Source organism: Embleya hyalina (assembly GCF_003967355.1).
In the GTDB taxonomy this organism is placed as follows: domain Bacteria; phylum Actinomycetota; class Actinomycetes; order Streptomycetales; family Streptomycetaceae; genus Embleya; species Embleya hyalina.
Genome location: NZ_BIFH01000025.1, coordinates 115,343 through 173,013 on the forward strand (window position 1 = coordinate 115,343; position 57,671 = coordinate 173,013).

The following is a 57,671-nucleotide window of genomic DNA, read 5'->3' on the forward strand; positions in this document are numbered from 1 at the left end:
CTCGCCGAAGGTCCGCCCCGCCAGGATGATCTGGTCCAGCCAGGCCTTCAGGGTCGAGGGGATCGTGAAGTTGTACATGGGAGCACCGATGAGGACGACATCGGCCTTCTCGAATTCGGCGATGAGTTCCTCACGCGGCGCGGGGACGGACTCGGCGGTGACGGTGGCGACGTCCAGGTGCGGCACGGGGTCGGCGGCCAGGTCGCGGTATATGACGCCGCCCTGCGGGTGTGCCTCCTCCCAAACCCTGCGGAAAGCGTCGGTGAGTTGGCGGGAGCCGGAGCCCTCCAGCGGAAACAGGGACGAGTCGATGTGCAGCAGAACTGCCATGGAAGGCACTCCTCGGGGCGGGTACGCGGATGCGGTGGAACCGGCACACCAAGGCGCCCGGAACCAGAATCATAAGCTGCTTATCTTTATACAGTAGCTTACTTTTCCGCAGCTATTGGATGGTGGGCGCTACCATGAGCGCATGACAAAGGGGCGGCACGGGGACGCGGGGCAGTGCGCAGCGGTGGGCGGCGCGGTGGAAGGCGTCTTCGCCCTTCTGGGCAAGCGCTGGAACGGCCTCATCCTTGCCAGCCTGATGAACGGCCCGGGCCGCTTCGCCGAACTGGGCCGCGCCGTCAGCGGGATCAGCGAGCGCATGCTCTCCGACCGCCTCGCCGAACTCGGCGACGCCGGCCTGGTGAGCCGCGAGGTGGACCCCGGCCCGCCACTGCGGGTCACCTACCGCCTCACCCCCGCGGGAGAGGCACTACGGCCGGCTCTGGAGGAGCTGGGCAGCTGGGCCGAGCAGTTCCTCGGAGGATCCGAGCATGGCAACTGCCCCACCATGCCGCAGTCGAAAGTGGTGAATCCGTAACCGCGCACGACGACGGCACGGCCCAGGACGGCCGGCTCACGGACATCAGGTTTGACCAGGCGTTTCAGCTTGACGCGGGAGCCCTCGATGTTCCCACTCAAGCCTCGTGAGGCACCGAGGTATGCGGGCGAGGTGGCTGCTCCGCCGAGATACATAGCATGTATGGATGTTCGACCTTCGCCAATTCCAGGTGCTCCGCGCCATTGCCTCGAGCGGTTCGTTGGCCGGGGCCGCCCGCGAGCTCCACTACGGACACCCGACCATCAGCTACCATCTCGGGGCGCTGGAGGCGCACTTGGGGGTCAAGCTGGTGGAGCGCGGTCCCACCGGGGCGGTCCTGACGGATGTCGGCACGATGGTCCTGGAGCATGCGTGCGCCGTGCTCGACCGGATCGACACGGTCGAGGCGGATGTCGAGGCCCGGGCGAAACACGGTGTGGCGACGCTGCGCATCGGTGCCTTCCACTCCGCGGCCTCGCGGTTGCTCCCCCGGGCCGTGCGGAATGCCGCGATCGGTTCGGACGTGCGGATCGAATTGATCGAGGCCGAACCACTCGATCTGGTCGCGCATGTACGAGCCGGGTCGCTGCACTGCGCCGTGATCTACGACGTCGGCGGAGCCGGGGCACGATACGGCGCGGACATGCGGGCCGAGACCTTGTTCGACGATCCGTACCGGGTCCTGCTCCCCGCATCGCACCCCCAGGCCCGGGCAGTGGGTCCGGTCGACATCGAACTGCTGGCCGACGACGGGTGGATCGTCTCTCGCGGCTCGTACGACCCCAGCGACCAGACTCTTTTCGCGACGTGCCAGTCCCTGGGATTCCGACCCCGGACCGTGCTCAGGACCGACGATTACGGTGTGGTCCACGGCTTCGTCGCCGCCGGCACCGCCGTCGCGCTGGTACCCGAACTCGCCTTGGAGGAGGGTTACGACGTCGTCGCCCGCCCCGCTGTGCAGGTCCTGGGCTGTCGCAGCATCCGGTTTCTCGCCCCTCAAGGCACACAGCCCGCACTGGTGGGGCGGTTGCGCGAGGAACTGCACCGCGCGGCGGCGATCCGGAAGACGCCCTGACGGAACCGCATCACCCGGGCAGGCGTCGCACGGTCTTCCATAGACCATATGGAGCGTCGTCGAAAGCTCGTCCATACCTGTACAGCCGCAAGGCTGTGAGGATTCGAGCCTGCGCGGTGGGCACGCGCGGCGGCCGGGCAGACCCGGCGAAACCTGCTGCGGGCGGGTCCGGCGGCCACGGCGGGCCCGTTCACCGGGCATCGGACCTGCTCGCCGAGCGCCCGCATCGCGCCACACCGCGACAAGTCGGCCCGGCGGCCCGTTCCGCACGACGCAAAGGACTTCCCCCTATGACCCGCTTCGGCGCAATGTACGGCCCCGACGTCACATTCCTGGGCGTCCCGCCGTGCGACCTGGACGAACACTCGACGTGGGATGACGCCCAGGTGGTCATCCTCGGCGCGCCCTACGACGGCGGCACCTCGTACCGCTCGGGCGCCCGGTTCGGGCCCAAGGCCATCCGGCAGGCCTGCTACCTCGAACACGAGGGCAGCCGACCCTCCCTCGCGCTGGGTGTGGACGGACTTCTCGACCTGCGCGTCAAGGACGCCGGCGACGTCATGATGTTCAGCGGTGACGCGCAAGAGGCACACGCCGCCTTGGAACAGGCGGTGAACACCGTCTCGGCCACCGGCAGGATTCCCCTCGTACTCGGCGGCGACCACTCGATCGCTCTCCCGAACGTCACCGGCGTCGCACGCGCGGTCGGATGGGGCCGGGTCTCGGTCGTCCACTTCGACGCCCACGCGGACACCGGCGACATCTGCCACGGTTCCCTCATCGCCCACGGCCAGCCGATGCGCCGCCTTCTCGAATCGGGCGCGGCTCGCGGCGACCGCTTCCTGCAGTTGGGCCTGCGCGGCTACTGGCCCGGCCCGGAGACCCTGGAATGGATGGCCGAACAGGGCATGCGCTCGTACGAGATGACCGAGATCGTGGAACGCGGCCTGGAAACCTGCCTGGCCGAGGCGTCACGCACGGCACTGGACGACTGCGACGGCGTCTACCTCTCGGTGGACGTCGACGTCGTCGACCCCGGCATGGCCCCTGGGACCGGGACGCCGGAGCCCGGTGGCCTGACCTCCCGCCAACTCCTGGACGCGGTACGCCGCTTGGCCTACGAACTGCCCATCGTCGGCGTCGAGGTCGTCGAGGTCGCCCCCGGCCACGACCACGCCGACATCACCGCGATGCTCGGCAGCCGCATCGTCCTCGAAGCGCTGTCCGGCATCGCCCGCCGACAGGCCGAGAAGAACGGCCACTTGGAGTCGTGGGACCGCGGTCGACCCCTCCTGGAGCCGTACGACACCATCCACCGCGACGCGAACCGTCGGCACCGCGGAGCGACGCGCGGGTGAACCGGTGTGCGAGCCCCCTGCGCGGCCGGTCCTCCCTCCAGACCCGGGCCGCCAACGCCGCACACCACGCGCCGCGTTGGGCCGGCGACGGCCGAGCCGCGTCCCGCCCCGACGCGAACGTGCCTTCGCCGTCCGGGACATCGTCCCCGTCACAGCCCTCTGCGCAGCCCCGGGAGGTCGGCCGACCGTGAACCGGTGACGCCCTCGAGGCCGCACCCGAACTCGACGACCACGCGGGTGTCCTGGACGCCTTCCGTGGGGGCGACGAGCGTTTCCAGGCTGGTGCCGGCGTGTCGAGGACTTCGGATCGTGTGCTCGGGGAGGCGGGAGCACACGGCTATGTCGAGGTACCTACTTTGACATAGCCATCTCCCCGGGCCTAGGGTCGCGGCGTGTCGTCGACGGATCCCGCAGCCGAGGAGCACCGGCGCATCGCGGCCGGCCTGGCCGCGATCCTGCCCGTGCTGCATCGCACCGTGGACCGGAGGCTGGTGTCGGATTTCGACCACCCCAAGCCGCCGGAGGCTCACTTGGCAGTGCTGCGGGTGGTCGACGAGCACGAGGGGATCACGGTCCGCGAAGTGGCCGAGACCCTGCTGATGAAGCCGAACAACGTGAGCGCCCTGATCTCGAAGCTCGTCGATGACGGCGCGATGGAACGGCACGTGGATCCGGACGACAAGCGCCTCGTGCGGTTGCGGCTGACGGCGGAGGCCCGTCGTCGTTCCGCGACCGTCGACGCCCTCGTGACCGGGTACATCGTGGGCGCGCTGCGCACGATGAGCGACGGCGAGGTCGCCGCCCTGGGATCCGCGGTCGGCGCGCTGGCCGAACTCACCCGGCAGGTCCAGCCCCGCAACACCTGATCCCCAGCCGTATCGAGCCGACGTCCGGACGCCCTCGGGGCCTCCGTCGATCCCTGGCCACCGGAGCACCGCCCGTGCTGCGGCGCGCCGCGCGTCATCACGCGCCGACTCGTTCCCCTCTTTCCCTGTGTCTTCTTCCGGCGTGCACGCCGCTGTGACTCGGCGCGCGTCCGCCCGATCAGGAAGTCTGGTTTTCGCATGTCCTCCACTCGAGCGGGCCATGACCACATGCCCTCTCCCGGTTCGCCGCCGATCGCCTCCGGTCCTCGCGCCAATCCTTGGCTGACGCTGATAGCCGTGGCCTTCGGCCTGTTCATGGTCGGCCTGGACAGCTCGGTCGTGGCGATCGCCAACCCGGAGATCGGCCGCGACCTGAACGCCTCGACCGCCGACCTGCAATGGGTCACCAACTCCTATCTGCTGGCCCTGGCCGCCGCACTGATCCTGGGCGGCAAGCTCGGCGACCGCTTCGGCCGCCGGACGTTCTACCTGGTCGGCGTGGCCGGCTTCACCCTCGCGTCGGTGGCGATCGGGTTGGCCGGCTCGATCGAAGGCGTGATCGCGTTCCGAGCGGCGCAAGGGTTCTTCGGCGCTCTGCTGATGCCGAACACGCTCGGCCTGCTGCGCGCGGTCTTCCCCCCGAAGAAGTTCGGCATGGCGGTGGGCATCTGGGCGATGGTCTCGTCGGTGTCCACCGCGATCGGCCCGATCGTGGGCGGACTGCTCGTCGAACACGTCGACTGGGAGTCGGTGTTCTACATCAACGCCCCGATCGGCGTGATCGCCCTCGCCTTCAGCCTCGCGGTGCTGCCGCAGAGCAAGAACTCCACCGGACACCACCGGTTCGACATCCCCGGCGTGCTGATCCTCGCGCTCGGACTGCTGCTGCTGGTCTTCGGCGTCGTCAAGGGCGAGTCGTGGGGCTGGGGCGCGGCCTCCACACTCGGCATGATCGCGGCGGGGGTCGTCGTGCTGGTCGTGTTCGGCTGGTACGAGACCCGCGTCGCGCACCCGCTGCTGCCGATGCGATTGTTCCGCAACCGGGCACTGACCGTCGGCACGATCGTCACCGCCGTGAACTTCTTCGTCCTGCTCGGCGTGATCTTCTTCGTCATGCTGTACCTGCAGAACGTGCGCGGCTTCACCCCCGTCGAAGCCGGCGTACGAACCCTGCCGCTCAGCCTCGCCTCGGTCGTGTCCGCCCCGCTCGGCGCGGCGGTCACCGAACGCCTCGGCGCACGGGTGAGCATGCCGACCGGCATGCTGCTCCAAGCCGCCGCCGCACTGGGCATGCTCACGTGGGACATCGACAGCTCGTACACGCTGATGTGGCCGCCGTTCGTCGCGCTCGGCCTCGGTACCGGCATGGTCATGGCTGCCTCCTCGGACGCGATCGTCGGCAACGCGCCCGTCCGGGACGGCGGCGTGGCCGGTGGCCTGCAGGCCACCGCCCTGCAGGTCGGCGGCGCCTTGGGCACATCCGTGCTGATGTCCGTCATCAGCAGTCGTGCCGGCTCGACGATGATCGACGAATTCACCTCCGCCGGGGTTCCGGGGCCGACCGCAGAGGGTCTGCGCGCCGCCGAGGGCGCGGTGGCGATGGGCGTCGCACCCGTTTCCCCCGACATGCCCGCCGAGTTGCGTGCCCGGATCGTCGAGGGCGGCGGTCAGGCGTTCATGAACGGCGTACACACCGCGGCGATCATCACCGTGGTCGTGTGCCTGGTGAGCGCCGCCCTCGCCGCCGCGGGCCTGGGTCGGCGCGATCCGAGCCGGGGCCCGGTCGGGCCGGCGATGCACTGACCCACCGGCCGCCGGCCCCGCTGCGGACACCCCGTGCGCGGGGCCGGCCCGGCCCGTCTCGCCGGACGATCCGGGGATCGCACGCCCGCCGAGCGGGGCGGATCAGTCCGCCGGCTCCTTCGACAGTTCGGGGAACCCGGTACGACGGGCCGCCACGGCCATGCCCGCGCCTGCCGCGACCAGGGCGAGCGCGGTCCACGGCACGGCCGCGATGCCGGCTGTCGCCAGGATCCGGCCGCCGAGGAACGCACCCGTGCCGACGCCGATGTTGAAGCCGGAGTTCAGCACGGAGTCGGCGGTCTCCGGCGTCGCGGGGGCCGCGCGTACCACCGCGGCGTGCAGGAGTGTGGGAAGCGCCCCGAACGCCAGGCCCCACGCCGCGACCGCGGCGACGGCGGGGACCGGGTTGCGGCCGGAGAGGGCGAGCACGAGGACACCGGCGGTCATCACGCCCAAGGCGGCGAGCAGTGCGCCGCGCGGTCGACGGTCGACAAGGACCGCCGCGGCCCCGACGCCCATCGCACCGAACACGCCGTATGCGAGCAATACCCACCCGACTGCGGACTCGCCGAGGCCGGCTCGCTCCAACTGTCGCGCGACGTAGGTGTACAGGGCGAAGTGGCCGAGCATCACGACCGTCGTGGTGCCCGCGACGACCATCACGCCGGGTATTCGCAGCACGTCGACCACGCCCGCCCGCACGGACGATCGGTCGCCGGGCAACGCGGGCAGGGTGTGGGCGGCAAGTACCGCGAGCAGCAGGGCCAGTGCGGCCAGGCCCGCGAACGCGGTTCTCCAGCCGACCGCGGAGCCGGCCGCCGTACCGAGGGGTATGCCGATCGTCAGTGCCGCCGCCTGGCCCGCGAACACCATGGCCACCGCACGGCCGACACGCTCGGGGGCGACCATGCGGACCGCGTACGCCGCCGCCATCGACCAGAACACGCCCGCAAGGAGCCCTCCCACGGCGCGGGCCACGAGCGTGAGCGGATAGCTGCCGGAGCATGCCGTGGCCACGTTGACCACCGCGAACCCGACCAGCGTGGCGACCATCGACGGGCGCCGCGGCCAGTGCCGGATCGCTGCGGTCAGCGGTATCGCGCCGAGGGCCATCGCGTATGCGAAGGCGGTCACCAAGAACCCGGCCGCGACCTCGGACACCCCCAGGTCACGGGCCGTCGTGGGAAGCAGTCCGGACGGTAGCATCTCGGTCGTCAATGCGACGAACACCGCCGCCGACAGGGTGAGCAGCCCACCAAGTGGCCATCCGGGCTCCGGAATTGCCGACGTGGCCGAATCGGTGGACGTGGCCGTATCGGTCGAAGCGGTGGTCTCGATGGCGGAAGTGGATGAAGGTTCCGATTCCCTTGACATGGATCGAAGGCTAGGAATCTCACATCGGTGTGAAGGTCAAATCCGATGACGTGAGGTGGGACACATGAGGATCGGCGAGGTGTCGCGACGCACCGGCGTCAGTACGCGGCTGCTGCGCTACTACGAGGAACAGGGTCTGCTCCAGCCGGCTCGCAGCGAGAACGGCTATCGCGACTATCCGGACCAGGCCGTCGCGTGCGTCCACCAGATCCGCGGGCTGATCGACGCGGGACTGTCGACTCGCGCGTTGCGTTCGGTCATCCCCTACCTGGAGGGTGCCCTGACGCTGCCCCCGTCGCCCGGACCGGAGTTGGTGGCGCTCCTCGGCAACGAGTTGGCGCAACTCGACGAACGCATCACCTGCCTGACCCGCAACCGCGACGCGATCCGGGACTACCTGACGGCGTCGCGGCCCTCGCCCGAAGGGTGAACGAGCCGGTCGACGTTCGAGGCATCGCCCGATTCGCGCTCGTCGACGAGGCCGAGGGTGCCTGCCACGTGCGGCGTCGCCCGTGCACACGCTGCTCGCTCCCTCCGTGGGCGCATCTATCCCGGAGCGCTCCCGTGCCTTCGGTCCAACCGCTGCTCCGCCCAGATCGTCTTGCCGTCGGGTCCGAACCTGCAGCCCCAGCGTTCGGTGACCTGGGACACGAGGAACAACCCTCGGCCACCCTCGTCGGTGCTGCGGGCTCGCCTGATGCGAGGCTGAGTGCTGTTGCCATCGCCGACCTCGCACACCAACAGGTCCTTTCCTCTGATCAGCCGCACCGTCATCGAATCGCCGCCGTAGCGGACGGCGTTTCCCGCCAACTCGCTGATCACGAGTTCCGTGGCGAAGACCTCCTCGTCGAGCCGCCACCGCGCCAGCTGCCCGGTCACCAGTGTGCGGATCTCGGGCACCGACTCCGCCCGCGCCGGGAAGACCCACCGGACCGTGCTCGCGGGGGATATCGAGCGCGTCCGGGCGCACAGCAGGACCACGTCCGTGGACTCGCCCTCGGGCGCGGTGTCGTCGACGATGTCCCGACACACGTCGGCCAGGGCGCGGCCCGCCCGGCACCGTCGACCGATCGAGCGCCGCAGTCGGCGCAGACCGGCGCCTGCCGCGTCGTCTTGGCGATCGAGGAACCCACTGCCGTGGAAGACGAGGACCGAGGAGGCCCGCAGTTCCAACTCCGCCGTCTCGAACGGGATGCCGCCCACACCCAGGGGCGGCCCGGGCGGGAGTTCGATCAGGACCGGTTCACGGCCGGGGGCGACGAGCAGTGGGGCGTGATGGCCGGCGTCCGCGAGCACGCAGCGCGAGGTGACCGGGTCGTACACGGCATACACACACGTCGCACCCACGGGATCCGCGCCCGGTTCGGCCTCCGCGCCCAGGCGCCGGACGAGATCGTCGACGTGGGTGAGCAACTCCTCCGGTTCCAGGTCGAGGTGGGCGAGGGTGAGCATGGCCGCCCGCACCCGACCCATCGTCGCGGTGGCGACCAGCCCTCGACCGAACGCCTCGCCGACGACCAGGCCGATGCGTGCCGACGACAGGGGGATCACGTCGAACCACTCGCCGCCGACCCCCGCCCCTTCCCCGGCCGGCCGGTAGATCGCCGCAGTCTCGGCCGCGTCGGTGTCCGTCGTACCTCGCGGCAGCAGCATGCGTTGCAACCCGACCGCCGTGGCGTGCTCGCGCGTGTACCGGCGCGCGTTGTCGACGGCCAGTCCGCCGCGCGAGGCGATCTCGTGCAGGATCTCCACGTCGTCGGGATGCAGGTCTCGCGCCCGGTCCTGCCACACGGTGACCACCCCCAACAACCGTCCCCGCGCGAACAGCGGGGCGACGATCGCCCGGGAGACACGATCGGGAACCATGCGCCGCGTCGGCTCGACACCGTGCCGCGAGGTCATGAACGTCCAGGCATCCTCGATGACCACCACGTCCCCGGCCATCAGGGCCGCGTCGTACGGACCCGTCGACAGTGACGGCACCCGCTCGCCCGCCGTGATCATGCCTTCGGGCAGGTCGCCACACACCGCGAAACGCGCGATCGTCCCCTGCGGCGCGGGCGCCACGCCCTCCGAGTCCTCCCCCATGACGACGGCCACGTACAGGTCGACGGTCGCCGCTCTCCCCAGGGTCGGCACGATCACGTCGACGATGGCCTGCGTCGTCCGCCGCACGTCCAGATCGGCGCCGATACGCGCCGCGGCCTCGTACATCGACCGCACCCGCAGACGCAGCCGTGCAACCTCGTCTTCCGCACCCATCGGAACACCTCCGGGTCCTGTCCACGGTACCCGCGCGGGCGACCGCGGCGCCCTCGGAACCGCTGCCCGCGGTCGATCGGCCTCGTGGGGATCGGGCGGCGCCGGGAGGGAACTCCCGCGGGTCGTGAGGGGAGGGCGTCCTATCTTCTTGACACTCCACCAAAAACGATTTAGGTTCCGAATGTCGCGGCCCTGGCGCAAAGAGTGGTTTGCGAATACGGGGCGGGGACCGGTTCGGAAGTGCGCGGCGATTCCCGTGCACGCACGGGGCCGGGTGTCGGCTCCGCCGACGAGGGACGGCATCCGGCGCGGCATTCGCCTTCCATGTGGCACCAGGCATCCACCACCCACCGTTCGGGAGGCAGTCATGATCGATCGCGATGCGGGCGCACAGCGTCGAGCGGGCGACGGTCTGTGGGTCACGATCCTCCAATCGCCGGGATCCCCCGGCGACCCGGAGAGCAACCTCGTCGAACTCCGTCGGGCCGCCGAACGGGCCCGGCACCGCGGTCTCGACGTCCTGGTCACACCGGAGATGTTCGTCACCGGCTACGACATCGACCGGCCGCTCGCCGATCTCGCGCGAAGCGACCTCCTCGACCCCGTTCGACGGATCGCGAGGACGTGCCGGGTCGCCATCGTCGTCTGCCTTCCGGAGATCGCCTCGTCCGGCGCACCCCGGATGTACAACACGGCGTACTTCGTCGATTCCCACGGCGAGGTACGGGGCCGTCATCGGAAGTCGCATCTGTTCGGCGACCTCGACCGCCGCCTGTTCGAGCCCGGCGACAGGCCGTTCACGATGGTGGACTACCACGGCGTGAGGATCGCCTTGATGATCTGCTACGACGTCGAGTTCCCGGAGAACGTTCGAGCCGCCGCGATCGCCGGCGCCCATCTCGTCGCCGTTCCGACCGCGCAGATGGAGCCGTTCGCATTCGTGGCGGACCATCTGATCCGGGCGCGGGCGTGGGAGAACCAGATATACGTCGCCTACGCGAACCACTCCGGCAAGGAGCGTGCAACGACGTACGTGGGCGGGAGCAGCGTGGTCGGTCCCTCGGGGGAGGTGCTGGCGAGGATCGAGGCCGAGACCGGCATGGCCGACGCGTGGATCGACACGACGGCCGTGGCGGCGGCCCAACGCGCGAACCCGTACCTGCGCGACCGGCGCCCCGGGTTGTACCGGGCCCTGGTCGACCCGATCCACGCCGCGAGCCCGGAGGGATGACGGGCGGTCCCGGCGTCACCCACGTGTTCGACCGGGGACGCACGCCATGCGGGGCCGTTCCCGAGCGGTCGCGCGCGACCCTCGTGTCTACGGCTCCGCCGGGTCCCTCGTGGAGCTGGCCCTGAGGTTGATCGTGCTGGGAACGGTGATCGGCTCGGTCACGGCCACGCCCTGGATGCGCTCCAGGAGCATGTGGATGGCCGCCGCTCCCAACCGAGTCGGGCGGGGGTCGACGGCCGTGATGGCAGGTTCGCTCAACCGCGCGGTCGAGCCGTCGACGCCGCCGACCACGAGGATGTCCTCGGGGACGCGCAGCCCTCGTTCCCGGCACGCCTGCAGCACGCCGGTCGAGTACCTTTCCGCCGAGGCGAACACCGCGTCCGGCGGCGCCTCGCCGTCCAGGAGTGCGATGGTCGCCCTGTAGGCGCTGAGTTCCAGGGCCACGAGCGGCACCGGCGTGACGAGCCGCCCTCGCCCGTTCGCCCAGCACCAGGACTCGTAGGCCGCCCGGGTCTCCAGGGCCCATGCCCAGGTCGACTCGGCCCACAGCAGCACGATTCTCCGCGCGCCCGCGGCCTTGAGGTGATCCAGCAGGGCCACGGTGCTGGCGGTGGTGTCGGCGCGGACGTAGAACGGGCGGTCGGGACGACCGGCGTCGGGCTCGATGGTGACCACGGGCACGCCGACGCTCTCCAGGACGTCGATGCGGGGGTCCTCCTCGGACGGGTCGCAGATGATCACGCCGTCCAGGCCCATCTGCGCCCACTCCTCGGCCGTCTCCAGGGGCGGCGGGAACACGAGGGAGTTGCCACCCGCGAACGCCGCGCCGGCGCAGGCCGACGCGATCTCGAGGTAGTAGTCGAGCCCGATCAGCTCCGCCTCCGCGGGCGAGCCGTCGGTCCGCGGAAGGATCAGCGCGACGGACTTGCGCGGTGTCCCGCGCAGATCCTGGGCCGCCCGGTTCGGGCGGTACCCCAGGGCGGCCGCGGTCTCTCGAACCCGTCGGCGGGTCTCGGCGTTGACCTCGCCCTTGTCGTTCAGGGCGTGAGAGACGGTCGTGATGGACACTCCGGCCGCCTCCGCCACGTCTTTGATCGTCACTCGTGCTCCGGAACGCGCGGCCATCCGCACACGGTAGTCCATCGCGACCCGACCGGACCTCTTCACGCCCAAATCGTTTTGGGTTACGGTCTGGCCATGCGAATCTCATCACTGCGCGACGGCGCCATCGTCAACGCGAACGTGCACACGATGGATCCGGCGCGTCCCGTCGCCGAAGCGGTGGCGTGGCGCGACGGCCGGATCACCCTGGTGGGCACATCGGCCGAGGTCCTGGCCTCCCGGCCCGCCGGGCCCCTCGTGGACGCCCACGGAGGGACCGTCACCCCCGGTCTGATCGACTCCCACACGCACCCGATCTGGGGCGCCGAGTTGGCCCGAGGCGTCGACCTCGGCGGACTGACGAGCTTCCGGGCCGTATCGGCCGCGCTGCGCGCCGAGGCCGACGCGACGGTCCGCAAGGGTGAACACTGGGTCTTCGCCTGGAACCTGGACTACGCCGCGCTCGAGGGGCGGCCGATCCGCGGCGTCGACTTCGCCGATGCCGTGCACGCCATGCCGGCAGTGGTGATGTTCCACGACCTCCACACCTGCGTGGCGACGGACGCCGCGCTCGCGCACGCCGGCATCGACGGGAGCGAGACGTTCGCCGACGAGTCGGTCGTGGTCGTGGACGCCGACGGCCGACCCACGGGCGAACTCCGCGAGCCCAGTGCCTACAACCTGCTCCTGCGGGCGTGCCCGCAGGTGACCCGCTCGCAACTGCGGGACCACACCACGCGCGTGTTGCGCGACTTCGCCCGCACCGGGCTCACCGGGGGCGTGGTCATGGACGGGTCCCTCGACACCCTCGACCTGCTGGCCGAGATCGAGACGACCGAGGATCTTCCCGTCCGCCTGGACGTCGCCCTGTGGCACGAACCCGGGCGCGGGGACGACGGCGTCGAAGAGTTCGTCGCCCGGCGGACCGACCGGGGGCGTCGATGGCGCACCGGCATCATCAAGCTTTTCCTCGACGGCGTCGTCGAGACGGGCACGGCATGGCTCTACGAGCCCGACACCTGTGGCCACAGCCACAGGTCCTACTGGACGGATCGAGAACGATTCGCGGACGTGGTGTCGCGATACGCCGCGGCGGGATTCCAGATCGCCACGCACGCGATCGGCGACCGAGCGGTGGGGGAAGTCGTCGAAACGTATCGGAAGGTGGGCGTCCTCGCCGCGAACGGCGCCCCCCATCGGATCGAGCACATCGAGACGCTGACCGACGCCGACCTGTCCCGCATGGGTCGGCTCGGCGCCACCGCATCGATGCAACCCCTGCAGATGCAATGGCGCCGCCACGATCGGTCCGACAAGTGGTCCTCCCGCCTGGGCCCCGAGCGCGCGTCCCGGGCGTACCGGACCAGGGACATGCTGGACCTGGGCATCCCGCTGGCACTCGGTTCCGACTGGCCGGTGGCGCCGTTCGACCCCCGTGTCGGGATGGCCTGGGCCCGACTGAGGCGCCCCCCGGGCCTCGGTGGAGCGGTTTTCGAACCGCATCAGGTCCTGCGACCCGCCGAGGCCCTGCACGCCTACACGACCGCCGCCGCGAAGGCACTCGGCGACACCTCACGCGGCCGCGTCGCCGAGGGCATGGCCGCCGACCTCACCTGTTTCGGCGGCGACCCCCTGCGGGTCCCTGCCGACGAACTGCCGGAACTGCCCGTGCTCGCCACTATCGTCGACGGCGGGTACTCGTTCGGAGAGGAAAGACCATGAACGACTCCGCGCGGAAACCCTCGAAGGAACTGCGGCCCGATGCGCTCGGCATGTGGGACCTGGTGTTCTTCGTCGTCGCGGCGGCCGCGCCGCTGGCGGTCATGTCGGGCGTGGCGCCACTCGCGATCCAGTTCGGGGGCATCGGAGCACCGGGCGGCTATCTCCTCGGCGGCATCGCGATGTTCGTGTTCGCGATCGGCTTCACCGCGATGACCCGGTACGTCCCCAACCCCGGCGCCTTCTACGCCTACATCTCGGAGGGGCTCGGCCGCGTCGTCGGCGGAGGCGCCGCCTTCGTCGCGCTCGCCTCCTACATCCCCATCGCCGTCGGATTCGTCCCCGCCATCGGCGTCTTCGCCCAACAGAGCGCCGAATCGGTGTTCGGACTCCACGTGCCCTGGGGCGTGTGGGCGACGATCGGCGGCGCGATCGTCGCGATCCTGGGCTACCTCAACGTGACCCTGAGCGCCAAGGTCCTGGGAACGATCCTCGTCCTCGAGGTTCTGGTCCTCCTGGTCTTCACCGTGCCGGTCGTCGTCCAAGGCGGCGCGGAGGGGCTCAGTCTCGACGGCTTCAGCCCCGGAAACATCTTCGCGCCCGGAGTGGGCGGCCTGTTCGTCCTTTCCTTCGGGGCCTTCCTGGGATTCGAGTCGACCGCCATCTACCGCGGCGAGACCAGGGACGGCAAGAGGGCGGTACCCAGGGCGACGTACATCGCGGTCGGCTTCCTGGCGGTGTTCTACTCCCTCGTCGTCTGGGCCGTGATCATGTCGTTCGGGGAATCGAAGGCCGTCGAGACGGCCGACTCCGATCCGGCCGACATGTTCTTCGTCGCGATGACGCAATGGGTGGGCAAACCCGTCAGCGACGCGATGCACCTGCTCCTGGTGACCAGTGCCCTGGCTTCCGTGCTCGCGGTGCACAACGCCTCGGCCCGCTACCTGCACGCTCTCGCGAGGGATCGCGTACTGCCTCGCGTCCTCGCCAGGACCGACCCGAGGACGCACTCGCCCGCCAACGCGAGCCTGCTCGTCACGGCCCTGACCGTCCTGGGCGTCGTCGGCTTCCAACTGTTCGGAGCCGACCCGTACCTGCAGACGTTCCTGTGGCTCAACGGCATCGGCATCGCCGGGATCATCGGGCTCCAGGTTCTGTGCTCCGTCGCGATCATCGTGTTCTTCGCGCGCGACTCCCACGGGGTGGGAATCGTTCGGCGGCTTGTCGCGCCCACCGTGGCCGCCGTCGCGCTCACCGCGGCCCTCTACCTCATCGTCGAGAACTTCTCCGTCCTCACCGGAGCCGGGACGGCCACCAACACCGTCCTGCTCCTCGTCGTACCGGTGGCCTTCCTCGTCGGCGCGGCGGCAACGCGGCGCGCGAAGCGGGTTCGGCACGAGCCGCGACCGGCCCTTTCGCTCGACAACCGGCTCGCGCCGGCCCCGGGCCGAACCGAGGGAGCCTGAGATGCACGCCTACGACACAGCCGGCGACGACACGAATCCGACTCGACGCGTGATCGTGCCCGCGGGCCGGGGCTCTGCGGTCGACGTCCGTCGCGGACAGACGCTTCGTGTCGTCAACACCTCCGGCACACAGGTGGTGGATCTGTGGGCGCACACGCGAGACGAGCCGGGCGAGTACCTGGGCCTCTCGCAGTGCAGGGAGGTGCTGCAGCGGATCCACTTCCGACCGGGGGACACGCTGTCGACCAATCGCTACCGGGCCTGCCTCACCGTCGTCGACGACACCTCGGGCATCGACCACGACACCCTGATCGCGCCCTGTCGGACCGAGATGTACCTCAACGTCGGCCTCCCGGGGACCCATCGGAGCTGCACCGCCAACCATGCACAGGCGTTGCCGCGGTGGCCGTCCGCCGACCCGCCCCAGCCTTGGAACCTGTTCATGACGGCCGAGGTGGTGCCGGGCGGGCGGATCGTCTACGGGCGGCCGCCGTTCCGTCCGGGGATGTACGTCGAACTGCGCGCGGAGATGGATCTGGTGCTCGTCGTGTCCTCCTGTCCCGACGACCACTACCCGACCAACGGCGGCGACGGCTCGCCACGGGACTTCGAGATCCTCGTCGATCCCTGACCTTCGCCGCGCGTACGCCGAACAGGGCGACGGCGTCCCGTCCCCCGGCGATGCCCGAACCGTGCCGGACGACGGGCGGGAGGCACACCGTGCGTGCCCGGCCCGTCCGTCGTCCGGAGCGGCGTGGGGTGCTACTTGCCGCAGAACACCTTTTCGATCAGTGCGGTATCGGCTGCCGCCTGGGCTTCCTGATCCCGATCGGTGCCGAAGGGCGTGTAGGACAGGGCCAGTTGGCGGTCGGAGTTGCCCCAGAGCTGGGTGGAGTAGCCGAAGATGCCGCCGTTGTGTCCCCAGACCACCGTGCAGGACAACTGCAACCGGGCCAGGCCCACGCCGTAGCGGAGTGCGTCCGGCGTCGTACTCGTCGGGACCGCGTCCCGCATCTCACGCATCTGCGCCGGCCGAAGCAGCCGGCCGGCCAAGAGGGCGCGGTGGAAGCGGAGCAGGTCGTCCGTGGTGGAGATCATCTCCCCGGCGGCGCCGCCCCAGGAGGGGTTGGTTCGCGTGACGTCCATCGCCTCGTTCGGGCTCAGGTACCAGTAGGAGTGCGCGTGTATTCCGGGGATACGGGTGGAGGTGCCGGGGAATGACGTCTGCCGCATGCCCAGCGGGCGCAGGATCCGACGGTCGATCTCCTGGGCGTAGGTGCGGCCGGTGATCTTTTCGATCAGCATGCCGGCGAGGACGTAGTTGGTGTTGGAGTAGGCCCAACCGGCGCCGGGTTCGAAGTAGGGTGCGTGGCCCGAGCCGGGTACGTTCGGGTCGCCGACCGCCGCGACGACTATCTGTCGGGGTGTGTACGTGCGTACGAGTCCGCCCTGCGCCACCCAGGCGCGGAAGGCTTCGGGGGAGTCGATGTCGGGGAAGAGGCCGCCCGGTTCGTTGGTGGGGTCCCACAGGCCCGAGGTGTGCTTGAGCAGTTGGCCCACCGTGATCGTCGAGTCCTTGCCCGCGACCTTCGGCAGCAGGCCGGGCAGGTGACGGGCGACCGGATCGTTCAGGCCGAGCCGTCCCTCGCCCACGAGTTGCAGCACCGTCGTCGCGACGAACGTTTTCGTCACACTGCCGATCCGGAACCGCCCGTCCGCACGCACGGGGGCACCGGTCGTGCGATCGGATACCCCGACGCCGGCGCGCCGGGTGCCCTCGGCGTCGCGCACGGCGGCGATGGCCGAGACCGCCTTGGCCTCGGTCAACGCGCCGAGGGCCTGCCCCCAGGCAACCTCGTCCGGACGGGTCGGAGCCGAGGCCGACGGGCCGCTCGCGACGTCGAGTTCATCGGCGGCGGCCACCGGCACCGCGACGGCCAGGCACAACGAGGCAGCCACGGCACAGGTCAGATTCCGAAACACGGTGCGGGTACTCACACGTGTCTCCTTTCAGAGGCAATCCACGGGGGGCGTCGATCGGGGTATCGACGCCCCCATCGTGGCCGCCTCGGCAGGGCCCCACATCCTTCGACATCCGTACGACCAACTGGTCCACCGGGTCCATCCACCCGGCCCCGAGGCGCGAACTCGCCTTGTCACAAAGGAACGTCCGACGGATTGCGCCCGCCGCACTTCTCTGGACCCACCGCCGCACACCGTCGTCGATCCAGATGAACCAACCGGACCGGGCCGACCGGCTCCGGCCGGGCGGGATCGACACCATCGACGCAGCTCACCCGGGACCGGCCGGCCTACAGGTACTTCAACGTCGCGTCGCAGAGACGACGCACGGTCCGGCCACTCCCCCGCGTGCCGCCGGTGGGCGGCCGCAGCGCCGTCCGAGTACGTGTCCCGTTCGCCGGAACGATCGGCCCGGCACGCGCCGGTCCGTTCATAGCCTTGCGGCCGTCCGTCCCGTGGGGGGACGGGGAGAGCGAGGCACACATGGGCGACGAGACGCACCACCATGTCATCGTCGGAGGGAGCGCGGCCGGCATCTCCGCCGCTCTCGCACTGCGCCGGCACGGCTTCGCCGGACGCGTCACCGTCGTCGAGGCGGGTGACGAACTCCCCTACGAACGACCGCCGTTGTCCAAGGCATTGGCCGGCGGCGAACACGCGTTCCTGCATGCGATCCTGCCCCGGCAGGCGTACTCCGAGCACCGCATCACCCTGCTGACGGCCACCCGCGTCCTGGCCCTGGACCCGGACCGCCGGGCCGTCGAACTGGACGACGGGCAAACGCTGTACGCCGACCGGGTCCTGCTCGCCACCGGCATGCTCGCGCGGACCCTGCCGGTGCCCGGCGCCGACCTGCGCGGCGTGCTGACCCTGCGGGACGTGCGCGACGCCAGGGAACTCGCCGCCCGCCTGCGCGCGGGCGGGCCGGTCGTCGTGGTGGGTGGCGGCTTCATCGGCCTGGAGGTCGCGGCGGTGGCGCGCGAGGCCGGCCTGGACGTCACCGTGGTGGAGATCGGCGCCCGTCCGCTGGAGGGCCCGCTCGGCCCGGTGCTCGCCGCGCGGATGACCGGGCTGCACGAGCGGGCCGGGGTACGGCTGCGGACCGGGGAGTCGGTGACCGCGCTCATCGGCGACACCGACGTCACCGGGGTCCGCCTCGGCAACGGGCAGGTGCTGCCCGCCGCGACCGTGCTGGTCGGCGTCGGGGTACGACCCGACACCGCGCTCGCCGAGGCGGCCGGAGTGTTGTGCGACGAGGGCATCGTCGTCGATCGGCACTGCCGCACCAATGTGCCGTGGATTCTCGCCGCGGGCGACGCCACGAACCAGGCGCATCCGCACCTGCCCACCCGGGGCCGGATCGAACACTGGGACAACGCCATGCAGCAGGGCGCGGTCGCCGGCGCCGTGCTCGCCGGCGTCCCGGAGAGCCACACCGCGCTGCCCTACTTCTACTCCGAGCAGTACGGCCGGACCCTGCAGATGTACGGACGCCCGGCCCCCGGCGACGAGTTCGTCCTGCGCGCCGAGGCCGCAGACGCGGTGGACCCGGTGGACCCGGCCGAGGCGGGCGAGCCGGCCGACGGCCGCTTCCTCGGATTCTGGACCCGAGGCGGCGTCCCGGTCGCCGCCGCCGGCCTGGATCGTCCGCGCGAACTGCACGCCGCACGCGTGCTCATCGAGCGTCGCGTGCCGGTGCACGCCGCCGCGCTGGCGTCCCCCACGACCGACCTGCGGGCCCTGGCCAAACCCTCCGCGGCACCCGGCCCGTTGGCGGCCCGGCTCCGATCCCGTCCCGAGGCCCGATCGCCCCACGCAGGCGACCCGGGCATCGCGATCGGCACGGAGGCACCGTGACCGAGCGGCCCGGCGACCCGCGGATCGCCCGCGTCGCGGACCGCCCGTACGAGGCCGACCGCGCGGGGACGGCCATTCCGCCGATCCGCACCGAACTCCCGGACGGCGACCCGGCCGCCACCGGCTACGCCACACAACGTCACAACGTCGCACGCCGAATCACCGAAGGCCGCCGCCCGGTCGGCCACAAGATCGGCCCATAGCCGGCACGCCGCTGCACGACACCGCCCCGGGAACCGGCTGCGACCCGCACCTTCCGTGCACACGAAGGCCGCCCGACCGCGACAGGACATCGCGGTCGGGCGGCCTTCGTGTGCACGGCCCGCGACGAACCGGCCCGGCCACAGCGCTCCCGGTCGCACCGTATCGGGCCACCCGGCGGCTCGGCGGACCGGACCCGAGGCCACGCCGAGCCGCTGCGGACGCGGAGACCGGCGAACCGACGGGCGGACGGCAATCGGCGATGCGTGGATCGGGCAGCACGATTCCGGGCGTGGGTGCGACCCGTCCTGCCCCGGCGCCCGAACACGCACCTCACCACCTGCGCAGGGCCGGTCCGGGCCGGCCGACCGGGCAACACGTCGACCAGCGTGCCGGTTCGGCACGCTGGTCGACGTGTTCGGTTTCCTTCATCCGCGGCGGTTCGCCCGGCCCGCGCTCCGGGCTACCCGTGTCGGCGCGGGATGCCGGTGGTGCTGATGTCGATCACGGTGCCCGTTGTCGTCGCCGACTCGCGCGCGGCGAGCAGCACGTACGGTCCGACGCCGTCCTCGGCCCGGACCGCGACGCCGAGCGCCGACTGCTCGATCACGATGCGGTCGATGGGCACTTCCCGGGCGATCGTGGTGTCCGCCAGTCCCATCGCCTTCGGACCGCTCAGGCCGGTCGCCATCGGGCCCGGGGCGACCGCGTTCACCCGGATGTCCGGGGCCAGTTCGTAGGCGAGCTGCCGCACCAGGCCCAAGCCCGCGTGCTTGGCCGCGGTGTACACCGGCCCACCCCCCGGTCCGGGGTAGAAGGAGGCGTTGGACAGGGTGAACACGATGCTGCCGCGCGACCTGCGCAGCAGCGGTACCGCGGCCTTCGCGCCCAGCAGGTAGCCCTTGACATCGACCGCGAACAACTCGTCGAAGCCGGCGGCCAGGACGTCGGCGGGCGTGTCGGTCAACGACCGGGCGAAGTCCCACAGTCCGGCGTTGCCGACGAAGGTGTCCAGGCCGCCGAACGCCTCCTCCGCGCACGCGCACGCACGCTCATGGTCCGCGTAGCGGGTCACGTCGCCGACCACGGCACGGATCGAATCGCCCAACGCGGTGGTGAGTTCGTCCAGCCGCTCGGCGGACCGGTCCAGCACGACCACCCGTGCGCCTTCGGCGACGAAGCGCTCGACCACGGCGCGACCGACGCCGGATCCGCCGCCGGTGACCACGATCGACGAACCCTCAAGCCACCCCATGGCCGGCCCCTTCCGCATCCCGGCCGCCCGCGTCCGCACCGACCGGGCGTGAACCGCCGGCCTCGGAGCCGATGGTGCCCGGGCATCGCCGCTCGCTCGAGGTGTCGTCGCCCCGGGCGATGCGCACGTACACATCCGCCCGGTCGACCCGCACCTCGTGCGTGGCCAGCGGCCGGTACGCGGGTGCGGCGAGCGCCGCGCCGGTGCGCAGGCAGAACTTGGCCAGGTGCAGCGGACATTCCACCGTACCGTCCTCCACCCAACCGTCCGCGAGGGAGAAGTCCTCGTGGGTGCAGGTGTCGTCGACGCAGAACAGCTCGCCCCCGGACCGGAACACCGACACCGGTGGGGTGGTGTCCAGCCGCACGGCCTGGTCCTCGGGGAACTCGTCGACCCGACCGGCTCGGATCCACGGCTCCCGGTTGTATTCGCTCATAGGAAGAGTCCGCTCAGAGGAAGATGCTGATGCTCGGGGCCAGAAGCGTGGTGGTGTCCAGCACGATCCGGCGTCGGGCGATGTGGAATCCCGGCTCCTGCGGGATGCGGCGCAGCAGGTCGGTACGTTCGCCGAAGAAGGTGTCGTGGTGGCGTTCCGCCCGGCTGCGCAGGACGTGGAAGTTGACCCGGACCTCGAACTCGCCGGATTCCAGCCGGGTGGGTCGGATGTTGGTGATCAACCGGCGGGTCCTGGAGGGGGGTTCCTCCGACCACGAGCGGCCGGAGGCCAATCGGCGTACGCGACCGGTCAGGAATGCCTTGTCGTCGTCGAAGAAGGCCGCCCCGTCCGGGCCGGCGATTTCCAGGTCGCGTTCGCGGACGGTTCGGGTGGTCCGGGTCGGCAGCCAGTAGTGGATGTCGTCGTCGAAGAGTTCCAGCCAGTCCTCGAACTTCTGGTCGTCCAGGAGTTCGGCCTCCAGGTAGAGGAAGCGCTCGATGTCGTAGCGGGTCGCGAGGTCGACGTCGGTGTGTCGTTGTTGTGTTGGTGTGGTGGTGTCGCTCATGCGCGGTGTGCCTCCGGTTCCCGCTCCTGCCGGGCCTTGTCCCGCTCGGTGATCTCCGGCCAACTCAGCCCCGACATCAGGTCGGCCCAGCGCCGGTACATGCCGCGGGCGGCCATCTCGGTGTACATGTCGTCGGTGACCCGGCCCGGCATGCTGTCGGTGCCGCGCCGTTCGTGGCCCAGGCCCATCTGCGCGTTGAAGGTGGTCCTGCGTGCCTGGTGGCCGCGCAGCACCTGCTGGATCTCGGTCCAGTTCTCGCCGTCGTCGGTCTCGAAGACGCCGGCGGCGCTGAACGTGCGGATGGTGCTGGTGCGAACCGCCCGCTTGGCCCGCTCGTCGGCGTCCTTGGGCAGGTAGGTCCAGGACCACACCTCGATCTGGCCGGGGCCGCGCGGATGCCAGACCCGCATGGTGTTGTTGATGGTCAGCCAGGAGAAGTTGGGGAAGACGGTGTTGTGTCCGTTGACGGCCAGCGCGCGCTGTTCGCCGATCCGGCGGTAGATCTGTTCGCGGTTGGCCACGACCCACGCGTCGAAGTCGGGCCCGGCCTGTGTGGGCACCATGTCGGGGCGCAGGCCGAAGCCCGAGCCGTGGCCGTTGCCGGCGTACTGCCGGCCGGGTGCGGCGGTGCTCTGCTGCTGGAACTCGGCCAGTATTGCCGGGTCTTCGATCAGGGCCACCAGCGCGGAGGCGTGCGAGGAGGGCACGTGGTACATGTCGCTCGCGAACTGCTCGGCGGCGAACTTCCAGTTGCAGTCGATGACCCATTTGGTGGCGCCGGGTACCAGGGTCAGGCCCGCGTCGTAGCGGTCGGCGAGGGCGTCGAAGTACCAGAGCATGTCGCCGAGGTAGTCCTCGAAGGACGGCGCGCTCTCGTCCCACGTACCGAAGACGAAGCCCCTGTGGTTGTGCAGGCGCGGCACCTGCGTCGGGCCCCACGCGGCCTTGTCGATCTCGTCGTGGTACGCCCGGTCCTGCATCGGCACGTTGACCAGTTCGCCGGCCAGGTTGTAGCCCCAGCCGTGATAGGTACAGGTGAACGCGCGGGCGACGCCCTCGTCGGCGCGGCAGATGCGCATGCCCCGGTGCCGGCACTGGTTCAGGAACGCCCTGACCGACCCGTCCCGTTGGCGGACCACCAGGACCGGGTCCTCCGCCATATAGGTCTGCACGAAACTGCCCGGCTTGGGAATTTGGGTGTCGTGCGCCAGGAAGAGCCAGCTGCGGGCGAAGACCCGTTCCAGCTCGGCCTGGTAGACCTCGGGGTCGGTGTAGATGCTGGGGTTGATCAACCCTTGTTCGGGCTGAACCAGCTCGTTGACGTCGAACATGACGGGCTCTTTCTCGGTTCAGTCGGTCGCGGGGCCGGGCACGGCGGTGAAGCGGTGCCCCCAATTGCTGGGCGACTCGTAGTGGCTGACGGTCCAGTCCCGGTCGTCGATGACCCGGCCGTTGTAGCCGTATTCGATGTCGAAACCGGAGGGGGTGCGCACGTAGAAGGAGGTCATCCGGTCGTTGCTGTGTTCGCCGATGGACAGCGGGATGGGCATCTCCTGTTCCTGGACGGCGTCCAGGGCCCGGCCGACGGCTTCCAGGGTGGTGACTTCGAGCATCAGGTGGCCCAGGCCCGAGGCCGGTGCGCCCGGCAGCGCGGCGAAGGCGATCGAGTGGTGGCGGGGGTTGCAGTGCAGGAAGTGTGCGGGCTGCGGGCCGAACGCGATCGTGTCGGAGAGTTTGAAGCCGAGGTGCTCGGTGTAGAAGGCGGCGGCTCGGGCGACGTCTTCGGCCAGCAGGAAGGTGTGGCCGATGCCGATCTCGCCGGCTGCGGTCTCGCCGGCGACGAAGGTGACGCCGCGGGGTGAGGTGAAGCCGGTCTTGTCGACGCTCGGGCCCCAGTACGCCTCGAGGGTGTTGCCGGTCGCGTCGCGGAACACGATCAGGCCGCGGACTCGGCGACGTTCGGCCAGGTCGGGGTCCTCGTGGACCTCGATGCCGCGCGAGCGCAGCGTGTCGGCGAGGGCTTCCAACCGCTCTGCCGACCTGACCTCGAGGCCCAGGGCGACCAGGGACTGCGGGCCGGCGGGTTCGCCGGCTTCGATCGCCAGCCGCCAGGAGCGGCTGTCGGTCTTGAACAGGAGGGTGTCCGGGTCGGCCGAGGGGGCGGGCTGCAATCCGAGGATCTCGGGGCCGAACCGCTGCCACGCCTCCAGGGGGCCTCGTACGACGACGTAGCCCAGGGCGCTCACGATGTTCATGGTCTGGTCCTGCTCCCTTGTTCGGTGGACGGCGGTGCGGGGACGGGTGCGACGGGGACGAGTGCGCGGTGGGACGACTTTCGGGGGGTACGGGAGGTGCGTGCGGTGGGCCTACAGCGCGCCGGCGAGGAAGGCGCGGGTCACGGCCTGGAATCGGTCGGCCTGTTCGATCTGCGCCCAGTGGCCGCAGTGCGGAACCAGGTACAGCCGGGCGTTGGGGATCCGGCGGGCGAACCACTCGCTGCCCTCGGGCGGGACGATCACGTCCTCGCGTCCGTGCACGAGCAGCACGTCGTTGGTGATCCGCTCGAGCGCGATCTCGGGCAGCCCGGGGCCGGCGCCGGGTGCCATGGTGAAGGTCTGCCGGTGCGAGCGCTCGACTTCGGGGCGGATGGCCATCGCCAGGCGTTCCTCGGCGATGGCGCCGAGCCGGTCGCCGAACAGCGTGGGGTCGTACAGCATGAACGAGATCAACTCGGCCATCGATCGCGCGGTGGGGTCGTCGTAGAAGGTGATCAGCCGCATCATCGCGGCCGGCGGCGTGGTCATGTTCCCCGCGCCGGCGGCGCCCATGAGGACGGCTTTGCCGAACCGCTCGGGAGCGCGGACCAGCAGGTGCAGCGCAAGTGCGCCGCCCAGCGAGTTGCCGACGAGGTGGACTCGCTCCAGGCCCAGTTCGTCGAGCAGGCCGAGGCAGGCCGCGACGTTCTGCCGCAGCCGGGAGCCGGGCGGGGTGTGCTCGGGGTGGCTGGAGTCACCCCACCCGATCTGGTCCACGACCAGGCAGTCGTAGGTGTCGGACAGGGCCTCGATGGTGCCGGCGAAGTTGGACAGGCCGGTGGCGCCGGGCCCTGAACCATGGAGGAAGAGAATCGTCTCGGCGTTGCCTTGGCCGGCGCGGTTGACCCGGAGGGTGTGCTCTCCCACCGTCACATCGGACGTGACGATCGTATTGCTCATGTGTTGGGCTCCCATGGATGAGTCGCCTGGATGTCGCGTGGATGCCCCCACGCGGGACGACACCCGTACACGCGTGCGTGCCGCCGGGATGTGGTCGACGGCCGCTCGGTCGCGCCGTGGCGGGCGGGGTGTGGTGGTGATCGCATCCACGCCGGCGAGTCTCCGTCGCGCCGCGCACGCTTGGGGAGGATCGTTCCGGTGGCCGGGACACCGGGGTGGCGCGGCTGGGCGGCCGGTGGCGTCGGCGTTCGGTCGTCCCGGCCGGCGGAACGGATCGCCCGTTGGCGTGCCGGCCGATGGCACGGTGCGGCCATGCCAAGCCTTCAGGATCCACCGTCGGCCCGTTCCGGCCCGTTGCTGTTCGCGTTGTGCTTCGCCGGGGTGGTGGCGGGCGCGGTACCGGCCGTCGTGGTTCCCGTACTGCCGGACATCGCCCGGGAGTTGGGGGTCTCGCCCGGTGCCGCGAACTGGGCGGTGACGGCGGGGCTGCTCACCTCGGCGGTCACCGTCCCGGTGTTCGGCCGGATCGCCGACCTGCGAGCCGGTCGAGGCGTACTGGTGTGTTGCCTGTCGGTGCTCGCCGTGGGCGCCGTACTGTCCGCGCTCGCCCCCTCGTTCCCGCTGTTCCTGCTCGGGCGCGCTCTTCAGGGCACTGCGGGGGCGGTGTTCCCGCTGGCGGTCACGGTGCTGTATCGCGAGGTGGGCGGCGACCGGCTCGCCTCCGCGGTGGCCCTGGTGTCGGGGACCCTGGCGGTGGGCGGGGGGCTGGGACCGGTGGCCGCCGGCCTGCTGAATCGCGTGTACCCGGGGTACCGGGTGCTGTTCTGGGGTTGTGCCGCCGTGGCCGTGTGCTCGGTGCTCCTGGTCGTCCTGTTCGTGCCGCGGGGATCGGGTGTCGACGCGGGCGGGCGGGTGGATGTCGCGGGTGCCGCCGTGCTGGGTACGGGACTGGTCCTGGTGATGTTGCCGCTGTCGCAGGGCGGCAGTTGGGGATGGACGTCACCGGCCGTTCCCGCCATGGCGGTCGCGGCGGCACTCGTCCTGGGAATCTTCGTTCGGGTCGAGCGCGGTCGCCGCGACCCGCTGTTGGCGATGGATCTGTTGCGGCGCCGGCCGATCGTGGTGGCGAACGTGTTGTCGGCGCTGGTCGGGGCGGTGATGTACCTGGCGGTGCTGGTGCTGACCCAACTGGTGCGTGGACGGCCCGAAGCCGCGGGCTACGGCTTCGGCGCGTCGGCGCTGACCGCCTCGGTGGTGTACCTGTTGCCGATGACGATCGCGTCGATGATCGCCGCGCCGATCGGCGGCCGGTCGGTCGTGCGCTTCGGTGCCCGCTTCACTCTCGTGGTGGCCGGACTCGCGGGAGTGGGCGGGTTCGGTGTGCTGACCGTGGCGCACGATCGGCCGTACCAGGTGGTGGTGGCGAGCTTCGCGATCGGGGTGATGGTGAGTCTGGGGTATGCCGCGATCCCGTCGCTGTTGGCCGAGTTCGTGCCCGCGTCCCGGATCGGCATGGCCAACAGCGCGAACGCGTTGACCCGTTGGATCGGCGGCGCCGCCGCGAGCAGTTTCGTCGCGGCGGTCCTGGCCGCGTTCACCGCGAACGGTGGGCCGCCGCGCGAGGGGGCGATCGTCGTGCTGTCCGGGTCGGGCGTGGTCGTGGCGCTGACCGTGGTGTCCCTGGCCCGCTTCGGCCTTCCCGCGCCGTGGGCCGCCGGGGCGGGGCCGGCTAGAGTTTCGGCCATGAGTGACGACGTTCATATGATCGCTTCGGCATCGGATCCGTCGGGGGCGGAAGGGTCGTGGACGGACCTGCCATGGCTGGTGAACGCTGATCCGGAGCGGGTTCTGGGGTTGCCGGCTTCCGATGCGGATTCCGATGCGCGACTGATGGCTGCGGTTTACCGGGCGTCGGTGGACGTACACCGGGACGCGCCACCGTGGGTGCGGCGGCAACTGCTGGCCCTGGACGCGGCTCGGTACGGGGACCGGGAGTTGTCGGCACGGATTGCCGCCGTGTCGGTGGAGGATGTCGACACCGAGCCATGGCGGGTGCTGTGGTCCACCGGCTCGCAGAGTGACCCGCACTTCCGGATGAACCCGTCGGGTCACACCGGCGGTGTCGACGCGGTGGTGACAACCTTCTCGGACGGCCGCCACGTCGTGGTCACCGGCAGCAAGGACCGGACGGTCCGGGTGCGGGACCTTGAGACCGGCCGGCCGGTCGGCGGGCCCATGAGCGACCTCAACGGCAGAGTGTGGGCGGTGGCGACGGAGGTCGTGGACGGTCGGCCGTGCGTCGTCACGGCCGGCGACTGGGCGGTACGCGCGTGGGACCTGGCCACCCGCCGGCAGACGGGCGAGCTGCCGGGGATCAACGGTGAGGTGTGGTGTCTGGGCACCGCTGTCGTCCGCGGGCGACCGTGTGTGCTCGCCGGCGACGACGACGTGTCCGTGCGGGTCTGGGATCTGGCCAGTGGGGAACAGGTCGGCGAACTCACCGGACACAACGACTTCCTGATGGCCATCGACACGCTGGTGATCGATGACAGACCCCATGCGGTGGGCTGTATGAGCGGCGGCAAGGTCTGGCGGTGGGACCTGACCACCGGACAACCGGTCGGGGAGCCCCTGCCGGGCCACGACGGCGAGGCGTGGGCGGTCGCGACAGCGGTCGTCGGCGGCAGAGTCCACGCGATCACGGCAGGTCACGACGCCACCGTGCGCGTGTGGGACCTGGTCATGGGACGGGAAGTCGGCAGGCTGGTCGGCCACGAAGGCACCGTGTCCGCGGTGGTGACCGCGGTGATCGGTGGAGAACTCCGGGTCGTCACCGGTGGTTCGGATGGAACGGTGTGCCTGTGGGAGCCGGCCGCCGGGCGGCAGATCGGCCGGGAGCTGGTGTTTCCCGCGCCGGTCCATGCGCTGACCGTGACCCCGGAAGGCTCGCTCGTGGTGGGCTTCGGCGGCGACGTCGCGGTCCTGTCCCTGCATGCCGGCCCTGACTCCACTGGGCCGTGAGCCGTTGGTGCTGTGACCGGATGGTTGCCGGTTCCGCCCCGGCGATGAGGACAAAACGCAGCCGGCGGCTGCGCAATCCGGCGAACCCATGCGGTCAGCGCACTAGCGTCGGTGCGGGGTCGCCGATCCTGCCGCGGCGCCTTGGCGCATGTCGTTCTCCCGGACGGCGGCCTCCTGGCCCGCATCGTCCCTGATGGTGGCCAGGACGAGTTGGCGCAGGCGGCGGATGCCGGAGGGGATTCCGACCGCCTCGGCGTCGGTGAAGACCACCAGGCCGGCGGTGAACGACATGGTCAACTCCGCCAGTTCCAGGGCGAGTCCCGTCGGGTCGGAGACGCCGCAGCTGCGTGCGACCGGTTCGATCACCGCGATCAGCTCGGTCCGTACCCGACGGCGTGCTTCGTGTACCAGCGGCGCGATGGTCCCGTCCTTGTCCTCCTGGAGTTGCAGCAGGAACATCAGCCGCATGAACAGCACCCGGTCGCCGATCACGTCCACGGCCGCGTCGTAGAAGGCCCCGAGTCGGTCGAGCGGGTCACCGGGCAGGTCGTCCACGGCCGGCAGCGATTCGAAGAAGAGCCCGGAGGATCGTTCGAACACCGCCGCCAAGAGGCCGTACTTGTTGGTGAAGTGGTGGTAGATCGAGCCCACCGGGAAGCCGGAGGCCCGGCAGACCTGACCGACGGTCACGTCCGCATAGCCTCGGGTGCTGAACAGCCGCTCCGCCGCGTCCAGGATCCGGTCCCGGTTCGCGCTGGTCTTGTCCATGGCCGCCACCCTACCGACCGGTCGCGATCAGCCGACCGGCCGATCCGGCCGGGAGCGACCGGGAGATCGCCGCGGCCGTGCGGCGCAGCGGGTCGATCAGTACGGTGCCGCTGCCGGCCGCGGCCGCGAAGCCGACCGACACCGCGGCGACGGGCCGGCCGTCGACCAGCACCGGGACCGCGACGCAGGCCATCCCGTCGACGGCCTCCTCACGGTCGACGGCGTAGCCGACGGTCCGGATCGTGGTCAGGTGTCGGCGGATGAGCGCCGGTGAGGTCAGCGAATGGGTGGTGCGCCGTTCCAGTGGTGCGGCCAGTACCTCGGCGACGGTGTGTTCCGTCGAGTGGGCGAGCATGGCCTTGCCGATCGCGGTGCAGTGGGCCGGGAGTCGACCGCCGACCAGGGCCGGGGAGCGGTCGTATCGGCGGCTGCGGAGCTTCTCCAGGTAGACGGCGTGGCCGTCGCGCAGGATCGCGAGATGCAACGTCTGGCCGGTCACCCGATGCAGCTCCTCCAGGTGCACCAGGGCGGCGTCGCGCAGCGCGACCTCCGGAGGGAGGGTGCCGAACGAGAACATCCGCAGTCCCATCCGGTAGCCGTCGCTGTGCTGCTCGACCGCGCCGACCTCGACCAGCATCGCGAGCACTCGATGCGCGGTGGACTTGGGCAGCCCGCTGCGGCGCACGATCTGGGCGAGGGTCAGCACACGCCGGCTGTGACTGAACACCTCCAGCACGCGAAACGCCTTCCACAACACCGACGGAGCCGGCTCCGCCCCGGCCCCGAGTCCGGCCTTCGCCGTCGATCGATCCGTCATATCCATGTCCATGTCCTGACTCCATCTCGACACAGTCCTAGAACGGAGACTCTAGAATCCATATTCTAGACATTCGTCGGCGGGCAAGGTCAACCGGGATCGCTCGACCGGGCCCAGTACGCGAAACGAGTGCGATGGGCCGCGCGAGGACTCCAGGCGGACGCGGCCGGCACGGGACATCGGGCGGCGTGCGTGAACCCGACGGCGCCGGACACCGCCCGGAAGCCGTGGCTGGTCCATGACCCGCGACCGTCGTCCGTGAGCATCGGCATCTGCCACAGCAGCGTGGTGGCCGTGTTCGTCGACCGCGGTCTCGAAGGTGCGCCCGCGGATCAGGTGCCGGCGCGCGGTGTCGTCGGCGTCGGGTTCCGGCCGGGGCAGCACCCGGATCGCAGGCCCAGGACCTCCCGGGGCCTTTGGCCGGTCGGGTACGACAGGACGACGAACGCGGCCGTGCCAGGGCCGGCCCTGGATCCGCCCGGTGACCGGGACGTCGAGCGGACAGGGGCCGGGCGGGCGGAGGCGGCGGCCACCAGGCCGTGTCGTTTGACGAGGAGATCCACCTGGTGGGGACGATTCCACCCGGTTCTGCACCCGCGTATGCCCCACTGTCATCACGATCCACGCCCCCGGCCCCAGCAGATGACGTGCCGATCCCGCAGCCCCGGGACCTGGCCGCGGGTGGGTACGGCTCTTGGCTCGGCGGGGCGAGGGAGGATGAAGTCGGGACCGTACAGGGGGTTGGCACAGGGCGCCTGCGTGAAACCGATCCGCCGGGCGGTTTCCTCCACACACGCGCCGGCCCTCGTGCCCGCCGCCGTTCCGCCGTTGGCCATTCGCCAGACGGCGGTCGTTCGTGGCGGATAGGTTGAAGCGAGGCATTTCGCCTCCCCGCGCCTGACCCCATGGAGGTCGAAGTGCCGCATTTCGCCTACCAGTTCCACGCCGCCGTCGGCAACTGTCAGCCGGTCCTCGCCGGTCCCGCCGGGGTGGGCAACCCGGCGCCGCGACTGATCAATCTGGCCAACACCGGTGGCGCCGCGCTGGTTCCGCACCTGGCCGGCGGGATACCCGCGGCCGGATTGGCGGCCGTTCCCGCAGTGGCGGCGAGCGCGCCCTACACCTGGGCCGGACTGACGAACGCGTCGCTGCGCATCGGGCTCTACCCGGCGGGACCACACCCCGCCTACGAGGCGAACTGGCGCATGGCGTCGCTGCGCGTGGCCGCCTACACGGCGGCGGGTGGCCAACTGCGCGACACGCCGATCCTGGCGGCGCTGGACGCGGGCGAAAAGCGCGCCCTTGCCTACTTCGCGGGTGTGACACTGGCCATGTACACCGCCGGGATCAGCGGCTTCACCTTCCCGCGCCACCTGTCCCGCCACGTCGCCGTGTACGGGGGAGCGGGTGTCGGATACACGGTCGATCCCGCGTTCGCCGCGGCCAACCTGCCCGACATCGTGTTCTTCAACCTGGGGGCGGGCACCTGCCAGGTGTGGGAGGCCAAGGGGCGCGGTGTGGGCGCGGCCGGCGGCGGTTTCGCCGCCGCCGGGGTCCCGGCGCTGCTCGGCACGGCGCTCGACCAGACCCGCAAACTCGCCACGGTGCGCATACCGGGCGTGTTCGGCGCGCTCACCGCGCCCAATGCCCGTATCGCCTCCGTTGCGCGGGTCAATCCCGCCGACGGCCGGTGGCACCTGCACGTGGCCGACCCCGCCCAAAAGCGGCGCCGGGAGGAAGGCGATCCGATGGAAAAGGCGAAGTTCTACGAAGAGTTCTATCGTCCCTTCCTTGAGATGATCGACGGCAGCACTGCCACGCTCACCGTCGACGGCGTGCGGTTCCTCGTCGCGGTGGTGCCGGGAACCCGGGTCCGCATCGGGCTCGACGAACGTATCGCCGATCTCTTCGGCCAACACGTCGGCAAGCGGGGACGCCCCGAGGGCGATCGTGCCGCAACGGCGTCACCGGAGGAGATCTGCGAACGGATCGAGGAGATTGTCGAGACGGGCTACGGCCAGGCCCCGATCGACAACCTCTACGTCAGCCCGGAGGGCATTCTCACCGAAGCCGACGAGGAGGACCTGACCCAACCTCCGGCCTGAAAAACGACGCGAGGGATCACGGTCCCGCAAGGGCGGCAGGCTTCCAACTCATTCGGCGGGCCCTGCATTTGCGCACACGGCTCACTGCCGAGCCGTGGAAGGGCGGTTCGTCGGCGAAACCCTCGGGTGCTCCCCGGGTATCGCGGAATGCGGGAACCGTGGAGGGGGTGGCGCGTGGGGGTCAGTCCGGTGCCGGAGAGGTGGTCGACCTGTCGTATCCAGGGCTCCTCAGCCATCAGGACGCCGAGTTCGGGCGTGACGATCTCGTCCGGAACGTGGCGCAGGTCCTCCGGTGGCGGGTCGTCCACCAGGCACGACCGGCCCAGCGCGGCGGCGACCCCGACCTCGGGCGGGCGCGCGGGATCCGACCAGCACGCGCGGGCGAAGCCGGCCGCGTCCTCGTGGCGGTATTCCCGCGCCGGTTGCGCGATCGCCAGGACCAGGCCCGCCCTCGCACGGGGATGCTCCTCGACGCGCAACGCTCGTGCAGGGCCGCGGAGATCTCCCGCGCGGCCCGACGACGCCGCCGGGACGCGCGCCGCCCCCTCCCCCGCACCCGCAGGTCCGGGTCGTCCAGGAGCGCGAGCGGGACGTGCGCGTCCGCGGCGATCGCATCCCGCGCCGCCCGAGCCGACCAGTTCTGCGGATAACCGCTCCCGTCGAAGTGCACCTCGTCGTCCGGGTCGGCGACCCGCAACAGGGCGGCGCGACACGTCGCCCCAGAGGTTGCGACACACCACCGCACCAGCAGTTGGCCTTCCGCTCCGCCCCCGGCGCCGGCCGCGCACGAGCGCCGAGGGTGCGGCGGTGGAGTCGCGCAACGGCGCCTCCCTGCCGTGAAACGGCGGAGGCGGATGGAGGCCGTCCGGCCAGGGCCGTTGGGATCGTCGATCGCGGGCAGGGATGCCCGTCCGTGACGCCGAGGCCACCGCCGGAGATCGACATGGTCGACGAACCACCCGCATCGCCCCACCTTCGCGAGACGATCCGTTGGAACGTGCCGCCCGAACCGGGCACCTTACGCCTGGTCCGGCACGCGGTCCGCGACACCCTCACCGCCTGGGGTTGGACCCACGAACGCGTCCACACCGCCGTGTGGGTGACCTCCGAACTCGTCGGCAACACCCTGCGCCACACCGATGCCGGCGCCGTGCTCACCCTGACGCCCGTCCCCCACGGCGTCCGCCTGACCGTCACCGACACGTCCCCGTCCCCACCCGTCCGCCGGACCCCCGGCCCCGACGGCGGGCACGGGTTACGTGTCCTCGACGCCCTCGCCCCAGGGTGGACCGTCGAACTCCACCCGCACGGCAAGAGCATCCATGCCGACATCCGCACCTGACGCCGCGCGACACCGACCCGACCGACCCGCCCGGCCACCGGGCCGACGCGAGACGGAGCGAACGGCGGATCCTTTCCGGGAAAGACCGCGCGAAACGCGCCCATTCCGGGGAATACGCCCTCTCGGGCGGGGCAGACGTGGGGCGGAGGTAAAACAATGATTCCCCTTTTGGTCGTCCTGCTTCTCGCCCTGATCCTTTTTGGCGCCGGCTTTGCGCTCCAGGCCCTGTGGTGGATAGCCGTCATCGTCCTGGTCGTATGGGCCCTGGGCTTCATATTCCGTTCCGCGGGCACCGGCGGCCGCCGCGGCCGGTGGTATCGCTGGTAGACCCCAACAACGACACCATCTCCCCCGTGTCACCGACAGGGTGGGGTGTGGGTCGACCCCGACTTATCGGGGTCGACCCACACCCCACCCTTTTCCATATGCCCCGAGGCGGCGGCGCTCGGCCGTCGATAATCCGAGAACATCACCGCACCTCGAAATGAAAACCGACTCTCCGGGTAAAAATGAAAACAAGCCGGGACGGCCGTGAAGAATGCGGGAGTCATTCGCACCTCCACACGACCGCCCCGGCCCACGCGTCCCCGGACACCCGCATCGCGATTCCCGTGTCGGATCAGGTGATCTGGATGCCGACCACGCATGTGTCGTCGTCGGTGTCCGCCCGGCTGTGGGCGAGGAGTCGGTCGAGGCGTTCGTCCAGGGTGGCGGTGATGGCGCGTGCGGTGGCCAGGAGTTGATCAAGGGAGCTTTCGAGGCAGTGGTCGCGGCGCTCGATCAGGCCGTCGGTGTAGAGCAGGAGTGTGTCACCCAGGGCGAGGTGGATCTCGTCCTCGGCGTAGCCGGCCTCGGCGAACGCGCCGAGGAGGGGGCCGTCGAGCAGGGACAGGCGTTGCGTCGTGTCGTCGCGGATCCACACGGGGGGCAGGTGGCCGGCGCGGGCCCAGCGCATCGTGCGCGTGCCCGGGTCGTACAGGGCGCAGACGACGGTGGCGGTGACCTGGTCGGTCAGATGGAGCGTGACGGTGTTGAGCCAAGTGAGCAGTTGCGCGGGGCCGGCGCCGGTGATGGCGAGGCCGCGTAGCGCGTTGCGCAGCACGATCATGCTGGTCGCGGCGTGGATGCCGTGTCCGGCGACGTCGCCGACACACAGCAGGATCTTCTTGGACGGCAGGACGAGGGCGTCGTACCAGTCGCCGCCGACGGCGGTGTCGGATTCGGCGGGGCGGTAGCGCACGGCCACCTGGAGACCTTCGGCGTCCAGGGGGGCGGGTGTGGGCGGCATGATCGCGTGCTGGAGTTGCCGGGCCAGGCGGTTTTGTTCGCCCACCTGTTGTTCGCTGTGCGCGAGGCGGTCGCGGGTCGCGGCGAGGGCGACCTCGGTCCAGTGTTGGGCGGAGACGTCCTGGTGGGCGCCGCGGATGGCCAGCAGGCGGTCTTCGGCGTCCAGGACCGGTTCGGCGACGATCCGGATGCGTCGGGTGACGCCGTCGGTGCGTTCCAGGCGGAAGGAGACGGTGGCGTGGCGGCGGTGGTGTACCAGGGTGTGCAGGAATCGGGCGAGCGCGGCGGTGTCGTCGGGGTGTGCGTGGTTCGGCAGGTCGGCCAGGGCCACGGGGACGGCGGTGGTCGGCAGGCCGTGGAGGGCGAACAGGGAGTCGTTCCAGGTGACGGCGCCGGTGACGAGGTCTTCCTCGAAACCGCCGATGCGGCCCAGTCGTTGGGCGTGTTGGAGCAGCCGGGCGAGGCGGGCCGCCTCGTGTTCGATCCGCCAGATGAGCAGGATGGCGTTCGCGTGGCGGCTGACGGCGACGTCGGCGACGGCGTCGAGGCGGACGTCGTCGACGAGGGCGGTGAGCGTGACGCTTTCGGCGCGGTAGGACTCGCCGGTGGCATGGACACGCTCGACGATGTCGTACAGCCCGCCGGGGGTCGCGGCGAGGGGGTATGCCTCCAGGAGCAGGGCGCCGTGGATCAGATTGGCCGGGCGTCCGGCGGGGTCGAGGAAGCGCGCGTTGACGTGGTGCACCCGGAAGTCGACGAGTTGCCGGTGCTCGTCCTCGTGCGGAACGAGCACCAGGGCGGGGTCGTGGAGGCAGTCGGCGATCCCGACGAGGTCGACCGTGGCGGGGTGTGTGACGGTGGGGTCGCCGGGGGCCGGGTGGGTTTCGAGGGTGTGGGCGCACAGTTCGGCCAGGGCCTCGATCTGGCGGCGCAGGCGCGGGGGTTGCTCGGGGAGCGGATTCGGCCAGCAGATTTCCAGGATGCCGTGGATCCGGCCGCCGGTGCCTGCCGGAGCGGCGGCCCGGGCGCCGGTGAGGTCGTGTTGGCCGATGGAGGGTGTTGCGATCCGGGACAGGTCGGGGGTCCAGGTCCAGTCGAGATCGGCGAGGGCCCGGCGGGCGAAAGTCGCCACTCCGGGTGGGACGTGTCGCCAGCGGGTGGCCTCGTGGTCGGTGAATCCGGCGCTGCCCGCGAGGGTGAGGGAGGCGTCGGGGGCGATGGCCCACACGGCGACGGCGGTGGCGCCCAGGGGCGCGAGGGCGTGTTCGAGCAGGGATCGGGCCACGGCATGGGTGTCGTCGGCGGCACCGGCGCCGCTTTCCGCGGTACGCAGGCGCATGCTCACGGTCTTGCCGTCGGGGGGTGCGGCGGGGGTGGCGGTTTCGGTGACGAAGTCGCAGGCGGCTTCGGTGAGGCGGTCCGCGGCGGTGCGGTCGAGGATGTCGGCGGCGAGTTCCATCACGCTCACGCCGGCGTGGTCGGCCAGGGTGGCGAGTTGTCGGGCGGCTTCGGTGGGGCTGCAGTGCAGGCGTTCGATGAGGATGCCCTTGGCCGTCTCGATCAGGGCACGGCCGTCCGCTCGGGCGTGCGCGGCGCGGATCTCGCGGCGCAGGCGTTCGACGGTCGCGGCGAGGCGGCCCACGGCGGAGGCGCCGTCCAGGGCGCTCTCACCGCGCGGTGGTACGGCGGCGGCGCCCTGGTTCCCGGTGACGGCGTGCGGGCCCGTCGGGTCGTCGGCGTCCGGCCGGTGGGATGTCTCGGGTGGGGGTGCGGTGTTGCTCACGGCGGGTTCACTCCCGAAGGGGGGACGTCGGGCGGGGTCGACCGGCGGGGTGCTCTCGGGAGGGGAGCAGGTGGCGGCGGAGGACGGCGAGCAGGTGGTCGGTGTCGACGGGTTTGGTGACGTAGTCGGCGGCCCCGGCGGCCAGGCTCTTGTCGCGGTCGCCCGGCATGGCCTTGGCGGTGACGGCGATGATCGGCAGGTCGGCGTAGCGGGGCATGCGGCGGATTTCGGCGGTGGCGGCGTAGCCGTCCATCTCGGGCATCATCACGTCCATCAGGACCAGGTCGACCTCGGGGTGCCCGACGAGGGTGGTGATGCCCTCGCGGCCGTTCTCGGCGTGCAGGACGTTGACGGCGTGGAGTTCGAGGATGCTGCTGAGGGCGTACAGGTTGCGGGTGTCGTCGTCGACGATCAGGACGGTGCGGTCGGCGAGGGCGGCGTCGAGGGTGGGTGTCGCGTGGTGGGTGCGTTCGGTGGCGTGCACCAGGGGCAGTACGTCACCGGGCTGTTCGGCGGACAGGTGCAGGGTGATGCGTTCGCGGAGTTCGTCCAGGCCCGCGAGCAGTTCCAGGGGTTTGGTGTCGGCGCGGGTCTGCAGGGCGCGGATCTGTTCCCGGGGCAGGCGACGGGTGTTGTGGGCCAGGACGGGCACGTTCGCGGAGGCGCTGTCGGCGTCGAGGGCGTCCAGGAGGGTCAGTGCCTGGCCGTCGGGCATGTCCAGGTCGAGGACGACGCAGTGACAGGGTGCGGCGGCGAGGGTGGCGGCGGCTTCCTGGGCGTCCACGACGGTCAGGACGTCGACGCCCGGCCCGCCGGCGCCGTCGTGTCCGCCGGCCGCGATGTCGGCCACGGCGCTTTGCGCGACCAGGCTCAGCAGACCCTGGGGGCGTTCCTCCAGCACGAGTACGCGCCGCCGGGCGGGTGGCGCGGCGGGTTCGAGGGGGCGCGGCCGCGGTTCGGCGCCGGCATCGGGGGCGCCGGGGGCCGAAGGGTGCGTGACGAGTGCCGGGACGGCGGCCATGGCGGCGGTGGTGTGTACGGCGGGCAGGTACAGGGTGAAGGTGCTGCCCTGTCCGGGGGTGCTGTCGGCGGTGATGGCGCCGCCGAGCAGGTTGGCGATCTCGCGGCTGATCGACAGGCCGAGGCCGGTTCCGCCGTATTTGCGGCTGGTGGTGCCGTCGGCCTGTTGGAACGCGCCGAAGATCGTCTCGAGTTGGTGCTCGGCGATGCCCACCCCGGTGTCGCGCACGCGGAAGGCCACGACGGCGTCACCGCCGCGCTGTACGCCGGCGGGGACCTCGTGGTCGGCGGCCGGTTCGATGCGCAGCGCGATGTGGCCACTGTCGGTGAATTTGACCGCGTTCGACAGCAGGTTGCGCAGGATCTGCCGCAGGCGTGAGTCGTCGGTGAGCAGGTCGGCCGGTATTCCGGGGCCGGTGGTGATGTCGAACGTCAGACTCTTTTGCGTGGTCATCGGCCGGAACGTCGCCTCGACGTAGTCGAGGAGTCGGCGTAGCGAAACGCGTTCGGTGTGGACGTCCATCTTGCCGGCCTCGACCTTGGACAAATCGAGGACGTCGTTGATCAGTTGCAGCAGGTCGGAGCCGGCGGAGTGGATGATGCCCGCGTATTCGACCTGTTTGGGGCTGAGGTTGCGGGTGGGGTTCTGGGCGAGGAGTTGGGCGAGGATGAGCAGGCTGTTGAGGGGTGTGCGCAGTTCGTGGCTCATGTTCGCCAGGAACTCCGACTTGTACTTCGAGGCGAGGGTCAACTGGCGGGCGCGGTCCTCGAGTTCCTGTCGGGCCTGTTCGATCTGGAGGTTCTTGGCCTCGATGTCGCGGTTCTGCGTCGCGAGGAGCGCGGCCTTTTCCTCCAGTTCCTCGTTGGAGTGCTGGAGTTCCTCCTGCTGGTGCTGCAGTTCCTCGGAGCGCACGCTCAGTTCGCCGGCCAGGCGCTGGGATTCGGCGAGGAGTTCGTCGGTGCGCGCGTTGGCGACGATGGTGTTGACGTTGACACCGACGTTTTCCATCAACTGGTCGAGGAAGTCGCGATGCGTGGGGGTGAACGCGGTGATCGACGCGAGTTCGATGACGCCGAGCACCTGGTCCTCGACCACGATCGGCAGCACGATCAGCGCGGTGGGCGCGGCGCGGCCGAGCCCGGAGGAGACCACGTAGTGGGTGGGGACGTCGTCGACGGCGATGATGCGCCGGCTGCGGGCCGCCTGGCCCACCAGGGTGCGCCCGGGCGGAATGCGCGTGGCGTGGCCGTCGTCCGCGCCGAGCCCGTACGCGCCGATCAGGCGCAGCCCCGTTCCGGTCGCGCTGTCCTCGGCGAGGTAGAAGGCACCGTACTGTGCGCCGACCAGGGGGGTGAGTTCGTCCATCACGAGTTCGGCGACGACGGCCAGGTCGCGGTGACCCTGCATGAGCGCGGACACGCGGGCGAGGTTCGACTTGAGCCAGTCCTGTTCCTCGTTGGCGCGGGTGGTCTCGCGCAGCGAGCCGACCATCGCGTTGATGTTGTCCTTGAGTTCGGCGACCTCGCCGGAGGCGTCGACGGTGATCGAGCGGGTCAGGTCGCCCTCGGCGACGGCGCTGGCGACCTCGGCGATGGCCCGGACCTGGCGGGTGAGGTTGCCGGCGAGTTCGTTGACGTTCTCGGTCAGGCGTTTCCACGTGCCCGAGACGCCCTCGACCTCGGCCTGTCCGCCGAGTCGCCCCTCGCTGCCGACCTCGCGCGCCACCCGGGTGACCTCGGCGGCGAAGGAGGAGAGCTGGTCGACCATGGTGTTGATGGTGGTCTTGAGCTCCAGGATCTCGCCGCGCGCGTCCACGTCGATCTTCTTCGACAGGTCGCCGTTGGCCACCGCGGTGGTGACCAGGGCGATGTTGCGGACCTGGCCGGTGAGGTTGTTCGCCATCGAGTTGACGTTGTCGGTCAGGTCCTTCCAGGTCCCGGCGACGTTGGGCACGCGGGCCTGGCCGCCGAGGATGCCCTCGGTGCCGACCTCGCGGGCGACCCGGGTGACCTCGTCGGCGAACGCGGACAGGGTGTCGACCATGGTGTTGATCACCTCGGCGAGGGCGGCCACCTCGCCCTTGGCCTCGACGGTGATCTTGCGGGAGAGGTCGCCGCGCGCCACGGCGGTGGCGACCTGGGCGATGGAACGCACCTGGCCGGTGAGGTTGGAGGCCATCACGTTGACGTTGTCGGTGAGGTCCTTCCAGGTGCCGGACGCGCCGCGCACGGTCGCCTGTCCGCCGAGGTTGCCCTCGGTGCCGACCTCCCGGGCGACCCGGGTGACCTCGTCGGCGAACGCGGAGAGCTGGTCGACCATCGTGTTGATGGTCTCCTTCAACTCCAGGATCTCGCCCCGCGCGTCCACCCGGACCTTCTGCGACAGGTCGCCGCGCGCCACCGCCGTGGCGACCTGGGCGATGGAGCGCACCTGGGACGTGAGGTTGCCGGCCATGAAGTTCACCGAATCGGTCAGATCGGCCCACGTGCCCGACACGCCCGGCACGAGCGCCTGACCGCCGAGGGTGCCCTCCGACCCGACCTCGCGTGCCACGCGGGTGACTTCGGAGGTGAACAGCGCCAGTTGGTCGACCATGCCGTTGAACACCCCGGCGATCTCCCCGAGCAGGCCGTCGCCGTCGTCGGGCAACCGGCCGCCGAAGTCGCCGTCGCGTACGGCGGTCAACCCGGCCAGCAGGCGGCGCAGTTCGGCGTTGCCCACGACGTCCGTCTCGTGCCGTGCCCGCGCGGGAGGCACGAGCCCGGTGTCCGCGTCATCGGTCATGTGCTCCACCCTCGCCTCGGTCGCCGGTTCCCCGGGAATTCGCCCCTGTTCCGCGGAGCCCCCGCGCATCCTCGCCACGCGCCCACCCGACGACACGCGGTCGGCGGAACCGACGCACACGGCCACGTGGTCTTGGGCATGCCGATATCGGCCTTTCGCGTGATGGTCGACCTCCTCGACGCCGGGACAGGCCCAACAGAGCGGTACTTATACGGCTTAAATGGAGAATTGCCCGTTTTCTTCCCAGTGTTGCGTATGGCTGGAGCATAGGACACGGTTGCAGGAAGACAACTGTTGTCCAGCGATAAAGAGGTGGTGGGGTGCGCGCGACGCGTTCCCCGGCTTGTGATCCGTACTTCGGGTACACCCAAGACCCCCCGCGATGGTGACGTTCACGTCGGCTCGATCTGGAACGACGCCCCCTGTCCCGTTCTCGTCGTCGACGCCGACGGCGACGTCATCGGATCCAACGAAGGCGCGCGCCGGTTGTTCGCGCACGCCGAGGAGGTCGGCGAAGGCCTGACCGCGGGCGGCCTGCCGCACTGGCTCGCGCGGGCGCACCACCGCCCGCACCCGGCCGCGGCACCGCAGGAGGCGGTGTCGGGCACCGTGGCGGGTCGGACGTTCGCGGCGCATCCCTCGCGGATCGAGAACGGGGACGTGGTGTGGTGGCTCGTGGAGGACACCGATCTCCGTCGAGCCGAGCAGGAGCTGCGCCACGAGCGTGAACGAGCCGCACTGTTGGCGGACGTCTCCGGCGCACTGCTGTCGTCGCTGAACCTCGAACGATGCGCGGAGGTGACGGCGCGGATGGCCGCGGATCACCTGGCCGACGCCGCGGTCGTCGTCGCCCCGGCCCAGGGTCGCCGGCACGCGCTGACCTACGCGCAGGGCGGCGGCGGCATCACGCGTACCGTGGCCTCGATCGATCCGCGCACGGTTCCCGGACTGGCGGAGGCCCTGCAGGGTTTCCCACCGGTCCCGGCCCGGTGGATCGACCCGGACGACATCCCGGACTGGAGTGTGCCGCCCGGTTTCGCAGGTCCGATCGGCTCGGTGATCGTCACCCCGCTGCCCGGACACGGAGTACCGGCCGGGGTGCTGATCCTGCTGCGCGCGAGCACCCACCGGGCGTTCACGGACGGCGAGGAGGTCTTCGCGCGGCTGTTCGCCGCACGGGCCGGCGCCGCCCTGTCCGCGGCACGGCTGTACGCGGAGCAGGCCTCGATCACGACCACGCTGCTGCGGGAGTTGCTGCCGCCGCGGCTGGAGCGGGTGCACGGCGTGGAGTACGCCGGCGTCTACCGGACCTCGCAGGACCACGAGCGGGTCGGCGGTGACTTCTACGACGTCCATCCCGGTGCCGACGCGTCCCGGGAGACGTTCGTCGTGCTGGGCGACGTGGCGGGCAAGGGCCTGGAGGCGGCCGTCCTGACCGGAAAGATCCGCAGTGTCCTGCACGCGCTGTTGCCGCTGTCCGGGGATCACCAGCAGGTCCTCGTCCTGCTCAACGACGCTTTGATGAACTCCCACCACACCCGGTTCGCGACCCTGGTACTGGCCTCCGTGCGGCGCAGCGCGGGGCAGGTGTTGCTGCGGCTGACCAGCGCCGGACATCTGCCGCCGCTGATCGTCCGCGCCGACGGGCGGGTGGAGGAAGCCGCGACCGGCGGCACGCTCGTGGGGGCGCTGCCCGACGTCCGGACGCGGAGCGTGGACGTGGTGCTGGCCCCCGGAGAGACCTGCCTGCTGTACACGGACGGGATCACCGAGGCGCGCGGCGGGCCGCTGGGTGACGACTTCTACGGCGAGGAGCGGCTGCGGGAGGCCCTGCGGGAGTGTGCGCGCATGCCGGCGGAGGCCGTGGTCGAGCGGGTACAGATGCTGGCGGCCCAGTGGCTGGGCGGCGGCCGTCACGACGACATGGCCACGCTGGCGATCACCAACCCGGCCGGCGGGGTCGACGGATTCGCCGTCGCGGACGATCGCGAGGGCCGCGAGCCATGCCGGCGGGAACCGTGATGACGAGCACTGTGAAGGCAAGCACTGTGAAGACGGGCACTGTGAAGACGGGCACTGTCACGACGGGCACCGTGAACGCGGCGAAGGGGACGGCGGACACCGCGGCCCCGCCCACACCCTCCGATCTCGCGGAGCGACTGTGGACGGCCGTGATCGGCCGGGACGAGCCGGCCGCGATGGCGCTGGCCACCGCGGCGGCCGATGCCGGGGCCGACGGCGAGACCCTGCTGCTGGACGTCGTGGCCGCCGTGCAGCGCCGCGTCGGGCACGAATGGGCGGCGAACCGGATCGGGGTCGCCGAGGAGCACGCGGCCACCGCGATCATCGACCGGGTCGTCACCGTCCTGGCCCACCGCCCCACGCCGCCTCCGTCCCGGACGCGGGGCAACGTCACGGTCGCGTGCGTGGATGGCGAATGGCATTCCCTGCCCGCCCGGTTGCTGGCCGAGACCCTCACCGGGCGCGGCTGGCGGGTGGACTTCCTCGGCGCCCACACCCCGACTCCGCACCTGATCGCGCACGTGCATCAGAGCAACCCGGCCGCCGCCCTGCTCTCGGCCTCGCTGCCCACTCACCTGCCCACCGCACACCAGGCGGTGACCGCCGTGCAGTCGCTGGGCATCCCGGTCATGGTCGGCGGCGCCGCCTTCGGCACGGACGGGCGCTACGCCCGCCTTCTGGGAGCCGACGCCTGGGCCCCCGACGCGCGAGGCGCCGCGGACCGGCTGGCCCGGGGGATCACCGCCCGGCACGCGGAGCGACGCCACGAGATCGACGACCTGCCCCATCTGGCCGATCAGGAGTACACGTTCGTCAAGTCCAACCGCACCACCCTGGTGCGGCGGTGTCTGGCCGCCCTCGACGAGCGCGGGCCCGACACGCGCGCGTACAGCGCCGCCCAGCGCGAACGAACCGCCGAGGACCTGGCCCACATCGTGGACTTCCTCGCGACGGCCCTCTACGTCGACGAGGCGGACCTGTTCACGTCCTTCATCGGCTGGACGAGGGACATACTCACCGCCCGCAACGTGCCCGCGGCCGGTTTGCGCCTGGGGCTGGACATCCTCACCGAACAACTGCGCGACTTTCCCCGCGCGCTCGGCTTCATCCGCGTCGCGATCGACACCCTGCCCACGGCGCCCGCCCACTCCGGCCCTGGAACGGCATGAACTCCCCCACGCCCGTCGAGTTCTCCGTCGACGTTCAGTCCGGCGACACCCGGTCGCTGCATCTGGCCATTCGGGGAGAGCTCGAGTACGACACCGGTACCGCGTTCACCGAGCGGGTGAACGCGGTACTGGACACACATCTGCGACGGCACGGACCGGCGCTGCGTCATCTGCACCTGGACTGGGAGGGCCTGACCGCCATCGACTGCGGCGGGTTGTCCGTCCTGATCGGACTGCGCCGCCGCACACACGCCGCCGGCATCGCCCTGCACCTGCACCGTCAACCCGCGCGACTGACCCGCCTGCTCGACGTCACCGGCGTCGGCGGATACCTCACCGAGGCCACCGACACGGATGGGCGCGGCCTCTCCGCAGGGGGTGACGGAGGCCGGTCGGCGCCCTCTCCCTGACCGTCGGCGGAACGTCGGCCGGACATCGGGACACGACGGCGGATCGGGCTCGCCGACCCCGGGATACATGTCTGGCCGCAACATTTGTCATCAGTCAATAATTCGATACGCTTCGCATCGGGACGCCGGGGGCATGACGAAGCCGTCGACGTCAGGTATCGACATCGACGTGACGCGCGCATCGCCGGCTTGCAACCGAGCGCCACCGCTCGTTCATCCGACGAAAGGGAGGCGCCGCCATGGGACGTCGGCCGGCATCCGCTCGGCACGTATCCGGCCCGCGTACCTCGCACTCCCGTGGATCGCGCTCGCGTACCTCGCACTCCCCGCACGCGGTGGAGCGGTCACACCGTGCCTGCCCCCCGACGCGGCCGATCGCCTCAGGCGGTTCGCGCACGCGAGGAGAGAGAGGACGCATCACCCGTCGCCTCGTCCATGACGGGCGCGGCGGCGTTGCGCAGGGATTCGAGGCCCTTCAGCAGCATCGCCCGGGACTCGCCCGACATGCGCGCCGTGACGACCGCCAGTTCCTGCTCACGGCGGGCCCGCAGATCCGCCAGGAAGGCGCAGCCCCGCCCACTGAGCCGCAACTGGAGCTCACGGCGGCTGTTGGCACTGGGCAGGCGCTCGACGAACCCCACCGCCTGGAGGCGGTCACACAGACGACTCGTCGAGGAAGGCGTCGACCGCAAGCCGTCGGCCAACGTACGCAGGTTGATGCCCTCGTGCCGCTCCAGCAGAAACAGCACGCGCAGCTGTGACGGCGAAACGGGGGCCGTGGACGCACGCCCCAACAACATCTCGAGCAACTCGGCCGCCGCGGTCGCCACACGCGCCGTCTCGTCCGACTGGTCGTGTCGAGAGAAGGTAACCCCGCTCACCGCCTTACTCCGACGCCCGATACGGCCGCCTCTCCGATGGCCGTGCCGTCACCACAATAGACGCTATAAAGGCGATTGATTCGACAGGCCGTCCGGCCGCTCGCCGAACACGCCTTGAGGGTGCCCCGTACCGCATCCGCAGAGAACGGCTGAAGAAGAACTGTGAACGTATACGAGGAAGCCGAGCGTGCGCTGCGCTCCGCACCCGCTCCCGGGCTGCTGGACGCCATCCGCGGTGTGCTCACGCGGCACTACCGGGCAGGAGCCGTCGACCTGTTGATGGCCGACTACAGCCTGACCGTCCTGCTGTCGGTGTCCGCGCCCGGTCCGGCCACCGAACACCTCTCCATCGACAACAGCCCCCAGGGTCGGGTCTTCGGCGCACAGGAACCCGCGCACGAGCGACACGGAGCGGACACGGTCGTACACCTCCCGGTGACGGTACGCGGCGACCGTCTCGGCATCCTCTCCGTCACCCTCCCGACCGACGCCTGTTCACCGGCCGTACGGACCGAACTCCTCGACATCGCCGAGATGCTCGCCCACGCGCTCACCGTCGCCGAACGCGACACCGACCTCTACCTCCGGGCCCGACGCAAGGACCGGCTGACCCTCGCGGCCGAGATGCAGTGGCAACTCCTGCCCGGCCACGCCTGCCGGCGCGACGAATACGCCATCGGCGCCCAGCTCGAACCCGCCTACGCCGTCCACGGCGACAACTTCGACTGGTCCGCCACCGCGGACCGCCTCACGCTGACGGTGACCAACGGCATGGGCGAGGGCATCGACGCCGCCCTCCTCAGCAACCTCACGATCAACGCCCTGCGCAACGCCCGACGCGCCGGCATCCCCCTCGCCGACCAAGCGGCCCTCGCCGACCAGGCCGTCTACGCCCGGCACCGCGGCGACGCCTACCTGTCCGTCCTGCTGCTGGACTTCGAACTGGCCACCGGACGGGTGCAGGTGATCGACGCCGGATCCCCACGCCTGTTGCTGCTGCGCGAGGGAACGGTGAGTGCGATCGACTTCGAGGCGCAACTGCCCCTGGGCATGTTCGAGGAGACCGACTACACAGCGCAGGAATTCCCGGTCCGTCCCGGCGACCGGCTGGTGTTCGTCAGCGACGGAGTCCACGCGGTCGCCTCGCCGGCCGGCGAAGCCTACGGCGATCGCGCGCTGGCCCGGGCGATCAGCGCCACCCGACTGCTGCCGCCCGCCGAGATGCCCCGCGCCGTCCTGCGCGAACTCGCCGGCCACCGCGGGCGCCCGACCCCCGACGACGACGCCCTGATCGTCTGCCTCGACTGGTACGGCCGACCCACCGCACCCAACGGCCCGCCGACCGACCACACCGAACGAACCCACGCCCACCCGTCCCCCCTTCGGGCCGCACCGCACGCTCCGCGCTGACGACGCGGCGGGCCCGAGGCACGTTCGGACGTAAGCCGTGTCCGCTCCCCACCCGGCCACCGCGTATCGCGTCCGCGGGGGCCGGGGGGACGCGACGCGCGGGGCACCGGGGCTGTCCCGGTCTCCGGGCCGGGCACCGGACTCCGGGAGGGCACTGTGGCAGCGCCGCCCCGAACAAGGCGTGCGAGGGACTCGGCATCGGCTTCGTCCCTACGGCCCGCTCGACAATGGCTTCCGCACCGCCCAGATCCCACTTCCATGCGGACGCGCGCCCACCACCGCCATCCGCCGGATGCCGGCCGAGACCCCATGTCACCCGTGACCCGACGCCGACCTCGCACGACTCACCGGAGACCGACGTCCACAACGGGCCATGTCGGCTCGACGAACCGGCAGTCCGGGACCTGCAGCAGGTCGAAAACGTCCTGACAGCGTCCCGATGCCGCCGCCCACGACGCCGCCGCGCGACGTGAGCCCCGGAACCGGCCGGGGTACGGCCAGGCTCGGGCGTACGGCTCCGCCCGCGCCCGTCGGCAGCCGTGCCCTGTCCCACGACGCCGCCGGAGGCCCTGCCCGCGCGTGATGACGCACCCGGCACGGCTGCGTACCCGGGTGGTTGCCCGCCGGACGAACGGAGCAACGGCCTCCGGCGGCCTGCGCCCGTCCCGTCACAGAGCGCGGGCCCGTGCTACGCGTCGGCGATCCGTGCGCTCCAGCCATCGGGGAGTTCCGCCTCGTCCACGGTGATGGCCTCGATCGTCCCGGTGACGGGGTCGATGTCGACCTGCACCCCGTCGCCCGCGTAGCGAGGATGGCCGGTGGCTCCCTCCTCGCCGGTGGGGCGAACCGTCGCCGACCGCACGGCCGGCCCCCGCGCCGTCGGAGGCATGTCCTGCGCGTTGTACGGATAGATCAACACCTCGAAGTCGTCCATCCCGCGCCCTTACCCGCCAACGACCGCGAGCACGGGCGCCTCGTGAAAATCGGCCGCACGTGCCGGGCGGCACCCACCACAACAGCGCACCGGTGTTCGAGGGGTTCGCCGGACATCAGGCGTGACTCGATCGATCTCCCGCATGGCCTTGTCGAGCTCCGGTCCGCGAGGTGTCGCGCGCCCACGTGGAACGGGTGACCCTGTCCGACACGCCGCGCCCTCGACGCCGGAGCCGTGCCCGTGCGCGGCGCCGAACCCGGACCGGACTCGACACCCGAGCGAGGCATCCGAATCCTGGCCCAACAGGCGGGCGAGCAAGCCCGGGCCGACGCGCGATTTCGCCCGTCACGCGGTCTGGGACCGGCTACACCCGGGCCAACGAGACGCGGTCGCCGACATCGGGGCCGGCCCCGACACCACCGGACCCGCCACGACGAGGCGGCGGGCGCTCACGGCGAGCACGCCGCTGTGCGCGAGCCGCAACGGGCCTCGCGCGACGCCACACCCGGCAGTGGTGCCGTGCGGATTACCACGCTTCGCTGGAGCGAGCGAGCGCCGCGTACGCCACGGCCGGCGGTAGTTGTGGCTGCCAACGGGCGTCCGCCGTGTACAGGAGGAAGACCACGGTGCTGTCGCGACGGGCGATCGCGCTGAGCTCGACGCGTTCGCCCAGCCCCTGACGCCACAGGGACACATCGACGATCCCTCCCTGGTCGATACGACTCCTCATGCCGCAGAGGTCTGTCCAGACATACAGGCCGTTGGCGACACGCAGCGCCTCTGCCCGATCGTCGAAGGAGACGACGATCTCGGAGAACGATGCCGTCGGGCTCGTCTCGCTGCTGTAGCGGAACATTCGCGCGTGTCGAATCCCGGCGGGCCGAATCCCGCGGATTGCGCGCGTGTCGTCGCAAGGATCACCCGTGAACGGTGCTTGGCTCGTGGAGGTGCCGGTCGGCTGCCGGGAAGTCACGTTTATGAACTCTTTGTAGTTCCGGGAGGTGTGGGTCAGCCTCCAGGGAGCAAGTTCGGGCGGGAGCTGCCGGGAGGTGAGCGGACCGCTGGTCGCGGGACCGCCTCGCAACGCGCCACCGAGGTCCGTGGACCGTACGCCGAGGACGGACACCACGATCACGATGGCCGCGGCGACGCCGAGAGCGATCCGTCGCCGGAGGCGTCGCTGCCGTCCTCGCCGGCGCGCCGATGCCGCGGGGCGCGGCCTCACGGCGGCTTCGGTGCGCACTGCGAGGGCGCCCAAGTACTCGGTCAGTACCGTCTGTTCGTGGCGTTCCGACGATGCGCGGCGTTCGTTGGTGCCACCGGGCACCCCGCTCGTTTCACCCATGGCGCACCTCCGCGGTGTCCGTTCGCCCCGCGACCTCTCGCGGGGGGTCGGGGGTGGTCGTGGTCAGGTCGACGGCCAGTGCGCGGCGTGCGCGGGTGAGCCGGACCCGGACCGCGCCGGCCGTTATCCCCAGGTCTTCGGCGATTTCCTCGATGGGCAGGTCGTAGAGGTGGAACAGCACGACGACCAGGCGTTGGCCGACGGGCAGCCGCCGCAGGGCCCAGACCAGGTCGACGTGGTCCGGCGTCGGATCGGGAACGTGTCCGGAGCCGCCGAGCCGCAGATGGGCCCGCAGCCGGTGGCACGAGCGTCGCCAACTGCTCACGGCCAGACGCAGCGCCACCGTGCGCACCCAGGCGGCCGGGTCCCGGGCGGCCGAGACGGTGGGCCATCGTTCCCAGGCTCGGGCGAAGGCTTCGTGCACGGCGTCCTCGGCCTCGGTCACGTCACCGGTGAGCTGGTAGACCGCTGCGATCAGCCGACGCGAGGTGCTCCCATACAACGCGTCGAAGTCCGTTCGTAAGTCCTCGTCGTCCCGCATCCGTTCGCCCCCGATGTCGGCTGCCGTACGCCCTCGTCGAAAGGAGGACGCCCGGGCGGGCCGGAATGTTACACGCGCGCACGCGAATCGACTCCGGCCGGCGGAGCGGCGGCGGACGCCGTGGGCCCGGGAGTGAGCCTGTTCCACCTGACGGGGCCGCCCGTTCGAGGTCCGGAGTCCACGAGCCTCGGGGCCGGACCGCAACGTCGCCCTGCGCTGCCCGAACCGTCCCCAGGGCAGGCGCCGCCGTGTCCCGGAGATCCCGATGGCGGACATGTGCAGGGTGTCCACGATCAAGGGGAAACCTCACCGAACACCACCCCGGAAGCACGGACGGGTACGACGATGTCGGTGATCTCCTGCATGAACGCCGTGATCGCCCTCCTGCTACCTCGCCGGGGTTCGCGAAGGCCCGCTTCAGTGGCCCGAGTTCACGGTCGCGGCGGCGTATGGGTCGGATCGGGAAGGTTGGTCGGACCTGCGTCGGGCGCGTGGTGCGGGTCCTGGTGCCATGCCGCGACGCGCTGCGCCAAACCGTCCACCATGAGGGCCAGTCCCGCCTCGAACGCCGACTCGTTGTCGATCGTCGGGACGACGGGGTGGTCCGTCCCGACGGCGAGGGCGGTGTCCGCCTGCTCTTCCAGGACGCTGCCGACCGTGTAGCGGCCGGCGGCCAGCATTGCCATCCGGGCGTCCTGTTCGGGAAGGCCGGACGCAAGCAGGAACTGCATCTTGTGGGCGATCCGGTCGAGGTCCGCCCCGCCGGGCATGCTTCCGGCATGGAGTCGTGCGCCGTCGCGGTGCATCAGCAGCGTGCGACGGAAGTCGCGGGTGTTCTCGAGGAACCAGTCCCGCCAGTGGTCACCGGGCCGCGGTAGCGGAGCCGCCGCATGCGGTGCCATGGCGGCCTGGGCCATCGCACCGAGCAGCTCCCTCTTGTTCCGGAAGTGGTAGTAGAGGGACGGTTGTTCGACGCCCAGGCGCTTGGCCAGCCGCCGGGTGCTGACAGCGTCCAGGCCGACTTCGTCCAGCAGGTCGAGTGCCTCGCCGACGACGTTCTCGCGGTTCACCTTCACGTTGACAATCTATCGGTGATAGGTGACGCTGCAAATCTGCCTATCACCGATAGAAACGAGGCCGCGCCGTGACCGTCCCCGGCCTGCCGGCTCGCCCGGGGCGGTGACCGAGTGACCGTCGTCGAACGCTTCCCGGCGCTGCGGGCCACCGGCGCCCGGGCCGACCTCCGTGGCCAAGGCATCGACGCGGTCACGCGCATGGGGCTCCTCGACGCGGTCGGGGGCAAGCTCGTGGACGAAGCCGGCGTCGCCTTCGTCGACGCACGCGGCAAGGCACGGGCGACCGTCGTGGCCGACACCTCCGGCCGGGGCCGACAGACCCTCGGGCGCCGCCTTGGCGCGCCTCCCGCTCTGCTCGTACTGCCGTTTCAGTACGCCGCAGTGTCGCCGAGCGCCGGACGACGAGGATGCACCCGGTCACCAACGATGGAGTCACGGCTCCGGCACCACGCGCCCGCGTGGCCCACGCGGCCAAATCGTGGCCTCGTTGCCGTCGCACAGCCTTTCCCTCCTGCCGACTGGAGCGCCTCGTCATGGCTTCACTGCTCTACCGACTCGGTCGACTGTCCTTCCGACAACGCCGGTACTTCGCCCTCGTGTGGATCGTGCTCCTGGCGGCGGGCGCCTTCGCCGCAGCCACGGCGCCGGCGGCCGAGGACGACGGATTCTCGATGCCGGGCACCGAATCGCAGCGGGCCTTCGACCTGATGGACGAACGTTTCCCCGGCGGAAACGCGGAGGGCGCCGACGCACGGATCGTCTTCGCCGCCCCCGACGGGCGGAAGGTGACCGCCGGCGACAGCAGGGCGGCGGTGGACAGGGTCGTCGAAGCGGTCGCCCGCGGCCCTCAGGTCAAGGAGGTCCTGAACCCCTTCACGCAGGACGACAACACCGTCAGCAAGGACGGCACCACCGCCTACGCGACCGTCACCTACAACGCGGTGAGCGACGACCTGACCGAGGCGACGAAGAAGTCCCTCATGGACGCCGTCCAGGACGGTCGGGACGCCGGCCTGACCGTGGAGGTCGGCGGATCGGCCGTGGACGCGGGCCCCGAACTCGGCGGCGTCACCGAGCTGATCGGCATCGGGGTCGCGGCGGTGGTGCTGCTCCTCACCTTCCGGGCGCTGGTCGCCGCCGGTCTTCCGCTGATCACCGCGCTCGTCGGTCTCGCCGCGGGAATCTGCGCGATCATCGCCGCGGGCATGTCCACCACGACGATCACCCTGGCACTCATGCTGGGCCTGGCCGTGGGGATCGACTACGCGCTGTTCATCGTCTCGCGATATCGGGCGGAACGAGCCGAGGGGCACACGGCGGAGGAGGCGGCCGGTCTGGCGGTGGGCACGGCGGGATCCGCCGTCGTCTTCGCCGGAGCCACGGTCGTCATCGCGCTGGCCGGGCTGTCGGTGGCGGGCGTCCCCATGCTGACCGACATGGGGCTGGCCGCCGCCGGGACCGTCGTGGTCGCCGTACTGGTCGCGCTGACCCTGCTGCCCGCGCTGCTGGGCTTCTTCCCCCGGGCCGTGCTGCCCCGCGCACACCGCGCACCGGGGCGGCCGACCCCGCCGGCCAAGGAGCCCGCGGGCAGCCGGTGGGCCCGCTTCGTCATCCGCAGGCCGCTGGCCATGCTGCTGCTCGGCGTCGCGGGCCTGGGCGTGGTCGCCGTCCCGGCGCTGGACCTGCAGCTCACCCTGCCGGGCGACGAGGCTCAGCCCACCTCGACCACCCAGCGGCGCGCCTACGACGCACTGGCCGACGGATTCGGCGCCGGCTTCAACGGGCCCTTGACCGTGGTCGTCGACGCCAAGGACGCCGCCGACCCGAAGACGGTCGTCACCCGGGCCACCGAGATCCTCACCGCCACCGACGGAGTGGTGGACGTCTCGCCGGCCGTGTTCAACGAGGCCGGCGACACCGCCGTCGTCACCGCCGTACCCGGCACCGGCCCGAGCGCCACCGCGACCAAGGACCTCGTCAAGGCCATCCGCGCCCAAGCGAACGAACTGGAGTCCGACGCGGGCGCATCCATGCTGGTGACCGGTCGGACCGCCATGAACATCGACGTCTCGAACAAGGTCACCGCGGCGCTCATCCCCTACCTCGCCGTCGTGGTGGGCCTGGCCGTCGTGCTCCTGATGGTCGTGTTCCGCTCGGTGCTCGTACCGCTCAAGGCGGCCTTGGGCTTCCTGCTCTCGGTCGCCGCGTCCTTCGGCGTGATCGTCGCGGTGTTCCAGTGGGGATGGCTGAGCGGCCCGCTCGGTGTCGCACAGACCGGGCCGGTGATGAGCATGATGCCGATCTTCCTGATCGGCGTGGTCTTCGGCCTGGCCATGGACTACGAGGTCTTCCTCGTGACCCGCGTCCGGGAAGCCTTCGTCCGCGGCGAGCACCCTTCCCAGGCCGTCGTCACCGGCTTCCGGCACAGCGCCCGGGTCGTCGTGGCCGCCGCCGTCATCATGATCGCCGTGTTCGCAGGCTTCATCGGCATGACGGACTCCATGATCAAGATGCTGGGCCTGGGCCTGGCCTCCGCCGTCTTCTTCGACGCCTTCATCGTCCGGATGACCATGGTCCCCGCGGCCCTCGCCCTGCTGGGTCGCACGGCGTGGTGGCTGCCCCGCCCGCTGGCCCGGGTACTGCCCGACATGGACGTCGAGGGCGAGAAGCTGACCCGGCGCCTCACCCTTGACATCGCCCTGCCGGCACAGGCCACACACCGGGAGGAATCGGTGAACACCTGAGCCCGCGGACCGCCTCGGGCCGCCCGCAGTGGCACGGGTGGCCCGACGCCGTTCCGCAAGGCAGACCCCGACCGACGACAAGGCAACGACCGACCGAGGAGCCCCCATGATCGCCCGATTGCGGTTGTGGGCCCGCCGCCGTCCCCGGTCGGTCGACGCCACGCTCGCCGTGACGCTGTCCGGCGTCACGATCGTCTCCACGGCGATGGGGCAGCCGCCCCGCGTCACCCAGTGGCCGCCACTGCCCGCGGTGGTCGTCGCCGCGGTCTCCTCCGCCCTCCTCCTCGCCCACCGCCGATTCCCGCGCCTGACGGTGGTGGGCACCACCGGGTGCAGTGCCGGCCTGGGCGCGATGGGCGCCTCGCTGGGCTACCCGTTCAGCTCCACCGTCATCGGCACCGCCATGGCGGCCCTGTACTCCCTCGCCCGGCGCACCGACCGACAGACCACCGGCCGCTACACCGCCGCCTGTGGCCTCGTACTGTTCGCCGTCTCCGTCCTGTGGGCACCGAACGGCGCGCACATGCGGTCCGAACAGGTCGGACTCGTCGGTTTCGTCCTTCTGTCCAGTGCCGTAGCCGACTCCGCGCGCAGCCGACACGACTACATCGCCGCCGTGGAGGCACGCGCGGAACTCGCCGAGCGCACACGGGAGGACGAGGCACGTCTTCGGGTGAGCGCCGAGCGGATACGTATCGCCCGCGAACTGCACGACGTGGTCGCCCACCACATCACCCTCGCCCACGCCCAGGCCGCCACCGCCGACTATCTGCTGTCCACCAAGCCGGATCAGGCGCAGCTCGCGCGGCGCAACCTCACCGCCACCCTCACCTCCGCGCTGCAGGAACTTCGGGCAACCGTGGGACTGCTGCGCCAGACCGGGGACGAAACGGCTCCGCTGGATCCCGCGCCCGGCCTGGCCCGGCTCCCCGCGCTCCTCGCCTCCTTCGAGAACGCCGGCCTGACCGTACGACTCACCGGCGACGGCCCCCGGGAGGCGCTGTCACCACGGGTCGACCTCACGGCCTACCGAATCGTGCAGGAAGCCCTGACCAACGTCACCAAACACGCGCACACGACGACGGCCTCGGTCCACCTCACCCACACCGACCGCCTGCTGACCATCACGATCACGGACGGCGGACGGCGGCGGACGACGACCAACGCGGCCGGCTACGGACTCATCGGCATGCGGGAACGCGCCCGGGCCGTCGGCGGGCGGCTGCGGGCCCGCCCCCGCTCCGACGTCGGATTCGAGGTCATCGTGGAGCTCCCCGCCGCCGCGTCACGCCCCCCGACGACACGCTCGCCCACCACGAGGACCGACAATGACGATCCGGGTACTGCTCGCCGACGACCAGGCACTCCTCGCCGGAACCTTTCGGATCCTCATCGACGCCGGCGACGACATGGAGGTCGTCGGCGTCGCGGCGGACGGCGCCCAGGCCGTGCGAATGGCCCGCGCCACCACCCCGGAGGTCGTGGTCATGGACATCAGAATGCCGGGAATGGACGGCCTGGCCGCCGCCGAGGAGATCACCCGTGACGAGACCCTCACGCACACGCGCGTCCTCGTCCTCACCACCTTCGAGACCGACGAATATGTGACCAGGGCCCTGCGTGCGGGCGTGAGCGGCTTCCTGGGCAAAGGCGTCGACCCCGCCGTGTTCCTCAACGCCATCCGCACCGTGGCGGCCGGAGACATGGTCCTGTCCCCGCCGGCGACCCACGCCGTGGTCACCCGCTACCTCGCCGGCCCCAACCCCCCGGCGGCAACGCCCCCGGCGCTGGAGGCCCTCACCCCCCGGGAACGTGAAGTCCTGGCCCAGGCCGCCCGAGGTCTCACCAACGACGAGATCGCCGAATACCTGGACGTCAGCCCGCTGACCGTGCGCACCTTCATCCAGCGCATCATGACCAAGCTCGACGCCCGCCACCGCGGCCGGCTCGTCGCCATCGCCTACCAAACCGGTTTCGTACGCGTACATCCAACACCCCGGCCGGCCCCAAGAAGCACGAACACCTGACGCCTCCCACAGCAGGCCCTTCAACACCCCCAGCCGGCACGAACGTAGGCAACCACGCCAGCAGTCGAGATGCCGAACAGGCGCCCGCGCCCACATGGCGGCCCCGGGCCACGCGGCTCCCCGATTCCAGGACCCGGGATCACTCCGACCTGGCCCTGGGCGAGGGCAGGGGTCTGGTTCAGGCGTGAACGCGCAGGCGGATCAGGTGTCCGTGGGCAGCGTAGTCACCGTCCCCATCGAGCATGCCGGTGACGCACTCGACGGTGTTCCGGTCGACCCGGCGGACCGCGAAGGACGCCTCGGCGACCGGAGCCGGCAGTGTGATCGCATCACGGATGGGAAGATCCGGAGCCCCCGGCTCGGCGGTGGCCTCGACATCGACCTCGTAGACGCCGTCCTCCAACAGCCGGGCACCGCGCAGACGCCAACGCGAACCGGACTCCTCGCACGCCCGCTTCAGATGAGGCAGCAGGTGGGCGTCGGGATCCTCGGTCACCCAGCCTTCCCGGGTCAGTACTGCGGCGAGCCGCTCCACATCCGGAGCCAGGGCCCGGCTGGCGGCGATACCGGTGAAGCGTTGATCGATGTCCCAACGTCGACGTTCCATGAGCCCACCGTATCCACCGGACTGGGCCGAACGCGGGACCGACGATCGACACATGCCCGAAGAGGCGGGCCCCGGCCGCGACTTGTCGGGGAGGCAGCCCGCAGACCGGCAACCACAAGCCGACGACATCTGCGACCCGTCACCCGGACACTTCACCCCGGACGTGAAGGTCACCCGATCAGCGGCTCCCGATCCGACCGAAAAACACGAGCCCCGGTCGAGTACACCGGCGCCACCAACGGCCCCACCCTGGTACCGGAGGTCACCGAAGACGTGGTCCCCATTGAGCCGATGAAATCAGGGCCGGCTTGGCGAACGACGCGCGGCCGGCCCGGGATGCCCGGGTTCAGGGGCGGTGTCGGCTGCGGTCGAGGTCCGCGTCGAGAACGGCGAGATCGGGGTCGGTCTCGCAGTTGCTGCTCACGCGCCCGGTCCTCGAGGTCGACCTTGTCCGCGGAGCGCACCTGTTCGACGGTGGTGTCGCCGAGGATGGCGAACACCTCTGCGATCACACGGCTCAGGCCGTGGTGGCGGTTGGCGGGGGCGTGGCAGATAACGGCTTCCACGGGAAGGGCTGAGCCGGTCGCGGCAAGTCGCTCGACCAGCCACCGCCGGAACGGCGTGTCCCGGGGCCCGTCCGGGAGACGATCGAAAGGAAGAGGAGCGCGAGGCCGAACCCGGTGGCGCTGTCGCCGCGCCGCGCGATTCCGGACGAGTTCAGGGCGTCATCGAGTGGCGAACCGCGTTCGGCAGGGGCCAGGTCGGGCCGGACGGGTCGTCCAACCACACGTGTTGGCCGCCATCGGGCTCGACGCACAGGCCGAAGCGTTCCGGCCCGGGGCGGCCCTGGACGGTCCATCGATCGTAGGTGTGTTCGATGTCGGCCCACACGTCGCGTTCGCCGTGCACGGTGACCGGGAACGGGCCCTCGTCGCGGTCCCGGGTGTGGTCGATGTCGGCCCAGTTCGCGCCGGTGGCGTCGATCACCCGCAGGGTGCAGCACCATTCACCCGGCTGCGGGTCGCGGGCACGGGCGGTCAGGAATCGGTATCCCGGCAAGGTGACACCGACGACGAACGCGGCCTCGGGCTCCTCCGGTTGCGCCGCCCACGGCACCAGATCCGAAACGCGTTCGCGGGTGGGGGCGTCGTGGTCCACGGGCGGAGGGTCGTCGTCATACCCGGCTGCCGCGGCGCGCAGCGGCATGAACGAGCCCAGTGCGGCGAACGGGCCCGTCGCTCCCCCGTCGTCGTCGCGGGTCAGGCGGGCGATGCCGTACGACACCCACGGCGAGGTCCACGGGACCAGGAGCGTCCCACCGGGACGGGTCTGCTCGACCCACGCGGGCGGGACGACATGGACGGAGCAGGTGGCGACCACGGCGGCGTACGGTGCTCGGACGGGGTGGCCGAGAATGCCGTCGCCGGTGACGATGTGCGGACGTATGCCCGCGCGTTCGCACTCGGCGCGGGCTGCTCGGGCCAGGTCCGGGTCAATCTCGACACTGATGACCTCGTGACCTGTGGCGGCACGCAGAAGGCAGGCGTTCCAGCCGGTGCCGGTGCCGATCTCCAGGAACGGGCCGGCGGTGGGGTCGAGCAGGTCGAGCATCGCCGCGACGACCGAGGGCTGCGAGGCGGACGAGGTGGGCCAGTCCTCACGGCCCGGCGCGCCGTCCATCGCGGTGATCAGCGCGATGTCGTCGTACGCCGCGTCCCACCACGCCCTCTCGTCGGTCGAACGGTCGACGGGGCCGGTGTCGGTCCACACGCGGTCCGGCAGGAACAGGTCCCTGCGCACCGTGGCGATCACCTCCCGCCACCGCGGGTCCAGGCCGGGAACCGATGCGGCCACGGTGTCCGCGAGCCGGGCGGCACGCTCGAGCGGGTCGTACACGCTCACTTGCCGTCCTTCGGGTCATCCTTCTTGTGGCGCCCCGGCACGGGCGCCGGCTTCGAACCGTCGGGACTCGGCTTCTGCTGACCGAAGTCCTTATCGCCCTCGTGTTCACCCATCGCGCTGCCTCCCCCGTCCCGGACACGCGCTTGCTACGGACCGAGCATCCTCGCCCACATCGCGTGATCGCAAGATTCCGACGATTCGCGCACCCGAATCCCGCACCCGCCCGGCGCGTTCGAGGTACCCACCGGCTGGAGAACCCGCAGACCCGGCATTGCGGCGGCCATGCCCGGCGGCCAACGCGCGTCTTGGCCGTGCTGCGGAGACCGCAGCCGATCCCGGTGCGCGAGAGACGGAGTTCCCGGCGTTGGCAGTCAACCCGATGAACCTCGTTCCCACCTGCAGCGACTGCAACAAGCCGAAGGGAACGGCCGGCTTCGGGAGGAGGAGTAGGTGAAGCCCATCGTTCGCGGCGACGACGTCGACAAGCCGGCGGAAAACGGGACCCGGGGGTCTCAGAAGGGCGGGTCGTCGGCGAACCCCTTGGGGCCTCCCCACAAATCGGGGAACGTGGGGGGTTCGACGAGGTCGAACATCTGGTTCAGGGTGTGCGCCAGTCCGGCGCCGAAGTAGGGATCGACCTGCCGCAGCCAGGGCACCTCGGCCATCAGACGGCCGAGTTCGTCCGTGACCGTGTCGTCCAAAACGGCGCGCAGGTCCTCGGGTGGCGGGTCGTCCACCAGGCACAGCCACCCCAGCGCGGCGGCGACCCTGACCTCGGCGGGGCGTTCGGGGTCGGACCAGCACGCGCGGGTGAAGCCGGCCGCGTCCTCGTGGCGGTGTTCCCGCGCCAGTTGCGCGATCGCCAGGACCAGGCCCGCCCGCAGCCGGGGATGCTCCTCGATGCGCAGCCGCTCGTGCAGCGCGGCGGAGATCTCCCACGCGCGGGCGGAGGCCGCCGCCAGGACGCACGCCGCCTCCTCCCGCACCCGCGGATCCGGGTCGTC

Annotated in this window: 44 protein-coding genes and 2 pseudogenes (2 of these 46 running past the window's edge); 23 read left to right on the forward strand and 23 right to left on the reverse strand. The window is 71.0% G+C overall.

What is annotated here, in order from left to right:
• Positions 1 to 330, reverse strand: partial view of an FMN-dependent NADH-azoreductase gene (locus tag EMA17_RS26920; protein ID WP_126639714.1) — the 5' portion only. It extends 282 nt beyond the left edge of the window; the window shows 330 of its 612 coding nt (coding positions 1-330); the start codon lies at positions 328 to 330; the stop codon falls past the left edge of the window.
• Positions 331 to 472: 142 nt separating this feature from the next.
• On the opposite strand from EMA17_RS26920, the gene EMA17_RS26925 reads away from it, so the two are divergent.
• From EMA17_RS26925 to EMA17_RS26945, 5 genes are all read left to right on the forward strand, one after another.
• A complete protein-coding gene (locus EMA17_RS26925; protein ID WP_126639715.1) occupies positions 473 to 865 on the forward strand; it encodes a winged helix-turn-helix transcriptional regulator in 393 nt (130 codons plus the stop codon).
• A gap of 166 nt (positions 866 to 1,031) precedes the next feature.
• Positions 1,032 to 1,940, forward strand: coding sequence for a LysR family transcriptional regulator (locus tag EMA17_RS26930; protein ID WP_126639716.1), 909 nt, complete (start codon positions 1,032 to 1,034; stop codon positions 1,938 to 1,940).
• A gap of 290 nt (positions 1,941 to 2,230) precedes the next feature.
• Positions 2,231 to 3,298 carry an agmatinase gene (gene speB, locus EMA17_RS26935; protein ID WP_126639717.1) on the forward strand — a complete coding sequence of 356 codons (1,068 nt, stop codon included), beginning with the start codon at positions 2,231 to 2,233 and terminating at the stop codon, positions 3,296 to 3,298.
• Between the two features lie 392 nt (positions 3,299 to 3,690).
• Positions 3,691 to 4,164 carry a MarR family winged helix-turn-helix transcriptional regulator gene (locus tag EMA17_RS26940; protein ID WP_126639718.1) on the forward strand — a complete coding sequence of 158 codons (474 nt, stop codon included), beginning with the start codon at positions 3,691 to 3,693 and terminating at the stop codon, positions 4,162 to 4,164.
• Between the two features lie 228 nt (positions 4,165 to 4,392).
• Positions 4,393 to 5,967 (forward strand): MFS transporter, encoded by a 1,575-nt coding sequence (locus EMA17_RS26945; RefSeq protein WP_246126933.1) that lies wholly within the window; start codon positions 4,393 to 4,395, stop codon positions 5,965 to 5,967.
• Between the two features lie 102 nt (positions 5,968 to 6,069).
• Here the strand turns inward: EMA17_RS26945 and EMA17_RS26950 are convergent, their stop codons facing one another.
• Complete coding sequence (locus tag EMA17_RS26950) at positions 6,070 to 7,197, reverse strand: MFS transporter (RefSeq protein ID WP_218043066.1); 1,128 nt, start codon at positions 7,195 to 7,197, stop codon at positions 6,070 to 6,072.
• Between the two features lie 208 nt (positions 7,198 to 7,405).
• Here EMA17_RS26950 and EMA17_RS26955 point away from each other — a divergent pair, with 208 nt between their 5' ends.
• Positions 7,406 to 7,771: a MerR family transcriptional regulator gene (locus tag EMA17_RS26955; protein WP_126639721.1), complete on the forward strand. Its 366-nt coding sequence runs from the start codon at positions 7,406 to 7,408 to the stop codon at positions 7,769 to 7,771.
• 116 nt (positions 7,772 to 7,887) lie between these two features.
• Here EMA17_RS26955 and EMA17_RS26960 read toward each other — a convergent pair whose 3' ends face one another.
• On the reverse strand, positions 7,888 to 9,603 hold the full coding sequence (locus EMA17_RS26960) for an ATP-binding SpoIIE family protein phosphatase (protein ID WP_160161574.1): 1,716 nt from the start codon (positions 9,601 to 9,603) through the stop codon (positions 7,888 to 7,890).
• A gap of 367 nt (positions 9,604 to 9,970) precedes the next feature.
• Between EMA17_RS26960 and EMA17_RS26965 the strand changes: the two genes are divergently transcribed.
• Positions 9,971 to 10,834 (forward strand): carbon-nitrogen hydrolase family protein, encoded by an 864-nt coding sequence (locus EMA17_RS26965; protein WP_126639723.1) that lies wholly within the window; start codon positions 9,971 to 9,973, stop codon positions 10,832 to 10,834.
• A gap of 87 nt (positions 10,835 to 10,921) precedes the next feature.
• Here EMA17_RS26965 and EMA17_RS26970 read toward each other — a convergent pair whose 3' ends face one another.
• Positions 10,922 to 11,935, reverse strand: a complete 1,014-nt coding sequence (locus EMA17_RS26970; RefSeq protein WP_160161575.1) for a LacI family DNA-binding transcriptional regulator — start codon at positions 11,933 to 11,935, stop codon at positions 10,922 to 10,924.
• A gap of 96 nt (positions 11,936 to 12,031) precedes the next feature.
• Here EMA17_RS26970 and EMA17_RS26975 point away from each other — a divergent pair, with 96 nt between their 5' ends.
• From EMA17_RS26975 to EMA17_RS26985, 3 genes are read left to right on the forward strand one after another with little or no spacing between them, the layout of a single operon-like run.
• The gene (locus tag EMA17_RS26975) at positions 12,032 to 13,657 is read left to right on the forward strand and encodes an amidohydrolase (protein WP_126639725.1); all 1,626 of its coding nucleotides are present in this window, start codon (positions 12,032 to 12,034) and stop codon (positions 13,655 to 13,657) included.
• Positions 13,654 to 15,120 carry an APC family permease gene (locus tag EMA17_RS26980; protein WP_246126918.1) on the forward strand — a complete coding sequence of 489 codons (1,467 nt, stop codon included), beginning with the start codon at positions 13,654 to 13,656 and terminating at the stop codon, positions 15,118 to 15,120. Before EMA17_RS26975 ends, EMA17_RS26980 begins: the two co-directional genes overlap by 4 nt.
• A gap of 1 nt (position 15,121) precedes the next feature.
• Positions 15,122 to 15,751, forward strand: coding sequence for a DUF1989 domain-containing protein (locus EMA17_RS26985; protein WP_126639726.1), 630 nt, complete (start codon positions 15,122 to 15,124; stop codon positions 15,749 to 15,751).
• Positions 15,752 to 15,882: 131 nt separating this feature from the next.
• Here EMA17_RS26985 and EMA17_RS26990 read toward each other — a convergent pair whose 3' ends face one another.
• Positions 15,883 to 17,118, reverse strand: a complete 1,236-nt coding sequence (locus EMA17_RS26990) for a serine hydrolase domain-containing protein (RefSeq protein ID WP_126639727.1) — start codon at positions 17,116 to 17,118, stop codon at positions 15,883 to 15,885.
• A gap of 507 nt (positions 17,119 to 17,625) precedes the next feature.
• On the opposite strand from EMA17_RS26990, the gene EMA17_RS26995 reads away from it, so the two are divergent.
• Together EMA17_RS26995 and EMA17_RS27000 are read left to right on the forward strand one after the other, a co-directional pair.
• Positions 17,626 to 18,999, forward strand: a complete 1,374-nt coding sequence (locus EMA17_RS26995; RefSeq protein ID WP_126639728.1) for an NAD(P)/FAD-dependent oxidoreductase — start codon at positions 17,626 to 17,628, stop codon at positions 18,997 to 18,999.
• Positions 18,996 to 19,202, forward strand: coding sequence for a hypothetical protein (locus tag EMA17_RS27000; protein ID WP_174861435.1), 207 nt, complete (start codon positions 18,996 to 18,998; stop codon positions 19,200 to 19,202). Before EMA17_RS26995 ends, EMA17_RS27000 begins: the two co-directional genes overlap by 4 nt.
• A gap of 461 nt (positions 19,203 to 19,663) precedes the next feature.
• Here EMA17_RS27000 and EMA17_RS27005 read toward each other — a convergent pair whose 3' ends face one another.
• From EMA17_RS27005 to EMA17_RS27030, 6 genes and pseudogenes are all read right to left on the reverse strand, one after another.
• Complete coding sequence (locus tag EMA17_RS27005; RefSeq protein WP_126639729.1) at positions 19,664 to 20,455, reverse strand: SDR family NAD(P)-dependent oxidoreductase; 792 nt, start codon at positions 20,453 to 20,455, stop codon at positions 19,664 to 19,666.
• Between the two features lie 115 nt (positions 20,456 to 20,570).
• A pseudogene (locus tag EMA17_RS27010) lies at positions 20,571 to 20,891 on the reverse strand (bifunctional 3-phenylpropionate/cinnamic acid dioxygenase ferredoxin subunit); the annotation flags it as partial.
• A 13-nt stretch (positions 20,892 to 20,904) separates the two neighbouring features.
• Complete coding sequence (locus EMA17_RS27015; RefSeq protein ID WP_126639731.1) at positions 20,905 to 21,456, reverse strand: aromatic-ring-hydroxylating dioxygenase subunit beta; 552 nt, start codon at positions 21,454 to 21,456, stop codon at positions 20,905 to 20,907.
• Positions 21,453 to 22,787 (reverse strand): aromatic ring-hydroxylating dioxygenase subunit alpha, encoded by a 1,335-nt coding sequence (locus EMA17_RS27020; protein WP_126639732.1) that lies wholly within the window; start codon positions 22,785 to 22,787, stop codon positions 21,453 to 21,455. The genes EMA17_RS27015 and EMA17_RS27020 overlap by 4 nt, the downstream gene beginning before the upstream one ends.
• 18 nt (positions 22,788 to 22,805) lie before the next feature.
• The gene (locus EMA17_RS27025; RefSeq protein WP_126639733.1) at positions 22,806 to 23,711 is read right to left on the reverse strand and encodes a VOC family protein; all 906 of its coding nucleotides are present in this window, start codon (positions 23,709 to 23,711) and stop codon (positions 22,806 to 22,808) included.
• Between the two features lie 111 nt (positions 23,712 to 23,822).
• Positions 23,823 to 24,671 (reverse strand): alpha/beta fold hydrolase, encoded by an 849-nt coding sequence (locus EMA17_RS27030; protein ID WP_126639734.1) that lies wholly within the window; start codon positions 24,669 to 24,671, stop codon positions 23,823 to 23,825.
• A gap of 312 nt (positions 24,672 to 24,983) precedes the next feature.
• Here EMA17_RS27030 and EMA17_RS27035 point away from each other — a divergent pair, with 312 nt between their 5' ends.
• Entirely contained in the window at positions 24,984 to 27,692 is a 2,709-nt protein-coding gene (locus EMA17_RS27035) for an MFS transporter (RefSeq protein ID WP_160161576.1), read from the forward strand.
• Positions 27,693 to 27,794: 102 nt separating this feature from the next.
• On the opposite strand, the gene EMA17_RS27040 is transcribed toward EMA17_RS27035, so the two are convergent.
• Together EMA17_RS27040 and EMA17_RS27045 are read right to left on the reverse strand one after the other, a co-directional pair.
• Positions 27,795 to 28,460 (reverse strand): TetR/AcrR family transcriptional regulator, encoded by a 666-nt coding sequence (locus EMA17_RS27040; protein ID WP_126639736.1) that lies wholly within the window; start codon positions 28,458 to 28,460, stop codon positions 27,795 to 27,797.
• Between the two features lie 10 nt (positions 28,461 to 28,470).
• Complete coding sequence (locus EMA17_RS27045; RefSeq protein ID WP_126639737.1) at positions 28,471 to 29,289, reverse strand: IclR family transcriptional regulator; 819 nt, start codon at positions 29,287 to 29,289, stop codon at positions 28,471 to 28,473.
• Positions 29,290 to 30,182: 893 nt separating this feature from the next.
• On the opposite strand from EMA17_RS27045, the gene EMA17_RS27055 reads away from it, so the two are divergent.
• The 3 genes from EMA17_RS27055 to EMA17_RS27065 all read left to right on the forward strand — a co-directional run bounded on the left by EMA17_RS27055 (position 30,183) and on the right by EMA17_RS27065 (position 33,051).
• A complete protein-coding gene (locus EMA17_RS27055; protein WP_126639738.1) occupies positions 30,183 to 31,382 on the forward strand; it encodes a hypothetical protein in 1,200 nt (399 codons plus the stop codon).
• 913 nt (positions 31,383 to 32,295) lie between these two features.
• Entirely contained in the window at positions 32,296 to 32,724 is a 429-nt protein-coding gene (locus EMA17_RS27060; protein WP_126639739.1) for an ATP-binding protein, read from the forward strand.
• 156 nt (positions 32,725 to 32,880) lie between these two features.
• A complete protein-coding gene (locus tag EMA17_RS27065; protein WP_078981957.1) occupies positions 32,881 to 33,051 on the forward strand; it encodes a DUF5670 family protein in 171 nt (56 codons plus the stop codon).
• Between the two features lie 292 nt (positions 33,052 to 33,343).
• Here the strand turns inward: EMA17_RS27065 and EMA17_RS27070 are convergent, their stop codons facing one another.
• Positions 33,344 to 35,794: a SpoIIE family protein phosphatase gene (locus tag EMA17_RS27070; RefSeq protein ID WP_126639740.1), complete on the reverse strand. Its 2,451-nt coding sequence runs from the start codon at positions 35,792 to 35,794 to the stop codon at positions 33,344 to 33,346.
• Between the two features lie 7 nt (positions 35,795 to 35,801).
• On the reverse strand, positions 35,802 to 39,599 hold the full coding sequence (locus tag EMA17_RS27075; RefSeq protein ID WP_246126919.1) for a HAMP domain-containing protein: 3,798 nt from the start codon (positions 39,597 to 39,599) through the stop codon (positions 35,802 to 35,804).
• 405 nt (positions 39,600 to 40,004) lie between these two features.
• Between EMA17_RS27075 and EMA17_RS27080 the strand changes: the two genes are divergently transcribed.
• The 3 genes from EMA17_RS27080 (at position 40,005) to EMA17_RS27090 (ending at position 43,200) form a co-directional block, all read left to right on the forward strand.
• On the forward strand, positions 40,005 to 41,621 hold the full coding sequence (locus EMA17_RS27080) for a SpoIIE family protein phosphatase (RefSeq protein WP_246126934.1): 1,617 nt from the start codon (positions 40,005 to 40,007) through the stop codon (positions 41,619 to 41,621).
• A 71-nt stretch (positions 41,622 to 41,692) separates the two neighbouring features.
• Positions 41,693 to 42,790 (forward strand): cobalamin B12-binding domain-containing protein, encoded by a 1,098-nt coding sequence (locus EMA17_RS27085; RefSeq protein ID WP_281290542.1) that lies wholly within the window; start codon positions 41,693 to 41,695, stop codon positions 42,788 to 42,790.
• Entirely contained in the window at positions 42,787 to 43,200 is a 414-nt protein-coding gene (locus EMA17_RS27090; RefSeq protein WP_126639742.1) for an STAS domain-containing protein, read from the forward strand. Before EMA17_RS27085 ends, EMA17_RS27090 begins: the two co-directional genes overlap by 4 nt.
• A gap of 380 nt (positions 43,201 to 43,580) precedes the next feature.
• On the opposite strand, the gene EMA17_RS27095 is transcribed toward EMA17_RS27090, so the two are convergent.
• Positions 43,581 to 44,030 carry a MarR family winged helix-turn-helix transcriptional regulator gene (locus tag EMA17_RS27095; protein ID WP_126639852.1) on the reverse strand — a complete coding sequence of 150 codons (450 nt, stop codon included), beginning with the start codon at positions 44,028 to 44,030 and terminating at the stop codon, positions 43,581 to 43,583.
• Between the two features lie 213 nt (positions 44,031 to 44,243).
• Between EMA17_RS27095 and EMA17_RS27100 the strand changes: the two genes are divergently transcribed.
• Positions 44,244 to 45,491 (forward strand): PP2C family protein-serine/threonine phosphatase, encoded by a 1,248-nt coding sequence (locus tag EMA17_RS27100; protein WP_126639743.1) that lies wholly within the window; start codon positions 44,244 to 44,246, stop codon positions 45,489 to 45,491.
• A gap of 688 nt (positions 45,492 to 46,179) precedes the next feature.
• On the opposite strand, the gene EMA17_RS27105 is transcribed toward EMA17_RS27100, so the two are convergent.
• The 4 genes from EMA17_RS27105 to EMA17_RS27120 all read right to left on the reverse strand — a co-directional run bounded on the left by EMA17_RS27105 (position 46,180) and on the right by EMA17_RS27120 (position 49,387).
• Complete coding sequence (locus tag EMA17_RS27105) at positions 46,180 to 46,425, reverse strand: hypothetical protein (protein WP_126639744.1); 246 nt, start codon at positions 46,423 to 46,425, stop codon at positions 46,180 to 46,182.
• A gap of 526 nt (positions 46,426 to 46,951) precedes the next feature.
• A complete protein-coding gene (locus EMA17_RS27110; protein ID WP_126639745.1) occupies positions 46,952 to 47,770 on the reverse strand; it encodes a hypothetical protein in 819 nt (272 codons plus the stop codon).
• A complete protein-coding gene (locus tag EMA17_RS27115) occupies positions 47,763 to 48,311 on the reverse strand; it encodes an RNA polymerase sigma factor (protein ID WP_126639746.1) in 549 nt (182 codons plus the stop codon). Before EMA17_RS27115 ends, EMA17_RS27110 begins: the two co-directional genes overlap by 8 nt.
• A 431-nt stretch (positions 48,312 to 48,742) precedes the next feature.
• A complete protein-coding gene (locus EMA17_RS27120) occupies positions 48,743 to 49,387 on the reverse strand; it encodes a TetR/AcrR family transcriptional regulator C-terminal domain-containing protein (RefSeq protein ID WP_246126920.1) in 645 nt (214 codons plus the stop codon).
• Between the two features lie 533 nt (positions 49,388 to 49,920).
• Between EMA17_RS27120 and EMA17_RS27130 the strand changes: the two genes are divergently transcribed.
• From EMA17_RS27130 to EMA17_RS27140, 3 genes and pseudogenes are all read left to right on the forward strand, one after another.
• A complete protein-coding gene (locus tag EMA17_RS27130; RefSeq protein WP_126639747.1) occupies positions 49,921 to 52,131 on the forward strand; it encodes an MMPL family transporter in 2,211 nt (736 codons plus the stop codon).
• Between the two features lie 523 nt (positions 52,132 to 52,654).
• A pseudogene (locus EMA17_RS56070) lies at positions 52,655 to 53,401 on the forward strand (sensor histidine kinase); the annotation flags it as partial.
• Positions 53,402 to 53,459: 58 nt separating this feature from the next.
• A complete protein-coding gene (locus EMA17_RS27140; protein WP_126639749.1) occupies positions 53,460 to 54,158 on the forward strand; it encodes a response regulator transcription factor in 699 nt (232 codons plus the stop codon).
• A gap of 178 nt (positions 54,159 to 54,336) precedes the next feature.
• Here EMA17_RS27140 and EMA17_RS27145 read toward each other — a convergent pair whose 3' ends face one another.
• From EMA17_RS27145 to EMA17_RS55445, 3 genes are all read right to left on the reverse strand, one after another.
• Positions 54,337 to 54,765: a hypothetical protein gene (locus tag EMA17_RS27145; protein ID WP_126639750.1), complete on the reverse strand. Its 429-nt coding sequence runs from the start codon at positions 54,763 to 54,765 to the stop codon at positions 54,337 to 54,339.
• A 717-nt stretch (positions 54,766 to 55,482) separates the two neighbouring features.
• Positions 55,483 to 56,667 carry a methyltransferase domain-containing protein gene (locus tag EMA17_RS27150; protein WP_126639751.1) on the reverse strand — a complete coding sequence of 395 codons (1,185 nt, stop codon included), beginning with the start codon at positions 56,665 to 56,667 and terminating at the stop codon, positions 55,483 to 55,485.
• Positions 56,668 to 57,179: 512 nt separating this feature from the next.
• Positions 57,180 to 57,671, reverse strand: partial view of a HEAT repeat domain-containing protein gene (locus EMA17_RS55445; protein WP_174861436.1) — the 3' end only. 549 nt of this gene lie beyond the right edge of the window; 492 of the gene's 1,041 nt are visible here — the last part of the coding sequence; its start codon lies beyond the right edge, outside the window; it ends in the stop codon at positions 57,180 to 57,182.

Bases quoted from the DNA above. Each gene is read 5' to 3' on its own strand.
- EMA17_RS27035 (WP_160161576.1), top strand. From the start codon at position 24,984: ATGCCAAGCCTTCAGGATCCACCGTCGGCCCGTTCCGGCCCGTTGCTG.
- EMA17_RS26945 (WP_246126933.1), top strand. From the start codon at position 4,393: ATGCCCTCTCCCGGTTCGCCGCCGATCGCCTCCGGTCCTCGCGCCAAT.
- EMA17_RS27065 (WP_078981957.1), top strand. From the start codon at position 32,881: ATGATTCCCCTTTTGGTCGTCCTGCTTCTCGCCCTGATCCTTTTTGGC.
- EMA17_RS27130 (WP_126639747.1), top strand. From the start codon at position 49,921: ATGGCTTCACTGCTCTACCGACTCGGTCGACTGTCCTTCCGACAACGC.
- EMA17_RS27145 (WP_126639750.1), bottom strand. From the start codon at position 54,765: ATGGAACGTCGACGTTGGGACATCGATCAACGCTTCACCGGTATCGCC.
- EMA17_RS27105 (WP_126639744.1), bottom strand. From the start codon at position 46,425: ATGGACGACTTCGAGGTGTTGATCTATCCGTACAACGCGCAGGACATG.
- EMA17_RS26930 (WP_126639716.1), top strand. From the start codon at position 1,032: ATGTTCGACCTTCGCCAATTCCAGGTGCTCCGCGCCATTGCCTCGAGC.
- EMA17_RS26975 (WP_126639725.1), top strand. From the start codon at position 12,032: ATGCGAATCTCATCACTGCGCGACGGCGCCATCGTCAACGCGAACGTG.
- EMA17_RS26995 (WP_126639728.1), top strand. From the start codon at position 17,626: ATGGGCGACGAGACGCACCACCATGTCATCGTCGGAGGGAGCGCGGCC.
- EMA17_RS27040 (WP_126639736.1), bottom strand. From the start codon at position 28,460: ATGGACAAGACCAGCGCGAACCGGGACCGGATCCTGGACGCGGCGGAG.
- EMA17_RS27115 (WP_126639746.1), bottom strand. From the start codon at position 48,311: ATGCGGGACGACGAGGACTTACGAACGGACTTCGACGCGTTGTATGGG.
- EMA17_RS27045 (WP_126639737.1), bottom strand. From the start codon at position 29,289: ATGGACATGGATATGACGGATCGATCGACGGCGAAGGCCGGACTCGGG.
- EMA17_RS27140 (WP_126639749.1), top strand. From the start codon at position 53,460: ATGACGATCCGGGTACTGCTCGCCGACGACCAGGCACTCCTCGCCGGA.
- EMA17_RS26980 (WP_246126918.1), top strand. From the start codon at position 13,654: ATGAACGACTCCGCGCGGAAACCCTCGAAGGAACTGCGGCCCGATGCG.
- EMA17_RS27110 (WP_126639745.1), bottom strand. From the start codon at position 47,770: ATGGGTGAAACGAGCGGGGTGCCCGGTGGCACCAACGAACGCCGCGCA.
- EMA17_RS27015 (WP_126639731.1), bottom strand. From the start codon at position 21,456: ATGAGCGACACCACCACACCAACACAACAACGACACACCGACGTCGAC.
- EMA17_RS27055 (WP_126639738.1), top strand. From the start codon at position 30,183: ATGGAGGTCGAAGTGCCGCATTTCGCCTACCAGTTCCACGCCGCCGTC.
- EMA17_RS26925 (WP_126639715.1), top strand. From the start codon at position 473: ATGACAAAGGGGCGGCACGGGGACGCGGGGCAGTGCGCAGCGGTGGGC.
- EMA17_RS26985 (WP_126639726.1), top strand. From the start codon at position 15,122: ATGCACGCCTACGACACAGCCGGCGACGACACGAATCCGACTCGACGC.
- EMA17_RS26960 (WP_160161574.1), bottom strand. From the start codon at position 9,603: ATGGGTGCGGAAGACGAGGTTGCACGGCTGCGTCTGCGGGTGCGGTCG.
- speB (WP_126639717.1), top strand. From the start codon at position 2,231: ATGACCCGCTTCGGCGCAATGTACGGCCCCGACGTCACATTCCTGGGC.
- EMA17_RS26965 (WP_126639723.1), top strand. From the start codon at position 9,971: ATGATCGATCGCGATGCGGGCGCACAGCGTCGAGCGGGCGACGGTCTG.
- EMA17_RS27025 (WP_126639733.1), bottom strand. From the start codon at position 23,711: ATGAACATCGTGAGCGCCCTGGGCTACGTCGTCGTACGAGGCCCCCTG.
- EMA17_RS27075 (WP_246126919.1), bottom strand. From the start codon at position 39,599: ATGACCGATGACGCGGACACCGGGCTCGTGCCTCCCGCGCGGGCACGG.
- EMA17_RS27030 (WP_126639734.1), bottom strand. From the start codon at position 24,671: ATGAGCAATACGATCGTCACGTCCGATGTGACGGTGGGAGAGCACACC.
- EMA17_RS26955 (WP_126639721.1), top strand. From the start codon at position 7,406: ATGAGGATCGGCGAGGTGTCGCGACGCACCGGCGTCAGTACGCGGCTG.
- EMA17_RS27090 (WP_126639742.1), top strand. From the start codon at position 42,787: ATGAACTCCCCCACGCCCGTCGAGTTCTCCGTCGACGTTCAGTCCGGC.
- EMA17_RS27020 (WP_126639732.1), bottom strand. From the start codon at position 22,787: ATGTTCGACGTCAACGAGCTGGTTCAGCCCGAACAAGGGTTGATCAAC.
- EMA17_RS27005 (WP_126639729.1), bottom strand. From the start codon at position 20,455: ATGGGGTGGCTTGAGGGTTCGTCGATCGTGGTCACCGGCGGCGGATCC.